This is a genomic window from Metabacillus halosaccharovorans (assembly GCF_002019635.1).
GTDB classification, from domain to species: domain Bacteria; phylum Bacillota; class Bacilli; order Bacillales; family Bacillaceae; genus Metabacillus; species Metabacillus halosaccharovorans.
Map to the genome: position 1 here is coordinate 1 of NZ_KV917371.1, position 57671 is coordinate 57671.

Annotated in this window: 52 protein-coding genes and 3 other annotated features (1 of these 55 running past the window's edge); of the genes, 9 read left to right on the forward strand and 43 right to left on the reverse strand. The window is 36.1% G+C overall.

Annotated elements, in window-relative coordinates:
- Positions 1-247: 247 nt before the first annotated feature.
- Together BK577_RS00005 and BK577_RS25825 are read left to right on the forward strand one after the other, a co-directional pair.
- Positions 248-733, forward strand: coding sequence for a DinB family protein (locus BK577_RS00005; RefSeq protein WP_078431032.1), 486 nt, complete (start codon positions 248-250; stop codon positions 731-733).
- A 294-nt stretch (positions 734-1027) separates the two neighbouring features.
- Entirely contained in the window at positions 1028-1363 is a 336-nt protein-coding gene (locus BK577_RS25825; protein WP_169908046.1) for a hypothetical protein, read from the forward strand.
- Between the two features lie 129 nt (positions 1364-1492).
- Here BK577_RS25825 and BK577_RS00015 read toward each other — a convergent pair whose 3' ends face one another.
- The 6 genes from BK577_RS00015 to BK577_RS00040 form a co-directional block, all read right to left on the reverse strand.
- Positions 1493-2140 (reverse strand): class I SAM-dependent methyltransferase, encoded by a 648-nt coding sequence (locus BK577_RS00015; RefSeq protein WP_078431034.1) that lies wholly within the window; start codon positions 2138-2140, stop codon positions 1493-1495.
- Between the two features lie 258 nt (positions 2141-2398).
- Entirely contained in the window at positions 2399-3154 is a 756-nt protein-coding gene (locus BK577_RS00020; protein ID WP_078431035.1) for an SDR family oxidoreductase, read from the reverse strand.
- A gap of 380 nt (positions 3155-3534) precedes the next feature.
- Positions 3535-4143, reverse strand: a complete 609-nt coding sequence (locus tag BK577_RS00025; protein WP_078431036.1) for a flavin reductase family protein — start codon at positions 4141-4143, stop codon at positions 3535-3537.
- 23 nt (positions 4144-4166) lie between these two features.
- A complete protein-coding gene (locus tag BK577_RS00030; RefSeq protein ID WP_078431037.1) occupies positions 4167-5105 on the reverse strand; it encodes a ring-cleaving dioxygenase in 939 nt (312 codons plus the stop codon).
- Between the two features lie 52 nt (positions 5106-5157).
- Positions 5158-5775 carry a nitroreductase family protein gene (locus BK577_RS00035; protein WP_078431038.1) on the reverse strand — a complete coding sequence of 206 codons (618 nt, stop codon included), beginning with the start codon at positions 5773-5775 and terminating at the stop codon, positions 5158-5160.
- Between the two features lie 465 nt (positions 5776-6240).
- On the reverse strand, positions 6241-7263 hold the full coding sequence (locus BK577_RS00040; RefSeq protein WP_078431039.1) for an alpha/beta fold hydrolase: 1023 nt from the start codon (positions 7261-7263) through the stop codon (positions 6241-6243).
- A gap of 143 nt (positions 7264-7406) precedes the next feature.
- Here BK577_RS00040 and BK577_RS00045 point away from each other — a divergent pair, with 143 nt between their 5' ends.
- On the forward strand, positions 7407-8312 hold the full coding sequence (locus BK577_RS00045) for a LysR family transcriptional regulator (RefSeq protein WP_078431040.1): 906 nt from the start codon (positions 7407-7409) through the stop codon (positions 8310-8312).
- A gap of 57 nt (positions 8313-8369) precedes the next feature.
- Here the strand turns inward: BK577_RS00045 and BK577_RS00050 are convergent, their stop codons facing one another.
- Both BK577_RS00050 and BK577_RS00055 read right to left on the reverse strand, forming a co-directional pair.
- Complete coding sequence (locus BK577_RS00050; protein ID WP_078433403.1) at positions 8370-8849, reverse strand: AraC family transcriptional regulator; 480 nt, start codon at positions 8847-8849, stop codon at positions 8370-8372.
- Between the two features lie 83 nt (positions 8850-8932).
- The gene (locus tag BK577_RS00055) at positions 8933-9790 is read right to left on the reverse strand and encodes an HAD-IIB family hydrolase (protein WP_078431041.1); all 858 of its coding nucleotides are present in this window, start codon (positions 9788-9790) and stop codon (positions 8933-8935) included.
- An 82-nt stretch (positions 9791-9872) separates the two neighbouring features.
- Between BK577_RS00055 and BK577_RS00060 the strand changes: the two genes are divergently transcribed.
- Positions 9873-10859 carry a LacI family DNA-binding transcriptional regulator gene (locus tag BK577_RS00060; RefSeq protein WP_169908047.1) on the forward strand — a complete coding sequence of 329 codons (987 nt, stop codon included), beginning with the start codon at positions 9873-9875 and terminating at the stop codon, positions 10857-10859.
- Between the two features lie 224 nt (positions 10860-11083).
- Here BK577_RS00060 and BK577_RS00065 read toward each other — a convergent pair whose 3' ends face one another.
- Positions 11084-11449 carry a winged helix-turn-helix transcriptional regulator gene (locus tag BK577_RS00065; RefSeq protein WP_078431043.1) on the reverse strand — a complete coding sequence of 122 codons (366 nt, stop codon included), beginning with the start codon at positions 11447-11449 and terminating at the stop codon, positions 11084-11086.
- Positions 11450-11594: 145 nt separating this feature from the next.
- On the opposite strand from BK577_RS00065, the gene hxlA reads away from it, so the two are divergent.
- Together hxlA and hxlB are read left to right on the forward strand one after the other, a co-directional pair.
- Entirely contained in the window at positions 11595-12236 is a 642-nt protein-coding gene (gene hxlA / locus BK577_RS00070) for a 3-hexulose-6-phosphate synthase (protein ID WP_078431044.1), read from the forward strand.
- Between the two features lie 13 nt (positions 12237-12249).
- The gene (gene hxlB, locus BK577_RS00075; protein WP_078431045.1) at positions 12250-12807 is read left to right on the forward strand and encodes a 6-phospho-3-hexuloisomerase; all 558 of its coding nucleotides are present in this window, start codon (positions 12250-12252) and stop codon (positions 12805-12807) included.
- A gap of 80 nt (positions 12808-12887) precedes the next feature.
- Here hxlB and BK577_RS00080 read toward each other — a convergent pair whose 3' ends face one another.
- Positions 12888-13937: an NAD-dependent epimerase/dehydratase family protein gene (locus BK577_RS00080; RefSeq protein ID WP_078431046.1), complete on the reverse strand. Its 1050-nt coding sequence runs from the start codon at positions 13935-13937 to the stop codon at positions 12888-12890.
- A gap of 239 nt (positions 13938-14176) precedes the next feature.
- Here BK577_RS00080 and BK577_RS00085 point away from each other — a divergent pair, with 239 nt between their 5' ends.
- Positions 14177-15340, forward strand: coding sequence for a serine hydrolase domain-containing protein (locus tag BK577_RS00085; RefSeq protein ID WP_078431047.1), 1164 nt, complete (start codon positions 14177-14179; stop codon positions 15338-15340).
- 100 nt (positions 15341-15440) lie between these two features.
- Here BK577_RS00085 and BK577_RS00090 read toward each other — a convergent pair whose 3' ends face one another.
- The 14 genes from BK577_RS00090 to BK577_RS00155 form a co-directional block, all read right to left on the reverse strand.
- Positions 15441-17459: a glycoside hydrolase family 43 protein gene (locus BK577_RS00090; protein WP_245823399.1), complete on the reverse strand. Its 2019-nt coding sequence runs from the start codon at positions 17457-17459 to the stop codon at positions 15441-15443.
- Between the two features lie 537 nt (positions 17460-17996).
- Positions 17997-21710: a GH92 family glycosyl hydrolase gene (locus tag BK577_RS00095; RefSeq protein ID WP_078431048.1), complete on the reverse strand. Its 3714-nt coding sequence runs from the start codon at positions 21708-21710 to the stop codon at positions 17997-17999.
- Between the two features lie 136 nt (positions 21711-21846).
- Positions 21847-23883, reverse strand: coding sequence for a glutaminase family protein (locus tag BK577_RS00100; RefSeq protein ID WP_078431049.1), 2037 nt, complete (start codon positions 23881-23883; stop codon positions 21847-21849).
- 109 nt (positions 23884-23992) lie between these two features.
- The gene (locus BK577_RS00105) at positions 23993-25654 is read right to left on the reverse strand and encodes an extracellular solute-binding protein (RefSeq protein WP_169908048.1); all 1662 of its coding nucleotides are present in this window, start codon (positions 25652-25654) and stop codon (positions 23993-23995) included.
- Positions 25655-25710: 56 nt separating this feature from the next.
- Positions 25711-26607, reverse strand: a complete 897-nt coding sequence (locus BK577_RS00110) for a carbohydrate ABC transporter permease (protein ID WP_308222864.1) — start codon at positions 26605-26607, stop codon at positions 25711-25713.
- A gap of 15 nt (positions 26608-26622) precedes the next feature.
- Positions 26623-27594, reverse strand: a complete 972-nt coding sequence (locus BK577_RS00115; RefSeq protein WP_078431051.1) for an ABC transporter permease — start codon at positions 27592-27594, stop codon at positions 26623-26625.
- Positions 27595-27627: 33 nt separating this feature from the next.
- The gene (locus BK577_RS00120; RefSeq protein ID WP_078431052.1) at positions 27628-29808 is read right to left on the reverse strand and encodes a hypothetical protein; all 2181 of its coding nucleotides are present in this window, start codon (positions 29806-29808) and stop codon (positions 27628-27630) included.
- Between the two features lie 98 nt (positions 29809-29906).
- On the reverse strand, positions 29907-31964 hold the full coding sequence (locus BK577_RS00125) for a GxGYxYP domain-containing protein (RefSeq protein WP_245823400.1): 2058 nt from the start codon (positions 31962-31964) through the stop codon (positions 29907-29909).
- Positions 31965-32653: 689 nt separating this feature from the next.
- On the reverse strand, positions 32654-33826 hold the full coding sequence (locus BK577_RS00130; RefSeq protein ID WP_078431054.1) for a GntR family transcriptional regulator: 1173 nt from the start codon (positions 33824-33826) through the stop codon (positions 32654-32656).
- A gap of 94 nt (positions 33827-33920) precedes the next feature.
- Entirely contained in the window at positions 33921-34145 is a 225-nt protein-coding gene (locus BK577_RS00135; protein ID WP_078431055.1) for a helix-turn-helix domain-containing protein, read from the reverse strand.
- 9 nt (positions 34146-34154) lie between these two features.
- Positions 34155-34637, reverse strand: coding sequence for a DUF2975 domain-containing protein (locus BK577_RS00140; RefSeq protein ID WP_078431056.1), 483 nt, complete (start codon positions 34635-34637; stop codon positions 34155-34157).
- Positions 34638-34792: 155 nt separating this feature from the next.
- Positions 34793-35170, reverse strand: coding sequence for an SET domain-containing protein (locus BK577_RS00145; RefSeq protein ID WP_078431057.1), 378 nt, complete (start codon positions 35168-35170; stop codon positions 34793-34795).
- Positions 35171-35311: 141 nt separating this feature from the next.
- Positions 35312-35683 (reverse strand): VOC family protein, encoded by a 372-nt coding sequence (locus tag BK577_RS00150; protein ID WP_078431058.1) that lies wholly within the window; start codon positions 35681-35683, stop codon positions 35312-35314.
- A gap of 557 nt (positions 35684-36240) precedes the next feature.
- A complete protein-coding gene (locus tag BK577_RS00155) occupies positions 36241-37122 on the reverse strand; it encodes a TolB family protein (RefSeq protein WP_078431059.1) in 882 nt (293 codons plus the stop codon).
- A 314-nt stretch (positions 37123-37436) separates the two neighbouring features.
- Between BK577_RS00155 and BK577_RS00160 the strand changes: the two genes are divergently transcribed.
- The gene (locus BK577_RS00160; RefSeq protein ID WP_078431060.1) at positions 37437-38444 is read left to right on the forward strand and encodes a DUF3231 family protein; all 1008 of its coding nucleotides are present in this window, start codon (positions 37437-37439) and stop codon (positions 38442-38444) included.
- A gap of 81 nt (positions 38445-38525) precedes the next feature.
- On the opposite strand, the gene BK577_RS00165 is transcribed toward BK577_RS00160, so the two are convergent.
- The 19 genes from BK577_RS00165 to BK577_RS00255 form a co-directional block, all read right to left on the reverse strand.
- Positions 38526-39026 carry an LURP-one-related/scramblase family protein gene (locus BK577_RS00165; protein ID WP_078431061.1) on the reverse strand — a complete coding sequence of 167 codons (501 nt, stop codon included), beginning with the start codon at positions 39024-39026 and terminating at the stop codon, positions 38526-38528.
- A gap of 240 nt (positions 39027-39266) precedes the next feature.
- Positions 39267-40193: an AEC family transporter gene (locus BK577_RS00170; RefSeq protein ID WP_078431062.1), complete on the reverse strand. Its 927-nt coding sequence runs from the start codon at positions 40191-40193 to the stop codon at positions 39267-39269.
- Positions 40194-40453: 260 nt separating this feature from the next.
- A complete protein-coding gene (locus BK577_RS00175) occupies positions 40454-41326 on the reverse strand; it encodes a LysR family transcriptional regulator (protein WP_078431063.1) in 873 nt (290 codons plus the stop codon).
- A gap of 283 nt (positions 41327-41609) precedes the next feature.
- Positions 41610-42092 (reverse strand): PTS sugar transporter subunit IIA, encoded by a 483-nt coding sequence (locus BK577_RS00180; protein ID WP_078431064.1) that lies wholly within the window; start codon positions 42090-42092, stop codon positions 41610-41612.
- 22 nt (positions 42093-42114) lie between these two features.
- Positions 42115-42900, reverse strand: a complete 786-nt coding sequence (locus tag BK577_RS00185) for an endonuclease/exonuclease/phosphatase family protein (protein ID WP_078431065.1) — start codon at positions 42898-42900, stop codon at positions 42115-42117.
- Between the two features lie 3 nt (positions 42901-42903).
- Positions 42904-44544 (reverse strand): PTS transporter subunit IIBC, encoded by a 1641-nt coding sequence (locus tag BK577_RS00190; protein ID WP_078431066.1) that lies wholly within the window; start codon positions 44542-44544, stop codon positions 42904-42906.
- Between the two features lie 51 nt (positions 44545-44595).
- Complete coding sequence (locus BK577_RS00195) at positions 44596-46257, reverse strand: glycoside hydrolase family 13 protein (protein ID WP_078431067.1); 1662 nt, start codon at positions 46255-46257, stop codon at positions 44596-44598.
- A gap of 544 nt (positions 46258-46801) precedes the next feature.
- Complete coding sequence (locus tag BK577_RS00200) at positions 46802-47422, reverse strand: DUF3298 and DUF4163 domain-containing protein (RefSeq protein ID WP_078431068.1); 621 nt, start codon at positions 47420-47422, stop codon at positions 46802-46804.
- An 83-nt stretch (positions 47423-47505) separates the two neighbouring features.
- Positions 47506-47820: a hypothetical protein gene (locus BK577_RS00205; RefSeq protein ID WP_078431069.1), complete on the reverse strand. Its 315-nt coding sequence runs from the start codon at positions 47818-47820 to the stop codon at positions 47506-47508.
- 2 nt (positions 47821-47822) lie between these two features.
- Complete coding sequence (locus tag BK577_RS00210; RefSeq protein WP_078431070.1) at positions 47823-48464, reverse strand: NUDIX hydrolase; 642 nt, start codon at positions 48462-48464, stop codon at positions 47823-47825.
- A 54-nt stretch (positions 48465-48518) separates the two neighbouring features.
- Positions 48519-48977: a DinB family protein gene (locus tag BK577_RS00215; RefSeq protein ID WP_078431071.1), complete on the reverse strand. Its 459-nt coding sequence runs from the start codon at positions 48975-48977 to the stop codon at positions 48519-48521.
- A gap of 28 nt (positions 48978-49005) precedes the next feature.
- The gene (locus BK577_RS00220) at positions 49006-49608 is read right to left on the reverse strand and encodes a response regulator transcription factor (protein ID WP_078431072.1); all 603 of its coding nucleotides are present in this window, start codon (positions 49606-49608) and stop codon (positions 49006-49008) included.
- Positions 49605-50741 (reverse strand): sensor histidine kinase, encoded by a 1137-nt coding sequence (locus BK577_RS00225; protein WP_078431073.1) that lies wholly within the window; start codon positions 50739-50741, stop codon positions 49605-49607. The genes BK577_RS00220 and BK577_RS00225 overlap by 4 nt, the downstream gene beginning before the upstream one ends.
- Before the next feature lie 5 nt (positions 50742-50746).
- Positions 50747-51487, reverse strand: coding sequence for an ABC transporter permease (locus BK577_RS00230; RefSeq protein WP_078431074.1), 741 nt, complete (start codon positions 51485-51487; stop codon positions 50747-50749).
- Position 51488: 1 nt separating this feature from the next.
- Positions 51489-52388, reverse strand: coding sequence for an ABC transporter ATP-binding protein (locus BK577_RS00235; RefSeq protein ID WP_139367239.1), 900 nt, complete (start codon positions 52386-52388; stop codon positions 51489-51491).
- A 289-nt stretch (positions 52389-52677) separates the two neighbouring features.
- Positions 52678-53187, reverse strand: coding sequence for a GrpB family protein (locus BK577_RS00240; RefSeq protein WP_078431076.1), 510 nt, complete (start codon positions 53185-53187; stop codon positions 52678-52680).
- 87 nt (positions 53188-53274) lie between these two features.
- Positions 53275-53484, reverse strand: a complete 210-nt coding sequence (locus BK577_RS00245) for a hypothetical protein (protein WP_078431077.1) — start codon at positions 53482-53484, stop codon at positions 53275-53277.
- A gap of 170 nt (positions 53485-53654) precedes the next feature.
- Complete coding sequence (locus BK577_RS00250) at positions 53655-54521, reverse strand: alpha/beta fold hydrolase (RefSeq protein ID WP_078431078.1); 867 nt, start codon at positions 54519-54521, stop codon at positions 53655-53657.
- Positions 54522-54694: 173 nt separating this feature from the next.
- Complete coding sequence (locus BK577_RS00255) at positions 54695-55927, reverse strand: ATP-grasp domain-containing protein (protein ID WP_078431079.1); 1233 nt, start codon at positions 55925-55927, stop codon at positions 54695-54697.
- A gap of 511 nt (positions 55928-56438) precedes the next feature.
- Positions 56439-56671, forward strand: a binding site (T-box leader).
- Between the two features lie 40 nt (positions 56672-56711).
- Positions 56712-56944 (forward strand) — a binding site (T-box leader).
- 39 nt (positions 56945-56983) lie between these two features.
- Positions 56984-57217 (forward strand) — a binding site (T-box leader).
- Positions 57218-57269: 52 nt separating this feature from the next.
- Here BK577_RS00255 and thrS point away from each other — a divergent pair.
- On the forward strand, positions 57270-57671 hold the start of the coding sequence (thrS, locus tag BK577_RS00260) for a threonine--tRNA ligase (protein WP_078431080.1). Its footprint extends 810 nt past the window's final position; only the first 402 of its 1212 coding nucleotides appear in the window; its start codon is at positions 57270-57272; its stop codon lies off the right edge, out of view.

Below are 57671 nucleotides of genomic sequence, written 5' to 3' on the forward strand. Positions count from 1 at the left end.
TTAGCTGACGGGGTCGAAGCCCCACGGGCAGATACGTTCTACCCTGGCTACTGATATAATAAAACCATTTTAAAAAAGGTCAACCAGAAATATTTAGCATTCTGGCTAACCTTATAATACGAACGGGGCAGGATAGTTGAACAAGGAATTTAAACTATGACTGAAGAAGTATTAATAGTAAGTAAGTTTTTTATATTCCTAAAGTATATTTTAAGATTAATATATTTCTTATTGCGGAGGGGCTTTAATGCAAACTCTTTTTAAATATAACTGGATGATACGAAAAGATTGGTATAACTGGTGTGAAGATTTAAGTGAGGAAGAGCTTTTGCATACTCGAACAGGTGGGATGGGCAGTATTTTACATACACTTTTCCATATTGTTGATGTCGAGTGGAGCTGGATACGTCTATTACAGGGGAAAGCGGACTTTCAGGAGAGTTTTAATTATTATAACAGCTTGGATAAGGTTCGAAAATTGGACGCAGAATTTCATTTAGAAGTAGAGAACTTTGTGAACAACTGGGATGCCAGTATGGAAAATCAATTATTTTACGACACCCTGCCTGATGGAAGAATTGTAACAGATACTTGGGGTGAAGTTATGCGCCATGCCATTGCTCATGAAATTCACCATATAGGACAATTATCAATTTGGGCAAGAGAATTGGGTAGAAAACCTGTTTCTGCAAACCTTATCGGGAGGGGACTTTCCTCTCATTCGACAAAATAATTCATTAAAGGGTTTGCAGAAGCAGCAGCTTTTTTCTTATTGTACTAAAGGGGCAGTTTAGTTCAACAAGAATACCTAGCCGATGTTTTGCTCTGTTTAAGAATAATGGTGATTTTTGATAACTCTTCGAAATCTTACTTTCAGTTACCTGTCAGATGGTAAGAGATATAGGATTAGTATATTACTGGATTAATAAAATTGAAACAGGAAGAAAAATGAGGTGATTTTATTTTAGAAAAACTCAGGAAAATTAATATAAAAACTGCTGTATTTATGGGCATTATTTTTTACTCTTTGACTATCTTAATCCACTTTCTTATTATAAGCAAAAGTATTCCATTCAAATGGGTTAATGGTGGAAGGTCTGAATCATTCGATGAACAGCTACCAATATCTGTTATAAATATCGTTATTTCTATTATTGGAGTAGTTTTTACGTTGATTGTTGGTAGAATTAAACTATATAAATACATAAGAGGAATAACCGTTATATGTTGGTTTTTTGTTGTACTTTGGTCTTTTGGATTTATACAACAATTGTTTGGAACACCTTTTGAAAAAATGGTTTGTTCGTTAGTATTGCTTATTGGAGTTATCTCGAACTTGCGTATGGCGATTGAAAAAAAATAGATGTAACTATTTAATTAATAAGTTTGTGAACAAGTACACTTAAACTAAAGGGGTGCTTTAGTTGAATAAGCAAATCCTTAAATAACAAAAACTCGCAGTTTTCTAATGCGAGTTTTCTTTGTTATAGCCTTATGGTATAGCACAATTTTTACGAAAACAGCCTTTACAAATGACCATATTAAAATTAATTGAGGGCTTTCCTTTCATTATCTTATTTGGCTCATCAATTTCTAAAAACTCTACTAGTCCATATTTTCCAAAGTCTAATTTTATAGAGTCAGAATCATAAAAATACATTTTTACTCCATCCATTATCTCGAAATAATCCTCATCCAATTGTTTACCCTTTCCAAACATTGGGGCTTTTTTTGAAACAGTTGTAAAAATCATATATCCATTTGGTTTTAACTGATTATAGCAATCTTGAATAAATTTTTCTCTTTCATCTTTATTCAATAAATGAATAAGTGCATGGCTAAATATACCGTCATATTGTTTGTTGTCAAAAGGCATGTCAGATACAGAGCCATGATAAATATTGCAATCAAGGCCGTTTTGCGCTGCCAAATCAATCGCTGTTTTTGAAATTTCAATACCTGTTACATTTATTCCATTGTCAATAAACACCTTTGCATTTCTGCCATATCCAATACCAGGTATCAGAATTTCTTTCACATTCTTTTCAAGAAAAAAATCCTTAGTTAGGATGGCAGAGTCAGTAGGCTCAAATCCCCACATTGTTTGTTTTTCTATAAAACTTGATTCCCAGAATTCCATTGTATATTTATCTCCCTTAATTAAAGACATAACGACTCTTTAATAACTATAATAAGTATTCACCTTTTTGTAAATAGGAATTCCTTACACGTATTTTTCTTTTATCTTTTTGTAAGTGGAAGGAATACAGTATAAACTTCTGTTCTTTTTCATCACAGCAATTAGGTTAAATATAAAATAGTGCGTAATCACTCATGATTAACGCACCATTTACAAGGTTTCTATATTAAGTGTTAATAGTTGAGTATGAGGATCTTTCTACCCCCGATAAAACCCACCTTCTGAATGGATAACCTGACCTGTTATCCAACCTGCATCCTCACTAGCAAGAAATGAGATGATACGGGCTGCATCATCTGTTTGACCAATACGACCCATTGGGAATTTAGGTCGGAGATATTCTCTTATCTCATCTGTCATCCAAGTCGAGTCTGTTGGACCAGGATTCACAGCATTTACTGTAATGCCCAAATGCGCCAATTCAGCAGATAAAGAGAGTGTAAAGGATGAGATTGCACCTTTTGTTGCAACATAGGCTAAATTTCCGGGCATAGGTCCTAATTGTTGACCAGAAGTTAAATTAATAATACGTCCAAACTTACTATTCGTTTTCTGTATTAATCTAGCAAACTCTACACAGAGAAGGCTTGTCGCTCTCACATTCACATAATAATGGTCATCCAAAATCTTTGCATCTAAATCCATAAAATTTGAATCAATTGAATGTGCAGCATTATTTACTAATATCGAAGGAATGCCTAACATATTTGTGACTTCTCTCATCAAAAGCTGGGGTGAATCTCTCTTTGACAAATCTAGTTCGATCCCAACACAGCGGACTCCAGATTTAATCATTTCACTTTGAAAAACCTTTTCCCAGTTAGAATCCGCATTCCAATGTGTAAAGAAAATATCTATTCCCTCAGTTGCCAGTCTGCGACATATCGCAGCACCGATTCCTTTTTCGTTACTAACCCCGGTAATAACCGCAATTTTTTCATTATTACTATTCATTAAAATCCCTCCCATATTAGGGACGGTCTGATTGTGTCAATAAAGATGTATTTTTACCCAATAATAAAAGCAGATATACAAAGGTATCTGCTCAAGAATACGGGGGTTTAATTGTCCACACCATGTGTCCCTTGAATGAATTCAGATAGACAGTTCCGCATACTTAATAAGCACTTTTTAATATTCCTGTCTCTATCCAATTAATGAATCATTACAAGGCTTTCCACATATGTAGTCTAGATTCCCCTCTCATTACATCTCTTACTAAATTTTAGCAAAGAAATAACTGTAAAATCAAGGTAATTTCGAGCTTGTTACAGAAAAGAGCTTATATTAAATTGCGGTTTTGCATTCTAAACCCCTCCTTTCTTAAATTTGGTTTAATTTGGTCGTTCTATCGAAAATATCTCACCTATTTTTGCATAGTTTACACCTGCTAATCGACTAACGGCTCCTAAGGCCTTTGGATCAATTCTTCCTTTTTCATAAATACTATCTTCAATATGAAATTGAACAACTTTTCCTATGATAAAATCACATCCTGGTGTATTCACACCGCCCAGTTCTAAAGAATGCTCCAGCACACATTCCATTCGAATTTTAGATTCTTTTACTCCAGGAACTGACACTTTTTCACTTTCAACTGGAGTTAATTTAGCTACCATTACTTCACTCTGATTAGATGGAAGGGTAGCAGCTGTTTCATTCACCTTTTCAACGTTGTCTTCATCAACGATATGGACAACAAACTCTTTTGATTCAATGATGTTTCTTGCTGTATCCTTTTGTCTCTCCTTTGATCGTTGAATGGATAATGAAATCATTGGCGGATTTGAAGATACGATATTAAAGTAACTAAATGGGGCGCCGTTTAGAACGCCCTCCTTTGAGCTTGTCGTGACAAATGCAATAGGTCTCGGTATAATGCTACCTATTAAAAATTTGTAATTCTCTCTTTCGCTATTGTCTGCCGGGTCAATTGATAGCAAAGAAATCATTCCCTTTCAAAAAATTAGTTTAGCTCTCTTACATTAATTGGTATTAACCCCTGTTCGATTCGTTCTCTATATTGTTCATACTGATGAGGTAACATCAATTTTTCTCCCATTTTCTCCAATAATTCATCATGTGCAAATCCTGGAGGATCTGTTGCAATTTCAAAAAGAATCTCTCCATGTTCTCTAAAGTAAATAGCATTAAAGTAGTTCCTGTCTTGTACAGGTGTAACCTGATAGCCATTCTCTGATACATATTTTTGCCAAACTAATTGATCTTGGTCATCAATTGCTCGCCATGCGATGTGATGTACTGTTCCGACGCCCATTTGTCCTCGCCCAATAGGAGTCTGTTTTAAATCAATGATATTACCAATCTCTGCTGAAGAACGGAAACGACTAAAATCGCCTTCTTTTGCAACAAGTTCAAGTCCCATTACCTTTTCTAATAATTCCGCAGTTTTATCTGGCTGGGTTGATAATAAGGTCGCTCCACCAAACCCTTTAATCGCAACTTCAGGGGTTAATCCTCCAAAGTTCCATGTATTAGCCTCACCCTCTTGTCTCTCAACTATTTCCAAGTGAAGCCCATGTGGATCATCAAATTCCAAGTACTTCTCACCAAATCTATCCATTTCAGTAAATGTTATTTTGAATGATTCTAATCTTATTTTCCAAAAACCCAAAGCATTTTTTGGAACAACGAAAGATGTAACTCCTACTTGACCGTCTCCTATCACACCTTGGCGTGCTCCTGCCCATGGAAAGAATGTCATAATTGTGCCTGGTTTACCACCTTCATCACCAAAATAAAGATGGTAAGTCCCTGGATCGTCGAAATTGACCGTTTGTTTTACTAGACGCAGACCTAACACACCTGCATAAAAATCAACATTCTCTTGAGGATGACCCACGATTGCCGTTATATGGTGTATACCCATTGTTTTTCTATTCATTTTATTCACACTCCCACTTATTAAGAATTTAACTAAGTTTCTAGCTCATTTGTTATAGATAGGTAACAAATTCATTTATTGGTTTACGATAACCTCGTGCTCTTCTACTCTCTACTTTTTCTTTCCCTATTGTCATCATTAAAACCACTTCATGATGATCATCAATATTTAATATATTCTTGACTGCTTCAGAGTCAAAGCCAATCATAGGACAGGTATCCCATCCTTTTTCCTTTGCGGCCATCATAAATAGCATCGATGATAAGGAAGCATTTCTAATCGCTTCATCTCTCTGAAAATCTTGACCTCTAGATTCATAAAATGTCACTGTATCATCGACCATTTGGTCATATTCTTGTTTATTTATAATTCCTAGCATTTTTAACCCAGCATAAATATCAGATGCTTGTTGAAATGCTTTTTTATCACCGAGAACAATAATAACCGCAGAAGAACTTGATACTTTATATTGTCCATTAGCAGCCGCCTTTAATTTCTCTTTCACAACTGGATCTATTACAGTTACATATTTTGTATGTTGAAGATTAAAAGCTGATGGAGCAAGTTTAACTAATTCAAATATTTCATTTAGTTCTTCTTTTTTTATCGAATGACCAGGAAGAAAGTTATTTGCTGATCGTCTCTCTTTTACTAATTGTATAAAATCCATATTTTCTAATCTCCTTAATTAAAGAATCTCCATATCGAGGTATATTAGAGTGAAAAATAATCATATTATTGCGGACAGTACTGATTAAAGCTGTACCACTATCTATCAATGTTACTTTCTCCACACGGATGATTCGAGCAGTTTCTTTCCATATGACCCCTCCTATTAAAGGTAAAAAAACTTATAACATCATTTATCTCGAATTAAATAATCTTGAATATGAGATAATTTTATTTAATTTATTTCATTTTGTCAATATATATAGTCAGTTTTTATATTTCTTCTAAAAAGACGATTACTTCTGAGGTAATCGTCAATTATACTACACTAAAATTTTCAACCATTCGAGAAAAATTACAAGACATTTAAGATAAAATTAATGGATTTAAATCATCAGAATAGATAAATAGAGTAAAGTAGATATTAGTATCTTACTAGTGTTACTCACTTGGACATGGAAATAATTTACCTATTAGTACGAAGAGCCAATAGGCGCTTTAGTTTGTCATCAATAAATGTATTATCGGTACTGTTAATTCCACGACCGGCAAAATGACCCCATACTGATTTGATAGAATGATATTCAGCATTAGGTACAAGCTTAGCCTCATATTCGTTATTGTCTGCAGTACAGAAGAGATCTGTACTTCCAGGCAAGATATAAGTAATCGCTTCAATGCTTTTGAGTGCCTCATCAAACTCTCCATTAAACGTGGGGTTTGCACTAATATCTGCATGTTGTCCTGTCCATAACATGGCTAGTACATTGTGCGGATCCATACTCATAAAACTTTTTTCCCAAACCCCAACCGCAAAATCTTCCAATGAGTCAAATCCCAGTTCACGAAAAAGTTCTTCTTTATAGAAGGTCTGCGATAATCCCCACCCTGCATAGACACGACCAACAGCACGCATGTCATCAGAAGTCAACTGGTTTAGCTTAGTAGAATCCGAGCCAACTGAGGCTAGGAGAGCTGCCTTGAGTCCATCGAGGACGACATACGTTTGCGGCCACGTTTTTGCATTTCCGCAGAAAGAGGCAATTCGCTCCACCATGTCAGGATAACTTGCCCCCCATTGGAATGATTGGAGACCTCCCAATGACCATCCAACTACAAGAGCAATCTTCTGAATACCGAATTTTTCCGTCACCAGTCGATATTGTAATTGAATGTTGTCATAGATGGTTACCTGTGGAAAATTAGCCTTGTCGAATGGTGCAGGCGTATTACTTGGGGAAGAAGATAATCCGTTCCCTAGCAAATTTGGAACGATAATGAAATATTTCTGTGGATCCAGTGCCATGCCGTTTCCAATTAACCATTCATTATTAACATGCCGGTCGCCAAAAGCCGTCGGATAAACGATAACATTATCTTTCCTTTCATTCAATTTTCCATAAGTCTTATATGCAAGAAAAGCACTTGGTAACGTCACTCCGGATTGCAAGGTTACATCACCTAAATTAAAAATCTCAAACTCCTCCATTGAGTTGTCACTCCTTTCTAAATGAAACACATACATTTAGAATGTATTTCTTGTTATTTAGTATAAAGCCGTGTTACTTTCAATAAAAGTGAACAAAATTAAATGTAGTATTCAATAATATTGAAAGTAAAGGAGGAACCCTGATGGAATTGCGCCAACTGTATACGTTTCAAACAGTTGCAACAACTTTAAATTTCAGTAGAGCTGCTGAAGCACTAAACTACGTCCCATCCAACGTCACAATGCAAATAAAAGCATTGGAGGAAGAACTTGATGTTCGTCTCTTTGATCGCTTAGGAAAGCAGCTCGTTCTCACCACTGAGGGTAAACGTTTTTTAACTCACGTCCAGGAAATTCTAAACAAATTGGAGGAAGCTCGCAGCGTCCTTCATGATAATGAAATTCTAAGCGGTACCCTAACAATCAGTGCCAATGAGGTTGTTTGCGCCTATCGACTTCCAGATGTCTTTAAACTTTTTCGTTCGAGGCATCCGGGAGTTCGTATTATCTTCCGCTCCGTTCCAAATCAACTACTCAAACAAACGCTCTTTGAGGGAACCTCGGATGTTGCCTTTATACTGGACGAACCGATTCGATCAACGGGACTTGCAACGGAACCATTGACGGAAGAAACGTTTCGCTTTTTCGCCGCACCAGATCACCCACTTGCGAAACAACATGTATTACAGCTTGAAGATTTCCACGAAGAAGTGTTTCTTATTAATGAAAAGGGCTGTCCCTATCGAACGATGTTTGATCGAACATTTAAGAAAGGAGACATTGATCGTATTTCCTCTTTAGAGTTTCAAAGTGCCGAAGCCATTAAACAATGTGCAATTTCGGGAATCGGTATTGCCTTTCTTCCTGAAATAGTAACTAAAGTCGAAGTTGAACGAGGTGAACTTATTGCTCTTCCTTGGCGAATTTCAGACTTGGATGTATATACACAGATGTCATGGCATAAAGACAAGTGGCTTTCACCGATCATATTATCTTTCATAGAAGCAGCAAGGGAGGTTTTGAAGATAGAGGAGAACAATAAGATCTAAATAGTGTAAACTATTTAGATCTATTGTTCTAGATTTTTTTGAGTCGGTCGAAATCGATCATATGCCTTTTTTAATTGGCACAAATAAATCGACCTTGCATTTCCCTTCCGGGTCATCCTCGGGATTGTTCATATTAAATTCAAGATTATATCTATCATAGTCTGCATCATAATCACTATTTAGCAGCCATTGTTCGAACATGAATTGATATGCAATATTTAATTTTTCAGGTGTATCATAAAATTGATATAAAGCATACAGCCCACCATCTATCATTTTATATTGCATATCATTATGTTTCTTTTTATCAAAATCCTCCGGAATTGTAACACAAGCATCGTGACGACAATTGTAACCTTCCACTAATTCTGGATTGTCTAAAGATATTCCTATAAAACGTTTATACGGCGAAAAAAGTCCATTATTTACGGCCCAATATATCAATTTCTCCCAATGTTCTTGTGGTTCAAAGTAACTTCCAACACGTCTAATAAATGCTACTTCGCATTCAGGTAACTCTCTTATTGAAATATTTATTTTCCCAACTCCTCGAATAGAATAGAAATAAACAATCATCATTTGCTATTCATGTTAATTCTCTCTATATATTAAAATCCCTTCTAATCTTCCTTTTTCATATTACTAAAAATATTTTTAAGCACTTCTAAGATTCCTTTAGAATAATCTGATTGTGTCACCTTATGATGTAAACTCCTAGCTTCTGCAGTTGCATTTGCTAATAAATAGCCATGTTGAACCGTTTTTAGCATTTCTATATCATTACCACTATCGCCAAAAGCAATTGTGTTAGTAAGAGGAACTTTGTAAAGGTTCATCACAAACTTTACTACCTCTTTTTTACCTGTATACTTAGGAATAAAGTCAACATCAAATGCACTTTCTGGGTCTCCTGCATTTGGATTACAACGGTTTATATTTAATCCAATACCATTTATTTTTGCTAAATGCCTAATTATATTTAAATCATGTTGAGTTTGTGTCTGGGAGCTCATATAGTAGTAATAGTTGAATTTGTAACGCTTTTGACCTAATTGTGTTTGCTCTACAAGTTTTATTCTAAATTGATTATTAAGTTCTCTCACTAACTCCGTTATCTTGTTGCTTGTGAAATTAGAATTCTGTAATCTGCTTTCCCATTCCTTATTAGCAATTAATTGACCATTTTCTCTTACATCATAAACTTCAGTTCCTAGGTTACTTGCTATAAAATGAGGACTATAAACCATTTTTGTTCGTTCCACTTTATGAACAATCTGATAAAGATCACTACCAGTTATCCATCCAATTTTGACGGCCTGTTCATTGGAAAGTTCGTTTAGGTACTCCTCTAGCTCATATAAACTGTTCAGTTGCTCTTCAGTACAAGCATGAGGATAATACGTTTCATCAAAATCAAAAAAGATTAAATACTTGACCTCATTAGAAACAGAAAAAGATTTATTAAGTTTAAAATTCATCGTTTACACCCCAATCATTTACATATTAAAAAGATAAATGATGGGAGCGGTCCCAGGTCAATACTTTTTTTCGAGGTGCATAATGGTTACTATATATGATATTGCGCGATTAAGCGGTGTTTCAAAATCTACAGTTTCAAGAGTGCTTAATAACCATCCTTACATTTCAACTGAAAATAGAATGAAGGTCGAAAAAGTTATTGAAGAGCTAAATTATGTTCCAAATTCTATAGCTAAGCAATTTCGTCAAAAGCAAACAAAGTGTATAGGTATCCTCGTCCCTGATTTAAATCACCCCTATTTCAGCCAACTCGTTAGTTCCATTTCTTCGGAATGCAACAGAAAAGGATTTAAAACTGTAGTACATCAAACCTTTTCAAGCAAAAAATTAGAAAGAGAAGTCTATACCCAACTTCGGAACAAGGAGTTGGATGGGATTATTTTGACATCTTCGCTTTTATCAGAAGAAGAGATTGCTGAATGCACACAGAAGAATTTACTTGTTGCTTGTAATGAAGATTTTTCAGGAAACTATTTTGACGTCTTTTGCTTGAACGAGGAAAACGTAACCTTTGAAGCAACTACATATCTTCTAAATAAAGGCTTAACAAAGATAGGATTCTGCTCAGATAATATCGATACTCCTTCTCAACAAGCAAGATTAAGGGGTTTTATTCTTGCTCATGATAAAAAAGGATTAAATCATACTAAGGATTATATATTTAATCAAATTTCAACTGTAGAAAATGGAATCACATTAGGTCTACGACTTTTCAAAAATCGTTTAGAAATTGAGGGGATTATCGCTGGAAGTGATTTTGTAGCTGCTGGTTTAATAAAATCTGCAGAAATACATGACATAAAAATACCACAGGATTTTTCAGTTATCGGTTTTGACAATCATCCCATATCATTGGCTACTACTCCACAAGTTTCTACTATCTGTAATCGTATAAAGGATATGTCTAATGACTTAGTAGATCATATGGCAAATAAGATTAATGGTAAAAAACAAATTCCTGTCAAAAAAATCTATAACGGAAAAATTATTATTAGGGAATCTAATTAACAAATTGATTAGATTTGCAAGTCATATATTTACAAATAAATTGGCAGCTACTATTGGAGCATTTCATGTTTAATACACTCATAGTATTACATAAACATATTTTCAACTTCATTTCCTACAAGTTTTTTTGATATTTTACAGTCTACCCATGAAAAAGAGCGCTATTGGCTGCGCTCTTTTTGGAGCTTGCCTTATATTACACCTAGCACTCTTTTTAACCATCATTATTTGGCAGCATCCTCTGTGAATGTTGTGTGTTCTAAATATTTTTTTCGATAATTCTTTCCCCACTCGTACATTGACTCTAAGATCGGCATTAATGTCTTCCCTTGTTCGGTTAAAGAGTATTCCACTTTTGGAGGTACAACAGCGTATACTTCACGATGGACGATTAAGTCTTCTTCGAGTTCTCTTAACTGATTGACTAACATACGTTGAGTGATTCCTGGAATCAATGATTTTAATTGGTTGAAGCGCAGTGTTCCATCCTTTCCTAAATGCCACATGATCAGCATTTTCCACTTTCCGCCAATCACTTGTAAGGTTAGTTCTTTTTCACAATTAAATATCTTCTCATCAAAACGGCTCATGGGTTCCTCCTTCGTATACTCAATAGCAGTTAGTATACTTTTATACACTATATGATTTAAAAGTGCGTACTTTTAGTTTTGAACAATTCTAATATAATTGATACTGTAAGAAAACACAAACAGTCGAGGTTAAGGAGGAAATAAGATGAAACTACAACTAGCATTAGATTTAGTTAATATTGAAGAAGCAAAACAAGTGGTGAGTGAAGTTCAGGAATTTATAGATATTGTTGAAATTGGTACACCAGTCGTTATTAACGAAGGATTAAGAGCGGTGAAAGAAGTAAAAGAAGCATTTCCAGACCTTACAGTATTAGCAGATTTAAAGGTTATGGATGCCGGGAGTTATGAAGTGTTGAAAGCGTCTGAAGCAGGTGCCGGAATTGTCACAATTCTTGGTGCAACAGATGATGCGACAATTAAAGGTGCGGTTGAGGAAGCGAAAAAGCACGGAACTAAAATTCTCGTTGATATGATTAATGTAAAAGATATTGAACAACGTGCAAAAGAAATTGATGGTCTGGGTGTTGATTACATTTGCGTACATACCGGATATGATCTGCAGGCTGAAGGTGAGAATTCGTTTGAACAACTACGCACAATTAAACGTATTGTATCAAATGCAAAGACTGCTGTAGCTGGCGGTATTAAATTAGAAACACTACCAGAAGTTATTGCAGCCGGGCCTGATTTAGTGATTGTTGGCGGCGGGATCACAGGGAAAGATGATAAGAAAGCTGTCGCATCTGAAATGCAAAAATTAGTAAAAGAAGCTACTTTAGTCTAATCGGGTCAGTTATATGGAGACGTCTTATTATCTCTCAAAAGTATTGGAAGAGTTAAACCATTCTGTTCAATATATCACGGATGCTAATGCCGAGAGTTTAGTTCAAGCCATTAGATCCGCAAATAAAGTGTTTGTTGCCGGTGCTGGCCGTTCAGGTTTTATGGGGAAATCATTTGCCATGAGAATGATGCATATGGGGATCGATTCATATGTTGTCGGCGAAACAGTTACCGCTAATATTGCAGAAAATGATTTACTTATTATTGCATCTGGATCAGGAGAAACAAAAAGCTTAGTATCGATGACTGAGAAAGCAATAGGTTATAGAGCTAAAGTTGCTGTTGTTACTATCAATCCTGAATCCACTATTGGAAAACTAGCGGATATTGTTGTCAAAATGCCCGGTTCACCTAAAAACCAGGAAACGAGCGAGTATCAAACCATTCAACCAATGGCATCCCTTTTTGAACAAACTTTGTTACTGTTTTTCGATAGTTTAATATTAAGATATATGGAACTGGAAGGATTAACTTCTTCGTCTATGTTTAGTAAACATGCTAATCTCGAATAACAGAATGTTTTTATAAGCAGAAAGGTAAAGATATCCTACCTTTCTGCTTATATATTTTGTTCTCACAAAAACATCCTCAATCAAAATGTCTCGCTTTTCTCCTTTTGGAACCAGGCATCTAGCAACTGTCGCTCTTTTTCACGCGATATCCCTGTTTTTCGTTTTGAATCTTGTCTCTCTTTCTCCCATTGATACACATCACGTATGGTTTCTTTAAGGGGACGGAAGGAAAGCCCGACGTCTAAAGCTTTTTTTATACTAATCCCCATATTCCACGGTTCAGTTTCTCCTTCTAACGGGAAATGTTCTGGGATCCATAACGGCATTTCCGACCACGGTTGTACTTTGTGATCAAGTACAAATTGTTCATCTACCCAGACAAATTCAGCATCTCTGTTTGCCACCGCTTTACACGTGTTTAAAAGCTCTTCCATCGACAATTCATAATCAGGGCCTGTCACATTAAACGTTCCAGCTTTCTTTTTTTGCACCATATCGAACACCCATGTGGCAATATCTCTTACGTCGAGCAGTTGAATTGGACGTTCCGGTCTTCCCGGTACCACGATCTTTCCACCTTCTGCCACTCGCTGAACCCAGTACGGAAGCCTATCCGTATAGTCAAACGGTCCGACAAGCTGCCCTGCTCTGATATGCAACACACGCCCCGGCCAGTATTTCTCTGCCTCTGCTTCACACAGTACTTTTAACGCTCCATATTGCTCATAAGGAGAAATTCTCCCTTCCTCAACGTCTTTCAATATATCTTTCAATCGATCATGTGGGATGGACTGTAAATGATAGTCCTCCGATATATTAGACGGAACCCAATCTTTATAAACAGAGATGCTAGAAATATATGTATAATGGTCAATTGTTTTCCCTAGCACCGCTGCAATCTTTTTCATTTGGTGGGGAGCGAATCCACATGTATCCATAACGACATCCCATTTCCTGTTTTCGAGCTGTGATACATCTCCGTCTCTATCACCGATGAGCTGCTCCACTTCGGAAAACACCTCTTTATTGTTCCCGCGATTAAATAGAGTGATTTCATGCCCTCTTTTTAATCCTTCTTCTACCAATGCTTTTCCTAAAAAACGAGTTCCTCCTAATATAAGAACCTTCATAATTTCCCTCCATTCCTTTCATTGCCTAAAAAATATATTCGTTTTATCTAACGTTTATCCTTCTTATAAGGTTTTTTAAATAACGTTTTTTAGATTAAGGACTGAAATCTAAAGCACTCGCTTGCTGGGCATGCATAAAACATAGAATAATTAGAATCTTGTGACAAATAGCAATTAATGGTTAAATGGAAGTATCATCTATTTTTTGCAATCCGATGCTTCATAAGGAGGGAATCTGTTTGAAATCTTTTGAAAAGCTACACCCATTATTAAAAAGCTTTGTCGAGAAAGGTCCTGCTGGATGTGCCTGTTCCGTAACCTATCAAGGGCAAACAGTATTTGAAGATTATATTGGCTATGCTGACCTTGAAATGAGAAAACCAATTTCAACAGATACGATTTATAGAATTTATTCAAACACCAAAGTGGTCACATGTGTGGCTGCCCTTATTTTATATGAACGGGGGATGTTTTTGCTGAACGATCCTCTTGAAGAGTATCTTCCTGAATTCAAAGAACTAAAAGTTTACCATAGAAATCAGAACGGAGAGTTGGCTATCATTCCCTCTTCAAAATCAATCAGGGTTAAAGATCTCTTCATGATGACCTCTGGTTTAACCTATGGAGGGGAAGGAAATGAAACCGAACGTCAGGTTACATTAGCACTCAATAACTATAACAACGACAAGGGGTCTGAGAATTTAGATGTAAGAACCCTCTCCAAAATACTAAGCGATATTCCACTTGCCTTTGAACCGGGGACAAAATGGCACTATGGTTATAGTCATGACGTATTGGGAGCACTAATTGAAGTATTATCCGGTAAATCATTTGGAACGTTTTTAAAAGATGAAATTTTTGATCCCCTGGAAATGAAGGATACATTTTTCAAGGTTCCCGAGGAGAAAAAAGAACGTCTTTGCAGCCTTTATAATCGTAATGAAAATGGGGAGCTAACAATAAATTCTTTAATGGATGGGAATTATCAGCCAGAAGCCAGGTTTGAAAGCGGTGGCGGTGGTTTGCTGTCTACGTTAGGCGACTATAGTCGATTTGCCCATATGTTGGCAAACGGAGGTGAGCTTAACAATGTCAAGATTTTAAGCAGGAAGACGATTGAACTAATGTCCACCAATCATCTACAGCCAGAAGTGTTGCCATCCTATAATTGGGACTATCTGAAGGGCTATGGTTATGGATTGGGTGTTAGAGTCATGATCGATCCCGCGTTAGCTGGCAGTAACAGTTCAATCGGAGAATTCGGATGGTGTGGTTTAGCTGGCACGTGGGTCATGATCGATCCAAAAGAAAAGCTTTCTGCTGTGTATATGCAGCAAATGCTCCCTAACTTTGAGGCTTACCATCACCCACGGCTTCGCTCGGTTATTTATAGTTCGATTTGAAAAAAAACGACTTCCCACACCTTTATTGATGAAAATTAACTCCCATATGAAGGTGAAGAACGGGCCTCCAACTAATGTCGGAAGCCCGTGTTTTTTAGGATTATTCTTTCTCCGTGAATTTCCAATAATCCATATTAAATAAGCTGTTCTCTCCTTCTCCCTTAAAGATGAAGAAGATATTGCGTGTGCCGCTAACATTCTTGACATTGGTCTTCATCAATTGCCATTCCTGGTCTCCTCCAGTCGGGTTAACGTCGAGCGTTCCGATCACTTCACCAACTGGGCTGTCTACGCGAATTTCAATCTCACCGCCGACAGTTGAGGCAATATTTGCTACAAAGGATGCAGCACCATTTTTACCTAAATCCGCTTGAGAGACTGCCACCCAATCTCCATTATTAATATCGGTTACATTAAGGTTAATGCTTTCAACCATACTGCCAGGTGCTTCGGATTTCTCAGTTTTAATACCTGCATTCCAGCCGATTGTTTCAGCCTCGTTCCGTTTATACGGGTCAAGGTTTGCTACCTGGGATACACCTTTCATATCAGCTTTGACATCTTTCATCTTGCCATTCTCATCATATTCGACTTTATTAATATGAGGAGAACGATAACCTTTAGCTTTGTTCATGGCTTTAGCTACTGTTTGGGCATGGTATGTGATATACGTTTGACCCTTGAACTCAAAGAAATCTTGATGGTTATTTCCTCCGACACCGAAGAATACCCATGGGTTCCTAAGTGCTGTCCCCTCATACGTCCACGGTCCCATTGGAGAATCACTGGTCATATACGCAATTTCACCTGTCCCCGGATCATCTTCCTGTCGCACACCTGAGAAGTTCGTACTATAAGAGTAATAGTATTTACCGTTTTTCTTGTGCATACCTGATGCTTCGAACAAGAATGGGGCATCAATGACTTGTGGTTCCCCTACGGTATGAATCATGTCATCACTTAGTTTAATGACTCTTGCAGTTGCCGGGTGTTCGGCTTGCTCCTGTGTAGGCGGATTGCCTGGTACTCCTCCACCATAGTACAAATAAGCTTGACCATCGTCATCGACAAAGCCAGCCGGATCAAATAGCCAGGCAACACCTTGAGCTGCAGGATCATTCCGGCCGATTAACGGCTTACCGAGCGGATCTGTCCATGGCCCAATCGGACTATCGGATGTAAGAACACCAATGCCTGACGCATTATTAGAAAAATAGAGGAAGAATTTATCTTTTCCATCAATCTCCTTATGTTCAACGGATACGGCCCATGATTGAGTTGCCCACTTTGCCGCACCGTTAGGACCCGCTACAGGAATTGCACCGTGATCCGTCCAGTTGATCATATCATCAGATGAGATGACATTAACTGTATTGATTTTGCTATAGGTATTATCTATAAGATTTCCGTTTGCATCATATTCGAATTCGTCGTTTGTCATATAAATATAAACTCTACCATCATAGACCATCGCATGTGGATCAGCACCAAATTTATGGCTCATCAGCGAATTGGCATAACCAGGAATTTTTGCAATCGCACCTGTATCCAATTGCTTCAACCCAATGTTGGCTACTGCTTCATCTACGGAATAGACAATATCCTTGCCATTTCTACGTTCGGCTGTAATAGAATTGGTCCGGATAACATCGGTCCGGTCGGAGGTCACAAAATCTTTTACTTTTAGTTTGATTGTTGCGAATATATCTGACCCTTTATGCGCAAAACTTACATTCCCACCCTTAACTTGAAGATTTAAATTGTCCTTTGAATACGTATAAGAACTGGCTCCACCCATAATGTTTTTCGAATTGAACTCTACCCCAGTCACTGTTAGGCTATCAGGAATATTAAAAGATGCATGTAAAGATGTGTATTTTCCTTTTGCCAGTTCATCTAATTTCACTTGAACTTCAAGTTCTATATTTGGTGCCCCAATGACTTCAGGAACATCATCCAACACAGCTTTCATGATTTGTTCCGCTGAATTTGTACTTACCAGCTTATTTTCAATATTACTTTCATTTTGCTGCGCCGAAGCAATCGACCCATTACTTGGCACAAAGTTTAATAGCATGGAAGAAGCCGCAGTAAGGGCTAACAATTTTTTATACACCATTATACATCTCCTTCGTCAGTATTTAAAAACCTTATCCATTTAGCTGCGGTTGTATTTCAATCCGCTGCCAACTCCTGAGTCCCTTATCTACTAATTTAACAATCTATCTTTAATTTTTTTGGCAACACCTCCTGAAAGTCAGCATATAGAAAAAGCAATTAAATGCTGACTTGCCTTGCTTCGTAGAACAATTATTCGCTGCAGCTGACTGTTTACTTTCTATTGAAAAGACTTGAACACTTTAGAATTATAAAGCGTTTACATTTGAATAAAAATGGATAATATTTAGAATAAACTATAAATTCCTTTGAACGAAATAAAGAATCTATTAAGATAAGTAGAAAATATTTAGAAAAAATTGTGTTTTTTTATGGTTTATAAAATTCATCCTAACGGACAAGTTTAGTGATAAAAATAATTTATCTGGCAAAGCCACTGTTAAAGACTACAATTATTTAAATATAAAACATAAATAAAGTCTGGATCATTTTATGAACCAGACTCTTTTTCTTGTATGAACTTAAGTACCTTTTACATTTATCTCCTGCATGTATTTTTAATATGAATAACTTTTTTCAAAACAAAAATCAGCGCATGTATATTGGCGATCAATTGTTCTTTCTCTCCAGAATCTTTTTCACCATTTAATTGATTGATTACCATAATACAGGCTTCTAATTCTATAACAGATAGATTTACTTTGTTTTGATGTAAGTAATCGTATGAACGTGATAAATGATGTTTAACTTGGTTTTGAATCTCGCTATTTTCTATTTTTTCTGCTAACGATTTCACATACTTACTATTTTCTAATAGATGATCAAATCCGAGCAATTCAATTTGAGAAAGAGTGGTTACATTTGACCCGCCATTATCAAGGAGTTCAAATCGATAGTGTGAAAAAGCACCTGGATTTTCGATTGTAAAAGCTTTTGTGTATCTCCTCCATTTAAAATGAACATGTTCTTTTCGATCAAGTACTTCCCAATCCTCTCCGTCATTTGATCCAAGTAACACCCAGCTTTTAGGGTCTTGATTTTCTTCCAGCCCAGATGTCAGGGTATACAGTAGAGCTTCCTTCTTTCCATCTTCAAATTCGTATTGAACCCAGGGTTTATTATGATTCATTTTCAGTTGCGTAAGCGAGTTATTATCAAATGCGTTTAGTGCAGGACCATGATCAGAATGATAGGTTCTCCCTTTCATACTATCTGTTAGATCATTTAAACGAGTTGATGAGATAGAGGTTCCATTTGTTGAAATGGGTGTTAGTGAAACAGGTAAAGCATTATTACCCGTTCCCCAGTCAGATGGACAATTTCCCATTTCAAACTCTAATGTTGCTCCATTCGTAAGTGTTTCATGATCAATTGTTACCTTATGATATGGAATTCCATTTACTTTAAGACTTTGAATATATTTGTTTTTATTACTCACATCAGGTGCAAGAATCGTTATTTCATGACCATTTTCAAGATGGATGATCATTTTTTTAAAATACGGTGCTCCGATTGCATATGATGGTAGGCCCATTTGTAATGGATAAAAACCGGCTGCACTAAATAAGTACCAGGCAGACATCTCACCATTATCTTCATCACCAGGATAACCCTGACCAATTTCGCTTCCTATATACAATCTTGATAATACTTCCCGAATCTTTTCCTGTGCTTTTGCTGGCTGACCGACATAATTATACATATACAAAATATGATGAGAAGGCTGATTACTATGTGCATACATCCCCATCCTCACATCACGCGCCTCACGCATCTCATGGATAATTTGTGAATAATGCCCCTTATATAAACCGGTTTCAGGAATGGAGAATAAAGTATCAAGCTTTTGTGCTAATTCTTTTCGGCCACCATAAAGATTTGCTAAACCTTGACCATCATGTGGAACATGAAATGCCATATTCCATGCATTTGTTTCCGTATAATCTCCACCCCACTCTTCAGAATGGAAGGAATCAGCAGACGTTCGCCATTCTCCGGAAGGTTTTTTCCCCATAAAAAACTTTACATCAGGGTGAAACATTTCCACATAATTTTGAGCTCGTTCTTTATAATAAATAGCATCTGTACAGTATTGTGAGTGCATTGGATCCTTTGGATCGGTTTGTAATGCCAACTCTTTTGCGAGATTTGCAATAGCAAAGTCATTGATATAACCATCCATAGCCCATGACAAGCCTTCTTCAACGGAATTGTTAGTAAATCGGTCGAAAATGGATGTTGTTAACCCTTTTCTTCCGACACTTTCATCTTCACTTGCGACAGCTGCGTTTTTAATGGCAGATTCATAAAAAGCGTTCACATCAAAGTTGGTTACTCCTTTTAAATAGGCATCTGCAAAGGCAACATCTGAACTTGTTCCGACCATTAAATTAGCATAGCCGGGTGATGACCATCTTGATATCCACCCTCCGTCTTTATATTGCTGAATAAATCCATCGATCATTTCTCCGGCATGTGTTGGACTAAATAAAACGTATGCAGGCCAAGCTGTTCGATATGTGTCCCAAAACCCGTTATTGATATAAGGCTTTCCTTTTAATAGATTTGCTCCTGTTTTTATAGGAGTATCTTTGCCTAATGGTTTTGAAAAAGAACTTGCATACATAAATGTCGGATCATCATCTGTTCCTGTATTTTCATAGCCGACATTAGGATACAAAAACAAACGATATAGATTTGAATAAAGTGTTGTTAATTCTTCTTCACTAGCGCCTTCCACTTTGATTATGTTCAGTTTTTCTTCCCATGCATGTTTGGCTTTGTTTTTTACACTCTCAAATGTATCTTCCTGCTTTATATCCTGATGTAAATTTCTTTTTGCTTGTTCAACACTAATTAAGGATGTAGCTATATTCATCGTAACGGTTTTATCTGATTCCCCGGTATTAAAGGAAATAAAACCTGCTACATGATCCCTGTTTTCACCGGTGAGCTTGCCGCTTTTAATCATCTTTTTATTAAAAGTTGCATAAATAAACATTCTTGTTGCACCAACTGATAAATTGCTTTTTACATCAGAATAGCCTGTAATGATGTTCTCTTCAGGTAGTATGGTTAACCCTCCAAGATCATTCACATTGTCGAAAATAAGGCTTGAAACATTATCAACAAACGTAAACCTAAACATTGCTGAACGGTTTGTAGGAGTAAATTCCGTCTTGATTCCATTTTCAAATGTCACTTTATAATAATGAGGTTTTGCCACTTCATTTTTATGCTGAAACGGGAGTGCTCTTTGTTTTCGATTCACACTAGGATTAACGGATCCAGAAGGCATCACCTGGAAAGTCTGTCGATCGCCCATCCATGGACTTGTTTGATGACTTATTGAAAAAGCTTGTAATTCAGGTAAATTATCTGGGTTATTATGTTGTTGATATGAGTATAGCCAGCTTGTAGAACCGGCGTCTGTAACAGGAGTCCAAAAGTTAAATCCATGTGGTATGGCTACAGCAGGAAAATTATTTCCTCTTGAGAAAGTAGAATTTGAATTTGTTCCTCTTAAAATGCTCACATAATCGATAGGGCTTTTAAAAACCTTTTCACCAGTCATCTCAGCAATACGAATATCATCAATTCTTCCTTTAAAAATACCTGGCCCTTTTGGTTGGTCATATGCAACTAATATGCGGAGAATTTTTTTACCACTTGCTACAAGACCGATTTTAGATGTTTTATAATTCCATTGATTCGGATATAGCGTATTAGAATCACCTTGGGCTATGGGACTCAAACGAACTCCGTGTTGGTCTACTGCTTCATGATCACTTAAATATGTTCCATCACTAAAAGCAAGATCAAGGCTTACATACGTACTTGAGTAATCTCTTTCTTCTTCGTCGACAAACTCCGGATGGATCAAATAAGAGAGAGAAGTTGCTGGAGTAACATCTATATCCACTTCAAAAAGTTTAATATAGGAATAAGCTCTGTTGCTTGATACGTGATGACCCGAGTAACTAAGTGCTTTTTGGCCTGACCATCCCACATTTGTTTTACCTGTATAACTATTGAGAGGTCCTGAATCTACTTCCGTTTTCATCATACCGATTTCTAAGTTTTGATTAGAAAATACTCCTGATGATAATCTCGTACCATTACCCTTTAACTCTACTGAATTTTCCCAATGCGGCTGTTCTTCTATCGTTTCAAATGAGGAAAAAAAATGAATCTTATCTTTTTCATCTGAAACTTGAAGCACCTTTTTAATGTCAGCTGTTTTATCATTCATGTATGCTTATAACTCCCTAATTAATATTTATTTAATACAGTGTGGTTGAATGCAGATATTGTTAACCGCGTTCAACCACACTGAAGATGAATCTAAGTAGACTCTCTCTAGCATTTACTGTATATTAATGAAAACTCTAAAGCTCTGATATAAAATTACGTTCATTTGCCTTTCTATCTTGACTCCCTCTTGATTCAACATCTGCCAGCATTTTGATGAATAGCCCCCCAACAACCGAACGATTTTGAAAGTTCATTTGCTTTCCGGAAACTGTATCATACCAATCTGTGAAAGGAACACGGCTTTCTGTTTCATGTAAAAATCTCCAAAGAGGAGCGATCATTTTTTCAAAATCACCTTCTTTAGTTGCCATTGCAGCAGACCAGACAAGCCAATCGGCCTTTGTATATGTGTTTCTGTTATCAAGAGGTGTTCCGTATTTATTTTGTTTTGAAAGATAATGAGGTATTTCCTTTTGAATGATTTCTTTTGAGAACAAATTTAACCCGAAGAGGTGATCCCAAATTAAATTGTATTTTAAGCTCCATGTCTCATCTAAACTATCAAATGTTAGTTTGTAATGAGTATTGGCCGAAGCCATCTCTTCCCATTGCTGGGCCATTTTTTTAGCCATTTGATAGTAGGTTTCGCCATTCTTTTCGTTTAGCATGTTACACATAATTGAATAGGCTCCAATTCCAAGGATGGCTTTAACAGATAAATTAGCATTATGTGCGAGATGTCCGGCAAAGTCATCTGTACATAGCTGGTTTTCCGGATCAAGTCCGTTTTCTATTAAATATGTGGCCCATTTTGATAAGTGTTTCCAGTGATCACGTGCAAAATTTGAATCGTTTTCATATAAACATATGGATGCTGCCATAATAAGCATGTTTCCACATTCTTCAATTGGCATCTGGTATTCTAGTTTATTTTCTCCATATACCTGACCATTTGCTTTCGGATAACAACCAACATCATGTGGAGCGAAGTCAAACTGCCATTCCTCACTTTCAGCATAACGAAAGATCGGGCGCATCATTCCTTTCACCATCTCAGGATTGTAAAGCAGGAAAAGTGGAATGGATGGATAACTAACGTCAACCGTCGCTATACAACCGTTGCTAAAGTTTTCTTTTGATAAAAATAATAGATGACCATCCTCATCAACTACTGTTTTATGTGCAGCAATTGCCTGCCTATATGCTAATGAAAGCAAATCTTTATATGTTTCTCCGCCTATTTCGGTACTTTTGTTTATTAATAATTGATTAAATTGATCACAGCGTTTTTGAATTTGATCATATTGATCAAAGGCTGTTGCCAGCATCTCTTCAAAGGACTGACCATCTTTACGCCAATAGGCTTTTAACTGGTCTCCAAAGTATTCAATAGAACGAATATCATCATAAGCAACAGCTAAAAAACAAGAAGATTGTTCCTCACTTATTTCACCTATATCTATGACAGCTGCCATAACTGGCACATCTAAGCCATCACCTTCTCCACTCGATAAACTTCCAGTCTCTAAGAATCGTTTTCGTACTTGATAGGATTGGATGCTCGTTGATAGGTTTTCAGATTGAGGAGCAGCTAAATAGCAATATCCCCAGTCTATTCTTGTATCATCACCAACACGTTTTAATATTGGTTGTTCTTTCGTTCCCATATGCATGGCTACTATTTTATTTAGTATTTGTGTCGTAGACCCTTCAACATCTTGATCAAGTGAATGTACACATAATTCTTTTGATACATCAACGTATAATTTAACACTATGGCTCGTTCCATCAATCGAACGTACTCCAAACGTTACATAAGAAACCGGTTTTGATAATAACTCGACATCATCAAGCAGTAAAGGTGTTGTAAATTTAACTTCTAATTCAATTCCTTCTCCTTCAAATAGATATGTAGTCGTTAAAGGCTCGACTTTCACATTTTTTTGCTCTAGAAAATCAGGCTCATGGTATGTGGACGTTTCATCCAATTCGACCTTCCCCATAAATCTTCGCGGTTTGCCATCGATTAAAAGTAAGCCGACCATACTATTTCGTTTGTTCGTCCAATGGACTGTATGTTCATCATATAAATGATCTGAAGGTGACCATACGCTGAAATATGGGTCTACTGTAATAAGTGGTACTGATGGCGGTCTTAATGATTGAGTCATTATTTTCCATCTCCTTTGGTTTTTGTTTACTAATTTGATCCTCTAAGAAAAGGGAGAGACTATGACTCTCCCTTTTTATTTTTAAAGAGGTTTACTAATATATGTTCGTTTAGTTTGAAGTACGATATCTCATAAATTCTGTACCGTCTTTTGCTTGGTTCGCTATTTCATTATCAATCTCTTCAATCCCTGCACTTTTTAAGGCATCTTGAGATTCTTTAATTAATTTCTTTGCTTCTTCTTCTGATTTAGAGTGAATAGCCTGAAGCACAACATCACCTAACGTATCGAATATAGGTTGGATTTGTTCATAATTTGCGTGTTTTTGAAAAACAGTATAAGGGTCTTTCCCTTCAATTGGTGTAATACCATTTGGAGACATAATTTGCTTAAACTCTTCTTCTATTTTATATCTAGGATCATATTGGTAACCAAACGAACCGCCAGCCAATGAAATGGCACGATGCATTCCGGCTAAAGTTCCGTAAGAAGAGTCAATCCCTTCATTGATTAATGCTTTTGGGTCATCCTTTAATTTGTCTACCCATTCTTTTTTGGCCTGCACTTTGCCATCAACCATGTCATAATGAACACCTTCAACACCATATTTTGTTAATAAGAAGCCTTCATCAGACGCTAAATAATTCAACATTTCCATAATGGTATCTAATTTCTCTTTAGGAACTGATGTAGGTACAGCTATAAGCTGAGATCCTGTTACATTTACCTCTGTTCTATGTGGATCTCCATTCGCATCATTTAATGGTCCCAAAGGAACATATTTGTCTTGTAAACCAGCTTTTGTTAATCCCGTCCATAATCCCGGAAATTGGTTAGGTACAACAGCATATCGACCCTGCATCAATTTCTCCTCTGCAATGGCACCTGTTTGTGTATACGCTTCCGGATCTAGCAATCCATCATTCAGCAGTTTTTGCATGTATAAAATATAGTCTTCATATTCACTCGTTAAGAAGTTTAATTTTGTTTCCCCATTATCATCAATCATCCAGCTTGCAGAGCCTGCAACTGGAACGAACATTTCAGATAAAATATCTAATGGCCATCCATTACCATTTGCACCTAATGGAAAAACAGGGTTTCCATTTGATTCAAGGTTCGCATCTTTCACTGCTTTTAGAAAATTGTAAAGGTCTTCAGGTGTATGAACAGATTGCGGATCAATACCTACTTGATCGGCAATATCCTTATTCACATATAATCCATATAACCAGTTAATGACATCATCTTCAGTTGCAGGATACCCGGCATGCAGCATGAATTGACCACCCTGCTGTTGACTAATGATATTGTCATATAATGATGGAGAGATATTTTCTTCTTTCACTAGATTGGCAAGATTCGGATATTTATCGATATATTCAGTCAAGTCATGTAGTTGACCTTCATTTGCTGCTTTTAGTAATGTTTCACTTTCTTTTCCCCATGCTGGTCCTGTATATAAATCAGGAAATTCACCTGTTGAAAATACTTGTGTAATTTTTTCTACTTCACTTAAACCTGTTGGATAATCAAATTCCAGTTTTACCCCTGTTTCTTCTACTATTTTTTTTGCGACAGGATTATTTTCAAAGTCTTTAGGTGCATTTCCTTCTGATCCTGCCCAGTTATGAAGTACTTTAACGGTTATTTCACCGTTTTCCCCTTCTTGTGATTCACTGCCGGCTTCTTCATTATTCGTACAGGCTGCTAATAATGTAAGTGTAAGAACCAGCATCATTGTCAGGTATAGCTTAAGCTTCTTTTGCATGTTAATCCCCCTTGTACATTTGTATTTATTTGATAAACTTCTTAAAGTAAGAAGACTCATCCCTTTACAGAACCAATCATGACACCTTTTACAAAGTATTTTTGTAAAAATGGATAAACAAAAAGAATAGGTAATGTCGCTACCATTAATGTTGCCATACGCAACGATTCAGGTGTTGTTTGTGCAATGGTTTGTAAGCCCACTGATGTACCTGATTGTGAAGCATTTTTCGCAGCATCTGCTTGTGCAATTGATTGATTTAACAGATCATTTAATAATGTCTGAACTGGTAGTAAATCTTTGCTTGTTACGAAATACGTACCTGTGAACCAGTCATTCCAATGAAATACTCCATTAAATAAGCCAATAGTGGCAAGTACTGGCATTGATAAAGGTAAAATAATTTTTATAAAGATTTTAAAGTCACCACAGCCATCCATTTTAGCTGATTCTTCAAGTGAACTCGGGATTTGCATGAAGAAAGTTCTCAGCACAATGATGTTGAAAAAATTATATAAAAACGGGATCACATAGACCCAAAACGAATCAATCAACCCCAGATCCCGATATAAGACAAATGTTGGAATCATTCCTCCGCTAAATAGTGTTGGAATAAAGATGAAGAAGGTAAAAAAGCTTCTTCCCGGCAGGGTTTTTTTCGTTAACGCATAAGCAAATAACGCACACAAAAATACATGTAAGGCGGTACCAATTACTGTTCGAAAAATTGTAATTTTATAAGCATCTAAAAATTTCGTATCTTGGAATATTTGAATATAATTTTCAAATGTAAACCCTCTCGGTAAAAAATAGATTGGGTTTTTCATTGCCTCTACACCATCACTAAGTGAATACGCTAAAATGTAAATAAACGGGTAGAGAGTAGTGAAAGCGAATATAGCTAACACGGTATAATTCACGATAGAAAACATCGACCATTTTTTTCTTTTCACTTGTGACTTCCCTCCTTACCATAAAGATGTATCATTCACTTTTTTACTCACCTGATTAGCCGTAATGATGAGGATTAACCCAATGATTCCTTGGAACAATCCGACTGCTGTTGCATAACTAAATCGCCCTTGCTCTAATCCGGCTTGAATAACATAAACATCTAAAACCGTCCCGATCTTCGCTGTTGCTGGCGTATTTAATAGTAATAACTGCTCATACCCTGCAGACATGATGCCACCACAAGCAAGAATAAATAACAGGACCATGACTCCTCTAATGGATGGTAGAGTCACATGCCAAATTTGCCTAAAGCGATTGGCTCCATCAATCTTTGCCGCTTCATATAGTTGCGGATCAACTCCTGAAATAGCCGCTAAGTAAATGATGGCTCCCCAACCGATACCCTTCCAAATATCTGAAGCAATGATGACTTGGTAAAAATAATTGATATTTCCTAAGAACTGAATCTTGTCAAATCCGAATGTTGACAGGAGCTCATTGACCGGGCCACCATACGGAGTTAACATCCTTTGCAAGAGCGTAACAACAACTACCCAAGAAATAAAATGTGGCAGATAGGAAATGGTTTGTACTGTTCTTTTGAATTTCGTTACCCTCACTTCATTCAACATTAATGCTAAAATTATCGGCATCGGAAACCCAATTAACAATTTCATCAAACTAATGATCAACGTGTTCCTTATAATTTCTCCTGCTTGATAATAATTGAAAAACTGTTCAAAGTATTTCAAGCCTGCCCATGGACTCCCAAGAATTCCTTTCACAAAGTTAAAATCTTTAAAGGCAATCGTGATGCCATACATCGGAATATACGCAAAGATAAAAAACCAAATAATTCCCGGAAGTAAGAATAAATAAAACACCCTGTGCTGCCATATTCTAAACCAAATACTTTTCTTATTTGTCTTTATGATCAATTCTTGGTGGGAAGCTATCTTCACTTCAGAGTCACCTTTCATTGCCATCCACTCCCCTTACATCGCGACACTTAAAAAGTTTCACGACCATTTCACTGAAATTTTCGTTGAATCTGTTGAACTATGAAAATATTGGACAAAAATAGTTTTCGATTCTTCATGCCAATCCCATTCAATAGATTTGCTTTTATGACCAATGATAAGATTTGCTTGAACCGGCTTTTTAGGACAAAATATACGGGCTACTGCCTTTATTTTTTCCGGACCTTTTACAACCATTTCAAATCCAGAATCATGATTTATGACATCTTCTATCCTTGATGAGGCTGCAATGACCTTCATCTCTGTTTCAGGCATGTCATCGTCTAAATCGTATAATAGAGTCATATCTTCAGGACCTAGTTGTAGTTGAGTGATGACTGGTAAAGCTGGATCAAATAAATTAACGAAATGTCCATTCAATTTCAACGGTGCAGCAGAAATTGATTCATCCATGACTGCCGCGATTCGATAAGGCCCTCTTTTAACCATAAAATAATTCTTCTCTTCCAACTCAACTTGGTGATTGTTCGTGTTCAAGCATTTCGTAATTAAGTCTCTATACATGTCTGCGCTTTTTCTGTCATTAGCACAATCCTCTGGGGAAATGTTCAAAAATCCCAATACCCCTTTACCAATTTCATATATGCTTTGTTCCTTTTCATTTGATAATCCTAAGATTTCAAACAAATGTTCTCTAGGAACATCATATTTTATCTTTCCGGTATTCCACCATTCTCTTACATAGTGATATGGATCTTGATCATTCCCTACATAAATTAAAACTCCACCTTCTCTTACCCATTTAGCAAGTGCCATATGTAAATCAGGGTACTCCGGTTTTTGAAATTCATAGCTTAAGATTAAGAGGCGATAATCATTCAGGTAATTTGAAAACCGTCGAACATTATCAAATTGAACAGGTCTAACCATAATTCCTCTCTTTATTAGCGGTAGCGCTAATCCATAAAAATGAGAGAAATTTAAAAGGTCAATGTCATCCTCATTTGTCACAGTATTTGTGTCTGTACCATCATAGCGTTCGGATGAATCCTTATCATCGGTATGGAAATTTTTACGTTGATACATCATAGAATCTGAAACAAGAACCCCGATTTTTTCTGCCATTCCGTATTCTTTAACATCATCTTGATTCATATCCCCGAGGGTGTGCATAATCGTTAACAGTGTTGTCGCATAATCTTCAGAAATTGCCTCCTTACCTGTTCCCTCTTCATTTGGATACTTTCCATCAAAAATCCGTTTTGGCCATGGAGATATTTCGTATTGAAAAATTTCAGGATGTAATAATGAAGCAACAACGGTTTTAAGGTAATTTCTTTTATAATCAGACCAAGTGTATCTAGGATTATCTTCAATAGGATCATGCAAAAACCACATGTTCCGATCTGTTCCGCTTACTAACTCCTGCATCATCCCATACTCTAATAAAGCGGTTTCAAAAGTTCGTTCCTTCCTTACACCTTCATAAACATTTTTGGTACGTGAGGTACCAGTCCAAATTTGCGCAATGTACCCATCAATTGCCGGCAGGTCAAGAAGCATCGATTCCGGACTTACAATTCGCCATTGTGTATAATTTATTAAGCTATGAGTGGGAACGTAAAATCGTAAAAAACGATTGTATTTTACAAGGGCGTATTCTTTTAACTCACTGCAAAGTCGATCTAAACTGCGTTTGTATAAATAAGCTTTTAGATGTGAAGCACGGTATTGGGCGTCAACCGAATCATGTGGCGGCTGCCATGGTTCTTTGTAATAAACTTGCCATTCTCTTTTAAAGCTTTCTGAATATCCTCCATCAACCCAAAACTCCGGTTCCTCTAAATGAATGGCTTCAACTCCAGCATCTACCGCAAGTTTAATGCGACTTGTCAAATACTGTGTAAAAGCAACCGTAGGGACCATATAAGGAATATCTTTACCATGAAGGATATGTGATCCTTGTTTATTTTTTTGAGCTTCATCCCAATGTTCGCGACCATCGAATTTTCCATACAAATAATCTTGATATTCTCCCCATGCAATCCCTGTCATTAAATGAACAACATATCCCTTGTTTTTCCATTCTTGAATTCGCCTTGGCATTGATTCATCTATGCCGTAAACCATGACAAAATCGGATTGTAAATCATATGTAGCCTTGTAAGGAGCTGACTCTTGGAAACCTGTCCTTTCTTCTCTGCGATCCCTAATGTTCATTCTTTTTGAAGCCTCCCCTTTTTTCCTATGATTTAATTTGGATAGAGCCTCTAAAATTTATAGAGGTTCTATCCTTTCATTTCATGCAGAAATCTCGATTATTTTTTCGGTAATCCATTTGCTTCACGTATTAAATCAAAGTATTGATCTCCTCGTACCACTTCATATTCAGGTCCTAAAGAATTCACAATTTCCTGAATATGGGATGGTGTGACAGACCAGGATAACATCCCCATTGATAAAAATAGTGGTGATTCTCCATCCCAATTTGCTGCTGCCTCTGCAATCGCTTCTTTCGTTTCAGAAACACTTCCAACACCTCGTAAAATAGATATAGGAAGTTTACCATTCAAAATGGATGTTCCAGTATAATTTTCCCAACTATAGAGAATACCTCTAGGTTTGATATATTTGACATAATCATTCACTTCAGATTCTGTTAATGGAACATTTTGTTCATTTACACGATTAAGTGCATAAATAATATCCATTCCTGTTAATTTCATATATTTGTTTGTTTGCTTTGCAAAAAGAGGAAACGTATCATCCGGCCATGGTGTTGGATAAATATAACCAGCTCCAGACGGACCGACAACTAATAAATCATTCTCTGTTGCAGATTGTTGATAGAAACTAAGCATCGCCGGTGCTGCATCATAGAGTAATGGAGTCGTAGACCAGTTAATTGGAACAGACCCTCTCGCTTCATCATCCCAAAGCTGTCGTAGTTTATGCTGATTATATTGGAGATTGTCTCCTTCACCTAATGTAAACGTGACATAGATTTTATTTTCCAGTTTTGGTGCAGGAAGTGCAGCCTGCTTTTTCATTTTTCCTTTCGTCCCGGAAAAGACGGTCATGTTATTGAACCAGTCAGCCGCAAGAACATAGACGCTATGCTCTGAAGCCAATTCAGTTGAACTAAATTCACCTGCAACATCATTGCTGAACCAACCTAAATATGGGGTGTTTGGTTCAACATCAGATAATATTTGTTCAAATAATTCTTTTTCTTCAGGTACATTTGTTTCTAACCAAAAGACCATTGCTTTATTTGCGACTGCATAATCTCGTAAAAATCCATATGGTTCTTTCACTTCTGAAGATAAAGGTTTCACATTTGATACAGAAACTTTAAATTGATTCCACATATCAATCGAAACTTGTAAATCCTCTGTCCCGGCAGGTGGTGTAAACTTATAGACGAAGTAATTACCGTTATCTGCCCAACGGTGACCACCAAAACGATCATCAGAATTTGAATTGTTACGATCATATAAATAAGGTTCTTCCTCACTTGTTCCAGGTACAAATTGGGCAATGATTTCACCATCAGCTCTAACGGTTACTTCATGAACAGCTGGACCCCATCCGTCATTCGTGAAGGCATCTTGAAAACGTAAGTAAACATCTTCTTCACCGAGATAGTTCGATAAATCGAGATCATAAACATCTTGATTTGAGCTGTCTCTAATTTGTTCCTTCTCTTCTAGAATCGTATCAAAATCATCCCAGTTATCTTTTGGTAACTCTACACTTTTGCTGGGGTTTAACCCAACCAGCATCCGGTGCGTTGTTTTTGGCCAAAGATGTTCAAGTTGCCATTTATAAGCCTCAAGTCCGTTTTCAAATTTGCCTCGTAAATCTTCAATCACCTTAAAATCGTATGGTGCCTGTTTAAGCTTCTCAGCAAGCTCCGGACTTACTACTACTGCATTTTCCAATCCTGCCATTGTAGTGGCTACGTTTATGGTATCCTCTACTTCCGGGTCATAAATAATCATGCCAGATACGTATTTTTTGTACTTTTTCACTAAGTCCCATGGATCGTCAATCATAGAATAAGGAACATTAATATCGTTTAACCACGTATAATTTCCTTCTTCATAATTAGATTCAATCAAATAGATCGAGTTTTTTTCTCGATTAACATTTCCTTGGAGTGTTGTAAGAAGAAGTTTTTCATCACCTGAACGCTCTCTTAAATCAACTACATCAAGATGCTTTGCTTTCGGAAATGTTGGAAGTGCCTGATTTTTTGGCCATGTAACATTTCCGTTTTTCACCTTATTTGAATCAAGATTTTTCGCACTAACAGATGTTACTGATAAAATAAGGGCCAATGCTAAACAGATTTGAATTAGTTTTCGAACCACCATTATTCCTCCCTATAGTAGCTAATCGTTTTTCTTTGATTCAGACTTCTAAAAGGCCATGAATTGTAAACTATTTAACTATGTATCTACTCAACTATCACCTCCTAAAATGTCGTAGATCAGTTAATGTTAGCGCTTACTTTTTATTTTTTAATGCAGTTAAATGTGAAAATTAGTTCGTTTCATTGCGCTCCACTAAGGATTTAAAATATTATTCAAAGCAACAATCTTTGCGAAAGCAGAATTAAAAAAGGAATAATTTGACGCTTTGTAAAAGTGATAAGATTGGTGAATAGAGTACTTGATTCTCGCTATCTGTTGATTGAGCGATGAACCTGTCTGTGCATAGCCACTATATGGAACACCGATTATTTAAATATAGTTATTATGGCAATTATGTAATTCTTTTAGAAAAATTGATGAGTTAGGAAGTTATTATTTTATTTAAGTAGAAAGTAGTGTCACTCTTAGAAGGATTAGATATGGGTAAATATGTAGAAAGCAACATTTGATATATTTAATTATATTATATAATTCATTTATGTCAATAATGCTTTTTAAGTTTTTTATACTTTTTAAGAGCGAACAATCTGAATGTGTTTTATAGATCATTAACCTAAATAAAGCCTGGATCATTAAATGATCCAAGCTCTTTTTCTTGTATTAACTTAAAAACCTTTATCTCTTCCTTAAGGTTTTGTTAAAACCCCAGTCGTTTCTTTTATGATTAGTTTAGGAGTAAGATTTACTTTTTGATACCCCGCGTTAATCATATGATTTTGTTGATTCGTAAGCAATTGAAGTAATATTTTTGCTGCTTCTTGACCCATCATGTATTCAGATTGCGAAATATGAGTGTATACTCCAAAGTCATCGTACCCAGATGAAGGATCGTCATAGGTAAGAATTGAAATATCCTCAGGAACTTTAAGTCCCAGTCTTTTTGATAAGCTTGAAATATACAATCCCAATTTTGCATTAAGTGTAATAAACGCAGTAGCAGATCTCTTTTCCATGAGTTGATATAAAGGATGGTCCGGCTCAAATTTATCGTAATCCACTCTAAAATCCGAGAGAATGAGGGATGGATCAATCATCGCCCCCTTCTCCTTCAACGCATCCATATAGCCTTTTATTCTCAGCTCAACAGAAACTGTCGGTAATGCCGAATCGGAGCATATCGCAATATTCCGATGTCCTAAATCCCAAAGATGAGAAACAGCAAGCTTTGCTCCGAGAACATTATCAGAATTTACATAATTGGTTTCAACGCCGGGTAAATACCGATCAATTAGAACAAAAGGGAAATGACGAACCTTTAATTCCAAAATATCATCATTATATATTTCAGCATCAACCGGGAAGATAAGTAAGCCTTCAGCATGCATGCTCATTAGCTCTCTAATGGCTTCACGCTCTTTTTCCTTTGAATTTTGACTAAGTAAGATGACCAAATAATACTCTGATTCTAATAAAACTTTATTAATTCCATTAATCAATCGGATAGCAAAAAAATCATTTATACCAGGCATAATCAGTCCGATCATTTTACGTTTCTTTTGCCCTTCCATCACCAATTCAGTTGAAGTATGGGTCAGATCCTGATTTTGTACAGTAACATTTGTTAATTGGTGCACATCCTCACTAACAAAGCTCCCCTTGCCAGGTACACGGTATATCCATCCCTCTTTTGCTAATTCTGTTAAGGCATTTGCAACCGTAATCCTACTCACATTAAAGATTTCCATTATTTCTCGTTCTGTAGGAATTTTTTCATTTGGCGATAATCGTTTCGTTACTATTTCATTTTTAAAATAATCTTGAATTTGCAAATAAAGTGGAGACCTTGATTGATTCTGCATTCGAAAAACCCCTTCTTTAACCTATATACATTTATTATATCAAATATATCATTTAGTGCAATAAAAGGGTTTTTAAAACCATTAAATTTGCAGGCTACTCATTATGAGTGTCATCATCACTTCTATATTCTAAAATATCGCCAGGCTGACAATCTAAAGCCTTGCAGATTGCCTCTAAGGTTGAAAATCTGACTGCTTTTGCCTTGCCATTTTTCAAGATCGAAAGGTTGGCCATCGTAATTCCAACTCTCTCCGAAAGTTCTGTTACGCTCATTTTCCGTTTTGCCAGCATCACATCAATATTGATAATAATTGCCATGTTTTCACCTCAGACCGTAAAGTCATTTTCTGATTTTATGTCAATCGCCACTTGTAAAAGCCTTTGGAGAACAGCCGCAAACACGGCAATGACCATTGAAGCAAAGATAATAACCAGTCCGATGACAATGATTCCCGGGGCATCGTCTACTTCTGCCATTAAATAAAAGAGTGGCATCCCTGCCGCATAGAAGATACTGATTGTAAATGCACATAACTTTATCTTCTTTAAAGCATTTACAGAAATTTGTGAGAACGCATTGTTTCTGTCGATATAGTTCAAAAGTTTATAAGCCTGATACAGCGCAAAATAAAATGGTATCGCTGATGCATACAAATCGATTAAAACGAGATATTTGATATAAGCAAAATCCGGAAACAATTCGGCTGCAAAATTTGCAATCTCAGGGACCAAAAATATACAAATTGCGAGAACCGGGATACCAATTAGAATAACAGCTATTTTTAAAAATAATGTTGTTCCACGATTCATACATAGCACCTCTCTTCATTATTGTCAGTATGATTTTAACCTATCATTTATTGTTTTTCAATAAATAATTATTAAAAAAGGACATTTTTATGTTTTTTTCAATAAAAAAAGCATTTTTCCAATGAAAAAATGCTTTTTTTGGTACTTGCTATGACTTAATCTTTATCAAACCAAAGCTTTTCTTGATCATCAACATCGCCGTTATAATTTATGAGAATTTCATCTCCAGCTTTTATATCCGTGTAAGCATAGAAATCAAATGTGTGATTGTCAAAATTAATCTCGTATGTAGCATTTGGTTCATAAGAATGATTGAATAACATTCCATACCCAAGAAGAATAGCTGTATGATTTATCCCATACTCAAATGCGTAATCAGCAAGCAGGGTTTTCTCTATGTATTTATGTTCATCATTTGGATATGCAATAACAGGTGCCTCATGTAAAAGTTGTCCTTTTTTAATATCAGTTGTAGCAAATACACCTCTATTAAATTCTCCATCACTTAGTTGCGAATTTTTTACCTCAATCATATTAGTCGCCTTCTTACCTTTAAAGTTATTGTATTCACTATAACATTAATGTAAGCAATTAGCTCTACTTTCAAACGTTTTTCGCAAACTTTGGTGTTTTTTGTTTTTATTCGGTAAAGAAAACTACTATATATCTTATAATTATCTGTGTTGATCTATAAGGATGAGATTACCATCGGGATCTTTCATTGTAAGACTAGCAGGGCCTTCGGTTGTTTCATCAGCTTCTGATAATAAATTGAATCCTTTTGATTTAAGTTGTTTTTGGAGATCCCGAATATCTGTATACGAATCGAGATTTTCAGCATTTTGATTCCATCCCGGATTAAAGGTGAGGATATTATCTTCAAACATTCCTTGGAATAGACCAATTACACTACTTCCGTTCTTCATAATGAGCCAGTTTTGCGTAATATCCCCTCCCAAAACTTCAAATCCCAGATTTTCGTAAAATGATTTTGATTTGTTAATATCTTTTACACTTAAACTTACAGAGAATGCTCCAAGTTTCATCTTTTTCCTCCTAAAAATTTTTTTCCTATTTGTACTTCTTTGGCTTGAATGTTTATCCACTTTACACCATATAAATTTATTGAAAGGTGGTGATTACGTGTATAAGACAATCACAAAAAAGACAAAAGCTGTTGTAAAATATTGTCCACAATGTAATAAAGATAACCCTTATTCAATCAATTATGTATCCGGTACTATTTTCTGTGAAAAATGTGGATATTGCCATTCATCCCAACATTGATACTTACATAATAGAATCCACTAAGTTAAGCTTCTTTCATTTTATCTATCAATCATTTTAGGAAAATAGGATTAAAATAGAACATTAGGACTATTTTCGTATAATTATTGTTTATAAGTAGATTTATTTTTAATATAAGGTTCGTACCATTGCGCTACATATACTTGCTTTCCGCGGGGTCTCAGCCTTTCTCACTTCCCCGCAGGAGTCAAGTATATTCCGCTCCATTTCACAAACGCTTTAAAATACGAGTATATATAAACAATTTTTACTAAAACAGCTTTAGCAAAGAGAATTTGTAATTCCTTATAAAATGTTAATCATTTAGTTCATACCTCACATAAGCAATTTGCTTGCTATCTGGTGACCAGGAATTCACATTGATTGTACCTTGTCCTCCAAACAGTTTTAGAAGTAAGCGGGATTCACCACCGGAATTTGACATGATGCGTAATTCAACATCCTTATTAGGTGGATGATCTCCTGGTTCGACGTCTCCTTTACGATAAGATAGATAGACTACTTTTTCACCATTTGGTGACACATGCGGAAACCAGTTATTACTTTCTTCGAATGTCATTTGCGTTTGATCACTGCCCATAGCATTCATGCGCCAAATCTGCATAAGTCCTGAACGTGTTGAATTAAACCAGATGTGCCTGCCGTCAGGAGAATATTCCGGACCATCATCAAGTCCAGGCAGATCTGTTAACTGTTTTTCAATCCCACCGCTTGTTGGGATTGTATAGATGTCATACTGTCCGTTCCGCTCAGCACAGTAAGACAATGTTTTGCCATCTGGTGACCAGCCATGCAAATAAGAAGGTGCCATCGGTGTAATGAGAGTCGGATGACCACCCTTTAGTGGCAAAATATAGATGCGAGATTGTCGATCTTCCAACGTATGGTGACTAACTGCAATTTGAGATTCGTCCGGAGACAACACATGGTCATTATTACAAAAGCAAGCAAACCCCGAATCAATGACATTTCTTTCATTCGTATTGATGTCAAAGGAGTAAATATGTCCCCCGCTGTTATAAATAATCCTGTCATCACGTGTCCAATTAGGTGCTTCAATAACTTGATCAAAGGTTGCCAATGTTTCTCTTTCACCAGTTTCTACATGTATGATTTCAAGGAAGCTCTTTGTATTTTCCCGTACCGGAAAATCAAATGGTTCTTTAAGTGTATCCATCTTTATCCTCCCCCATTATTTAATTCTCCAAAAAATTCCCCACCAGAATTAGGGATGACTGTTTGATTCATCTATCTATTTACATAGTATTCGGCTATTAACACCTTAATCCTCCATATGTATCCTACTTAAAGATAAAAAAATACTGTTCATCATAACCATTAGCAATATCTTTCTTCATGAAGCACTTATACATTGAATTGATCAGTTTGGATATAATATTTTATAAATCTATATAATCAAACTGAATTTATCTTCAAATTATCAAAAAGCACTTGATATTTTTTTGTTTTTAATAAGTTGTTGAGGTGAATATGTTGGCTAAAGATCAATTAAAACTTACATCTTCTGAAATAGGCTCACTATGGGGAGAATATGTAAATGGTACAATGACTGATGTAGTAAATAAATATATGTTTTCTATCCTTGAGGATGTGCAAATTAAAGCAATTTTCGCAGAGGCTATAGAAATATTTAAAAGGCAAAAGGAACAAATTAGTTCAATGTTGAAGAATGAGGGCTTTCCAATTCCAATTGGATTTTCTGAATCTGACCTCTTTAAAGGAAAACAACGATTATTCACGGATATATTTTGTCTGAATTACTTACATATTATGACGCTGCATGGTTTGCTGGGTCACAGTACTTCCTTAGGTGTATCCGTAAGAAAAGATTTAAGATTTCTTTATGATTCATTTAATAATGATGCAAAAAATATGTATCATCAAACAGTTGAACTTTTACTTGAAAAAGGTAATTTCCAAAGAGACCCTTTATTCTATCCAGCTGAAAACCCTGAATATATTTCAAATAAAGACTTCACCGATGGATTTTTTGGCAAAGGTAGAAAGTTAGCTGCTACAGAAATCATTAGCATTTCCTTTAATCTTAAAAAAAGCATAATGGCTAAAACACTTTCTATTGCATTCAGTCAAGTTGCTCAAGAAAAAGAGGTAAGAAAATTCTTATCCGATTCAGAGAAAACAGCAGATGGGCAAATAAAAACATTGGCAAAAATCATGCAAGCAGATAACCTACCTGTTCCAAAATCTTGGGAAACAGAAGTAACAACCTCGACTGAGTCCCCTTTATCAGATAAATTGATGCTATATCATATTGGATTCTTATTCCAGGCAGCACAGAATTATCACGGGGCAGGTCTTGCATCGGCAATGCGAACTGATCTTGTTACTGCTTATGAAGGAACGATATTAAAAAATCTTATGGTTACAAAGAAATGGTTTAATTTGATGGTGAAAAATAAATGGCTAGAACAACCACCACTTGCTCCTAATAGAAATAAGATTGCAAGTCAAAAGTAGTAATCAGAGGCTTTATTTTAAAACCAACCTCACAATTCTAGAGGTTGGTTTTAGTAGGCAGAAACGGCTCATTTCCCTACGTTAAATCGTCGATGCTGAGGAAGCGGCGGCGGCTTGATCAGCCTTCACACAATCAATGGCTACAACTAATGCGATGATAATGTCGTCCATCTCTTCTTGCAAAATTTGGACCCGATAGCTATCACCCCAACTGAACCACTCCTTGCTCACATTACTTATCACTTCACCATTCTGTAAAACACAAAAATCCATATCCCACCAATTTCCCTGTACCTCAATTCCTGCCGCATCAATCGTATAACGCGCTTTAAAGAAAGAAAACTCTTTCTTAATCGTTAGCACCTTACGACTATTTACCTCAACAAAAAACGTCGGTAAAAAGCTAAACACTTTTTTTGATATAACCGCAACTTCTTCTCTTGCTGGATTCATAATGGAGAAAGTCTTTGGGATTTGCATAAAGCTTCCCTCCACATAATAAACATCATTCTCCTGCTGATCCTTCACCGTAAACTTGCCGCTTAAACTGAATACCTTCTGTTTTATATAGAGCTGTTTCATCCTACACCTCCTTCTATCAATTTATAATTGTCTTTTATGGAAGTACACCTTATTCTTCAATCATTGCTTTTTTTCTCAAAAAATATAACACTTCAATCGATAACAAGATGATAGATACCCCTATTGAAATAGTCATATTCAGAACTTCATTTAAAATTATGATGAGCCTATTTTGAATGCTATGAAATTTCATTTTCTAAAGGAAATACGTTTCGGCAACGAGAAAGTTTCATATTTTATCTAAGGAAATAAAATCTTTGAAAGATACACGACCACCGTCACTGTGATCATACTACCTATCGTTGACAGCAAGACTGTTTGCGCAGCATAATCAGGGTGATTGTCATATTCCAAAGCAAGTAAAGAACTATTTCTGGAAGTCGGAAATGAACTAGCGATAAACAAAGCCTGTGCTGTAATTCCTTCCAAGTGAAAAATAGAAATAAAGACGAAGGCAAGACAAGGTGATATGACCAGTCTGCCTATTAAGCTTAGAATTAACGGAAGTGATAAGTGGTTAATTTTCAAAAAAGCACTCTGAGCACCAAGTGTAATAAGGGCGATGGCCAAAAACGCATTTGAGACTGTTTCAATCGGAGTCCAAATGTATTCAGGGACTTTAATAGCTGTCACATGGAGTAACATTCCTAAGAAAAAGGTATAAATGACGGGATTCTTGAAGAATGCCTTCATCGCTTGTAATTTACTACTGCCAACAGAAACGGAATTAAACAATCCATACGTATATGTTAGGAGATTTTGAAAAACCATCACAACAATTTGGATAGATGCACCTAATGGGTTATGCTGAAACACAAGCTGACTTACAGGTAATCCGAAATTACCTGAGTTAATTAATACCACACTGTTTTTAAAAGTGGATGATAACCTGTTCTCGAATTTAAACACCTTTGAAATGACTGATGTAATAATAATTAGACAAAGACTTTGTACCGCAAGAAAGCAAAGGATCTCCAGGAGTATGTCCCCTCCCATCTTACTTTCATAAACATTAGCAAAACCAACTGCCGGCAAAAGAAGATACGTGTTTAATTTCGATAATGTTCCCATATCAAAAGTAAATTTCCGATGTAGAAATGCACCAATACCTATTAACGTAAAAACTGGCAAAATAACATGTAATAAAATAAGAAAAAAAACGTCCATATCGCTCAAACCTCCATTACCATTTACACAAAAGCCATTAACTCCTTTTGATTCTCTGTATCTAAATTATAAGTTCAAAAAATAGTTTATTGAAATACAAATATTTTATCGAAAGGTATTCAAAAAACGAATAGTTCTAAGAACAAAAGTGCACTTGCACGTCCTGTGCTTTGGAGCTGGATGTCGCGCGCTTATCCACAGTTTAAAGATTTTTATAGTTTCCTAGCCGATTAAAAAAGTCATGGCAGGATAGCCATGACTTAAATATCAACCTTTAAATCAAGTTCTTTTACATAATCAACAAATTCCTTTACAACTTTCATCTCAAGAGATTCCTTATGATATAGCATCCATGTTTTTCTTATTAGAGGAAGGCCTTTTTCGTTTTCAAGATGTATACAATGAAGATTCGGATGATTTTCAACAAGAACACTAGGGAGAATTCCATAACCCAATCCATTTAGTACCATTTCCTTACATGTGTCTGCTTTGTCCACTTCCATTCCAATGAATGGAGGTGAGGAAAAGGTTCCTGTCCACCAATTATCGATTAGCGTTTTCAATGTCATATCTGTTTCATATTGGATTCTCGGTAATGAAGGCAAATCTTCAAGTTCAATTTTCTCTTTTGAGGCAATACAAATCGTTTCTTCAAAAAGCAGTTGCTTGGCATCTGCCCAGTGATAGTCTCCTCGTACAATGCCAATATGGACATCTTGGTTATAAACAAGATGGTATACCTCATGACTCCACCCTGTTGTCACTTTGTAATTTACATTAGGAAATTGTTCACGAAATAGCTTTAAAAGTCCAGGTAATTTGTGCCTTGTCATATAATTCGAAACCGCTAATCGCAACGTCCCGCCTACCTCCTGAGACATATTTTGGACTGTTTCTTTCATTTCACATAGACGACTAAGCATTTCATCAGCACATTTTACTAGATACTCACCCTGTGGAGTAAAATGAACCCCTTTTGCTCCCCGTGTAATGATCGCCACTTCAAACTGTTTTTCTATTTGTTGAATTTTTTTTGTTAATGTTGGCTGTGAGATATATAAACTATGAGCCGCTTTCGTTATATTCTGTTTTTCATAAAGCACCTTTAAAATCAGCCAATCACGTTCGTCCATTTGTTTCCTCCAACGTTCAACTAGTTATCTAGTTTGTTTCTGTCTTTTTGTTTGATTGATTCTATTATTATACCTGTGTTTCTCTTTTTGTTGCACGTTGATTAAATGGTTTAATAATTTGCTTTTGCATACTTTGTTTTATTACGCAACGTAAAATGTGAAAATTGGTTCATTTCATTGCGCTCCACTATATGTTAAATTACAACAATCTTACAAAAACAGCCCTAACCAATTAAAAGAGGTCTTAGTAGAATACAACACTAAGACCTCCAAAACACAACCATTAAATTTTCGTGATTTCCATAATCACATCTTGACCGCCAGAAACGGACTGATTGTTTTGTTTATTTTCGATTTTAAACTGTTCTCTATTTAAAAGAATGATCGGTGTGATGATTTTTGTTCCAGTGTTTGATACCTGTTGTATATCAAATTCCGCTATAGGATTTCCTTTTTTAATTTTGTCACCTTCCGCAACATGTACTTGAAATCCTTCTCCATTTAATTTCACTGTTTCTAGTCCCATGTGAATAAGGATCTCTGCGCCGGATTTTGAACGAATAGTTATCGCGTGTTTTGTTGGAAACACGCTGACAACCTCACCGTCAACTGGTGAATATACTTGATTTTCCGTTGGTTCGATGGCCATTCCATCTCCCATCATTTTTTCAGAAAAAACAGGATCCGGAACTTGTTCCAGCGCAACTGCTTTTCCTGTTAAAGGAGCATGAATTGGTTCCTTTTTTTGTGTAAACAATTTGAACATATCGCTCTCTCCTTCGATTTGATTAGATAGTAATCTCTACCCCATAATGATCTGATATAACCGGTTTATTTTCCCCGTTAAAAATAACAGAAGACTTTTGCACATTAACTGGAACGTTAGAAAAAATATAATCAATACGCAAATCACGCTTGTTCTTGTCCCAACCGGCAATCTTGCCAGCAACCGTTACCCCGGAATCTTTCTCTTTAGATAACGAGTAAGAATCATAAAGACCCTTGCTCAGCAAATAATCGTATCCTTCCCCTTTAATATGTGCATCATTATTGAAGTCACCCATAAGAAAATACTTTTCATTACCGTTCGCCCTATCACATAAAGCATCGATTTGTTGTTTAAACGGTTCTTCTTCATCGCCCCACCAGCCAAGGTGACACGAATAAAAGCTAAAAGTATCATCTTCTATCCGAATGTCAGCTCCAACAATTTTTCTTGTTTTCCAATACTCCGTATTTTCTGACTGACTAATAAAAAAGGATGTTGTTTTCTCGATCGGGTGTTTTGTTAATAGTGCAATACCTTCTTCATATATGTCATATCCAATATGTGAGAAATCCCAAACAAATTGATAATCTGTATTTCCTAATTTTTTTAATTCTTCAAGTAATACTATAGCAAAATTATCTTTTTTCACTTGTCCATCGATGATTTCGGACTTGATGGATTGACTTACTTCCTGAAGGGCAATCACATCATATGACTTTTTCTGAATGGTTTCAGCTAAAATCGATATTTTTGAAAATTGATCCTCTTCCTGCCAGGAATGGCAATTAAGTGTTAATAATTTCATCGTTTAAACCCCTAAACGGTCTTGTATATCTGATTTTAATACGTCAGCTTTTGGTCCATAAATGGCTTGAACACCTTTATCTTTTAGGATTAAGCCTAGCGCTCCATTTTTCTTCCATTCCTGCTCAGTAGCAACCGCATTCATATCTTTTATTGTAACACGGAGTCGCGTCATACACGCATCAACGTCTTCGATATTCTCACTTCCACCTAATAACCCGATCACTGTTGTCGCAAGTGATTCGTCCTGTACATTTGCACCGCCTTGTGACGTTGATGGAGCTTCCTCTTCAATATAGTTTCCTAATCTTCCTGGAGTCGCATATTTAAATTTTTTGATCATGAAATTCGCCACAAAATAGTTTAATGCGAAGAATAGTAAACAAGCGACGACAAAATACACTAAATCCAACCATAAGCCCGCTTTCATAATCATCGGTGTTCTTGTTAATAATTCGATAATTCCAAAGGAATGAATTCGGATATGAACAAGATCAACAATCGCAAAAGCTAGTCCTGTCATAACCGCATATGCTACATAAAGGACCGGTGCAACAAACATAAACATAAATTCAATTGGTTCAGTAACACCTGTTAAAAATACCGCTAAACCTGCAGAAAAGAACATAGACTTATATTTTGTGCGTTTATCTTTATCAACATTTTTGTACATTGCCAATGCAAGACCAATTAAGGATGCACATGATAAAATCATTTGACCCACTTTAAAACGAGCTGGTGTTACTTCATTTAGTAATGCTTCATATCCAGCTGTATCACCTGCAGCTAGTAAATTATTTAAGTCAGCAATCCATGCAAGCCATAAAGGGTCTTGACCTGAAACCGTTGTACCTGCGCTTGAACCTGTTAAAATCGTATAGGTTCCACCCAATTCAGTATAGTTCATAGGAACCGTTAACATATGGTGTAAACCGAACGGTAATAAAAGCCTTTCTAATGTTCCGAAAATAAACGGAGCAATAACCGGAGCTGTTTCACGTGATGAAGCAATCCAGCGGCCGAAATCATTTAGCAGACCTTGAATGAACGGCCATACTACTGAAAGAATAATAGCTGTAACAATAGAACCAACGATCACAACGAACGGTACAAAACGCTTTCCATTGAAAAAAGCAAGTGATTGTGGCAGCTTATTAAAGTTATAATATTTATTAAAAATGTTTGCTCCTAAGAAACCGGAAATGATCCCTACAAACACACCCATATTTAAGGCTGGCGCACCAAGAATCGATACGAAATAATCCTTAACAATTAATTCACTTCCAAAAAGGGATGTAACCGTCGCTTCCGAATCATTTAACATCTCACTGTTAACACCAAAAATAGCACCCGTGATTCGGTTAATTAGAACGAATGCAATCAGCGCAGCAAATGCCCCACCGGCACGTTCTTTCGCCCATGATCCTCCAATTGCCACCGCAAATAGAATGTGGAGATTTCCAATAATTCCCCAACCAATTTCCTCCATCACTAAAGAAATCGTTTGCACCAATGCTATATCTCCACTAGCCATTCCAATCAGTTTACCAAGTGAAATCATGATTCCGGCAGCAGGCATAACAGCTACAACAACAAGTAAAGCTTTTCCGAATTTTTGCCAAAACTCAAACGATATAAATTTCATCTTTTTTCTCTCCCTATAAAGGCAACCGTTTCCACAAACGGTTGCAAAATATTATGTTAATCGATATACTCTTGCTTCAAAAGGTTTTAATACACCATTCATAACTGGCGTTTCAGAAACGTTTTCATTTCCAATCAACAATTCGGCATTTTGATGTTGCCATTCAGCAGGCAGTTGATAGGAAGCTTCTTCATCAAAAAGATTTGTCATAATTAGAAATGTTTCATCTTTCCATGTTCTTAAGTAAGCAAAAATTTGGTGATGATTTTCCAAAATAAGCTTAAAACTACCATACACAAGGGTCAAATGCTCTTTCCGTAATTGAATCAATTTCTTATAGTAATAATAAATGGAATCCGGGTTATTCATCGCATGTTCTACATTTATTTCGGTGAAATTCGGATTTATTTTTAACCAAGGCTGCCCTGTCGTAAAACCGGCATTCTCACTATTATTCCATTGCATCGGTGTTCTTGAATTATCGCGGCCGTTTTTCCAAATAATCTCCATCAACTCTTCATGACTTTGACCATCTTCCATTCCGTTTCGATACAAATTTTTAATCGCAACATCATTATAGTCGTCAATTGATGGGAACTTAACATTGGTCATTCCAATTTCTTGTCCCTGGTAAATAAACGGTGTTCCCTGCATGAGAAAATACATCGTCGCAAGACATTTAGCTGATTGTTCCCAGTAGTTCTCACTGTCCCCCCATGTCGAAACAGAACGAGGTTGATCATGATTTTCTAGAAACAATGCATTCCAGCCTTTTCCATCAAGTGCTGTTTGCCATGCGTTAAACGTTTCTTTCAATCCTTTAAGATCAATTCCTCCAGATACGCTTTTTCCCCAGAGATCTAAATGTTCAAATTGAAAAATCATATTAAAAACGCCTTTTTCTTCTCCAACCCACTCTTCAGATTGATTTGGCTTTACACCATTAGCTTCACCGACAGTCATAATGTCATATTTAGCAAACGTTTCCCGTTTCAGCTCCTGAAGAAATACATCAATTCCCTCTTGATTCATATGTCCTTCAAATGATGGAACATATTTAAGGTTCTTAGGATTTGGTAAATCAGGGAAACCTGCAACTTTCTTAATATGTGATATCGCATCAACCCGAAAACCGTCAATTCCCTTATCAAGCCACCAATTGACCATCTCATATAAGTCTTTTCGAACATTTGGGTTTTCCCAGTTTAGATCCGGCTGTTTGCGGGAGAAAACATGCATAAAATATTCTTTCGTCTCTGGATCATACTCCCAAGCAGACCCTCCAAAAATCGATTCCCAGTTATTAGGTTCCCCATTTTCACCAGGGTGCCATATATAATAATCTCGATACGGACTTTCTTTTGATGATCGAGATTCAATGAACCAAGGATGTTCATCAGATGTATGGTTAATAACCAAGTCCATGATTAATTTCATCCCGCGCTTATGAACTTCTTTTAAAAGCAGATCAAAATCGGCCATCGTTCCGAAATCTTCCATAATTCCCTTATAATCGCTTATATCATACCCATTGTCATCATTAGGTGATGTATAAATTGGACAAATCCAAATCACATCTATTCCTAAATCCTGCAAATAATCCAGCTTGGACATAATCCCTTGCAAATCACCAATACCATCACCATTAGCATCCATAAAGCTGCGAGGGTAGATCTGGTAAGCAACTGCTTCTTTCCACCATATTCTATTCACGATGCATTCCTCCTCGTAATCTAAAAACTAATATATCAGACTATGAGATTATGAGCAACCGTTTGCATTAAATTTTTATAAAATATTTGTTAAGGTTTTCAATAAATTCTGTTTACACGACCAATATTTGTATATAAGTTATTGGTTTCGCTCTATTATGCAAAGATTCTATCCTACTAGTCCTCAATTTAAGGACAATCGTTTGCATTAGAGTGGTTGAAATTAGGAGATTTTATTTATGTGCTATTGAAGCCGTAAACAGAAAAAATGCATCCAGTAAAACAGATGCACTTTTTCCTTAAAACACTTTCCTTTTATAAATCCGAATCGACAGCAGCCATGAAATCATGTAAATGAAGCCTACTGATATCATCATGTATAAATAAATCTGTATATTATTAAAAGATAAGAATGTTCTAGTCAATTCCCTTATTCTATCATTAAGATCTACAATAAAATGATTCACAATAACCATATAGACGACAAATGCAAAAATTGATGCGATCATTAAGTACTGACTTTAATTTTTTGACTTCGCTTTAAACTAATTGTTAACAGCCATTCGGCCAAGAGGTCCATTTTCATCTATGATATCTTGAATTTCATAAACGGATATTGGAAACATGGGAAAACCAAATGCATATGGAGTAATGTCGTAAAGTTGAAAATAGATGACCAACGCTTTATCAGCCATGTAAAACTCCTGATCTGGCGAAATTGAAGTAAAGCCATTGAGAATTGGAATATCGCGCTCTTTTATTTGCTCCTGGATGATGCTTGAGAGAGTTTTTATATAATCACTTCCAGGTTTAAATAAATCTTTAAGGTTACAAAGCTTTCCCTTATTGAGATCAAATGTTAAAGACTTAATAATTGTCAACCCATGTGCCGCTTTTTCATGATACGTATAATTTGAAAGTGATAAGCTCAATACTTGACGTTGGTTGTTTTTGATCTCATATTCTCCGAGCATTTCTTCAACCGTGCTTGGCATATTTCCAACTTGTTGATCGATGAGCTGCTGTGTTGTATATACAATCACCTGATTGATATATGTTTGCAATTGTTGATTTCGCATGCGAACAACTCTCGGATAAACGACTGCCTTTTTTGGCGCACTGCTAATCTTTATTGTTTTTATGGCCACAGGTAATGAAACGGACATTCTTGTATCACCTTCTTATTTTTTACTCATTGTATTCTCAGCTTGAGTAATAATGAGTAAAAATTAAAGGCTTTACAAAAAGTCTATTTTGCTGGTCTCCGGCGATAAATAAACAAAGTAACTCCATTTAATAGTAAGGTCACAATGAGCAGATAAGCACCAACGTATGCAACTGCACCAGCTGTGTCCATTAGTGCTGACCAATCCTCAATTTGTACGAGATGATAACTATAGAAAATTTGGAAACATAGTGAAATAGCGCATGCACTTATACTCAAAACGGAGAGCGTCATCGACTTCCTATTGTTCTGATTTTTAACCTGCACAATATTCACAATTGGAAGGATCCATGCAACAAGTCCAAGCACAAGGCTGCCAAGATTAAGTAAACCAACCATTTTCAAACCCCTATTCTGTCAACACAAAGTTCTTGCAACTTGCCAATCACTTCTTTATAGAAAGAAACTTCATGTGGCACAAATTTATCTCTGCTTACATGTTTACGAATGCTACATTTTTCACCTTCATCCGTTAATTCAAATCCACTGATTTCAATTTCATCTTTTTCACCAAACCATAGTTGAGCAAAATCAGTAAATTCAGCTCTTACAATACCTGCAACTTCTTCTGATTGAAGTGTGAAATCATCAAAGGTATATTCACTTTTATATAAAAAAACGTTTGCTAATTCTTTATCAATAAAACCTTCCTTCGATACACAATACCGGATTTCTCCCAAGTTTATTAATTCATCAAAATCGACACTTACACCTATTTCTTCTTCTATTTCTCTTACTCCATCCAAAACGGTTTCGTCAGCTAATAAATGCCCGGCAGCCGTGATATCTAATAGATTGGGATAGTCTTTTTTACTTTTACTACGAAGCTGTAAATAGATATAATCTACTCCCTCTTCATTTCTAATAAACCAACAGTGAAATACTTCATGCCAAAGCCCAAGTCTATGTACATCACTCCGGGAAGCGATTCCTATATGGTTTCGATCATCATCAAAAATTTTTAATTTTTCTTGTTCACTCATGATTTTTCTCCCTTAAACGTATTTTTTAGGATTATCGATATGATATTACTTTTATCAAATTCCTCTTACAAATGTAATGAAGTCAATACCAACAGGTTCCATTCCTTCTGCTCGAAGTTGTAAGTTAACCTGCCCGCGATGATAATGACCATGTAGAGCAACATGAGTTAAAATATCGATAAGTGTTGTTTGAAATTCCTCACCTTTACTATTTCTGTACTGGACAAGGCCGATATGGTTCTCTTCTGATAAATTTGTTAGGATTTCAGAAAAGCCCTTTTCATTTAGTTTTAAAAGTTTCTCACAGTCCTCTAATCCAACATCTGCCCAAATGGGTAATTTTGAGCTATCCTTTCCTTGAATTCTCGTTAACCATACTTGTTCTGCACAAAGAATATGTGCAAAGAACTGTCTAGCTTTGTGGCTGCCTCTAGGTTCGTTGGCTTTTAGAGTTTTGAAAATCTGCTGATTAGCCCAATGTAAATGGTCAAACATGCTTTTGATGGTTTTCATTTGGACATCCCCCTCAACTTATTCTCTACTAAATCCACCCTTTTTCCTTCGCTACCGTCACAGCTTCCGTTCGGTTTTTCACTTCTAGTTTGTTGAGTATTTCTGACATATAATTTCGGACAGTACCTGCTGATAAAAATAATTCTGAAGAGATGTCTTTTGAGGTTTTTCCTTCTGATGCCAATCGTAATACATCCTTTTCACGATCAGTCAACGGGTTATCTTGCTTCATACTTCCAAAAATCAGTTCCGGAGCAAATTCACGTTTTCCTTTCATAACACTTCGAATCGACTCAGCAAGCTCGTCAATGGAACCGTCTTTTAACATATAGCCATTTACGCCAATTTTTACTGCCTGCTCAAAATATCCGGGGCGCGCAAACGTTGTTAATATAATGATTTTACAGGTGGAGAATTGTTTTTTTGCCTCTTCCGCTACATCAAGACCACTCATTAGAGGCATTTCTATATCCATTAAACAAACATCAGGTTTAAGGGAGAGAATCATGTTTAATGCTTCCTTGCCATTTGATGCCTCCCCTACAATTTTAATATCATCCTCAAAATCTAGTAAAGAGCCTAATGCTCCCCTTAACATCCCTTGATCTTCTGCAATCATCACTCTAATCACGATCCAACACCAGCTTTCTTTTCCTTTACAATGATGGGAATAGTAATGAACAGTTTTGTTCCTTTGTGTGAAATAATTTTCATAAATCCATCTATTAATCTTAAACGTTCGTTAATTCCCTTCAATCCATTGCCGTCCACATTTGTTTCATCAAGCCCTTTCCCGTCGTCTAAAACAGATAATTCAATTTCTCCATCTCTTTTCACGAGCTGAACGACACAGTTTTTTGCCTGACTATGTTTGACCACATTTGTTACTCCTTCTTTAAGACACATGCTGAGGATATTCTGCGTGAGTAATGGAACATCTTCCAACTTTGAATCTCCTGTAAATTGATAGGAAACTCCTGCTGCTTGTAAAAGAATTTCCGACTCAATCAGTTCTTCCGCTACCGTAATGGCTCTCATATCTGATACCAATTCTCTTACTTGCTTTAGTGCCGAACGGGAAGTTCGTTCAATCTCTTTCGTCTCCAATTTGGCTTTTTCAGTATCCTTATTTATTAATTTATGCACGAGCTGACTTTTTAACGTAATGAGTGATAGTGTATGACCTAAATGATCATGAAGATCTCTCGCAATACGCATTCTTTCATCTCGTTTGACCAATTCTTTAATTTGTTCATTTGCTTCATCCAGCTTTTTCTCCAATTCCATTCTGGTACTCATAGACCTGATGCCGAATGGGGAGATGAACATAATGAGGATAAAAATTCCATAATAGTATAGGTCTTGTAACTCCAAGGTCTCTCTTTGAACAATCAACGGTGATATAATGACGATCGCAAACATACCCAAAGCGCTGAAAAACGTTCTCTTACTCTTATACCACCCAATAAAATGTGCTGTAAAAAACCCTAAAAAGATGTTATAGAGATTAAATAAGATTGCTAGAATTAAAATGACAAAAACTTGTATAACGAGCCAATACGTATATGATTTCTTATCAAAGGAGTTATAGAGCTGCCGATATGTGATAAGAAATAACAGCAGCAACCCGATTCCAATTATTCGTTTCCACCCTTGTGCAATTGCTACATAAAAGGCAGGCATCGCAAGATATATTAAAAACACATATGGAAAGAAACCATATCTATCTGGAAAAACCCTAAACCCCTTTAATTTCTGGACCATTTAGCTTACACCGCCGCTTCTTGTTTTCTCCTAATACAACCTGATATTACCACAAATAGGAAGAGATACCCAATTAAAAGGATGAAATTAGTCCATTCCGGCTGTTCACTTCGAACGATTTGCCATGCACCATTGCCAAAATGATAAGATGGAAGCCATTTCCCAATCGTTTGGACAAAATCCGGCATAATCTCAAGCGGCATCCACATACCACCTGCAATAGCAAGAATCATATACACCATATTTGAAATCCCTGCGGCTGTATCTACCCTTTTCATTGTTCCTACCAAAGTCCCCAAAGCAAGGAATGGCAAGGAACCAAACAATAGCCACAACCCACACAGTAGCCATTCCACCACTGACAGTGAAACCCCATTAATCATTGCTCCAGCTGTAAAAATAACCGCAATCGACAATATATGAATCATTGTTTGCCCGACCATTTTTGCAAAGAAATAGGCATGATCAGATAAAGGAGTTATCCTCATAAAGGTAGACCACCCTTGAGCTTTTTCTTCAACCAGGCGGATACCAAGAGTCATGATCGCAGAGCCCATCAAACTAAAGGCTGTCATTGACATTAGATAATGCGCCTGCCATAGTTGTTGATCATCCATTGCAGAGTTAAAAATTCTAGTAAACAGGATATAAAAGGCAATAGGCATAAACAATGACCAAAACACGTAATAGGGATTCCGTAAAATCCTCAATACCTCCATCTTACATTGCATCAAAAGTCCGTTCATATTAAACAACCTCCCTTTTTTCCATTACTTGTTCAAACGCATCTTCAAGACGTCCCCGTTCAACTCCAATGTTACGTACTGGAATACCTTTCGCAAATATAGCCTTGAGACAATCATCGGGTTGCTCTGTTAAAACATAAAACCGTCCATCTTTTTCGTATACATCAGTTACAAAAGGAAGAACGGTTAATTCCTCATAACGAATGGTTGAATCTGCTGAAAATGTTACGGCTTGTTTTGTGAGCTTACTCTTAATATCCAAAGGAGTCCCATCTCCGACAATCTTTCCTTCATGAAAGAGTATCACTCGCTCAGCAATATCATCTGCTTCCTGTAAATAGTGTGTTGTAAAAATAATTGTTTTTCCCCGTTGTTTTAATTCCTTCACCGTATTCCAAAACACTTTTCTTGATGTCACATCCAAGCCAACTGTTGGTTCATCAAAAAATAACACATCAGGATTACCTGCCATCGCAATGGCGAAGCCAAGTCTTCTTTTTTGTCCTCCAGAAAGCTTATTTGCCCGTTTTTGACATTCATTCTGACTAAAACCGGTTAAATCCACTAGCTCTTCAAAAGACAAGGGATTAGGATAATAGCTTCTAAAAAGGTGAATCACTTCTTTTACCTTTAAAGCATTAATTACACTTACCTCCTGCAGCATCGCACCAATTTTCTCCCTTACAAATTTATCTTTGGGCTGTTTTTTAAATAGTTGGATATTTCCCTCACTAGGCTCTAACAGCCCAAGCATCATATTCATTGTTGTTGTTTTTCCCGCTCCATTAGGTCCCAGGATCGCAACAATTTCTCCTTTATGAATAGAAAACGAAATCTCATGAACAGCGGTTTTATTTTTAAAAACTTTCGTTACTTTATTTAGCTCAATTATCGGTTCCATTTGTGACACCTCCATCGTTTATATGGTAATTTTACAATGGAGGAAGGATTTGGATTAGTAGATTTTGTCATGATGTGAGGTGACAATTGTCATAAATGATTTGTTGGATATTAACAGTTAAAATAGAAAACTAGTTCGTTTCATTACGCTCCACTATAGATTTTGAAAAACAAAAAAACACACCCACAAACAATATTAATTTAATGTTTGTGGGTGTGTTTTTTTTGATAGTTTGGAACTTAACATTCACCAAATACAAATGAAAAAGTTTTCTAAAATAATTAAGAACTCATTTATCCTCAAACCAACTAAGTGCTCTCTGCTCCATTTCCTTCACAAATGTTTTTTTTGCTGGACTATATTCACTTGTGAAATCGAAACGTTGAGCCAACCTTTCTTTTAACTTGCTGTACTTTTCGACCTCTTTTGGATGAGAGCGCAGGTAATCTCGAAAGATAAGGTGACGGTCAATTTGAGGATTGTTCTTTTGGTAAAAGTGAATATGATGGGTTCTGTTTTCCCCACCTTTACGGAATAACCTTCTGCCTGCAATGCCCCATTCCCCTGCAACATCATAATCGAGGGAATTCATTTTGGTGTTAAATAAATCAATCTTCTCTATGTCTTTAACGATGCACATCATATCAATTACAGGTTTTGCCTTCATGCCGGGAACTGACGTACTTCCAAAATGTTCAAACTTGATGATTTCATCTCCAAAAATTGTTTTCAGAAATTGTGCCTCCGTTTGAAACATTCGTGACCAATCTTCACTAAAGTTTGTAAGCCTCACTTTCATAAATAAATCCCCCTCTATTTCCTTAATCACAATTATATAAAAAAGTGCCAACTTCTATTTAAAAGAAACCGGCACTCTTTGGTAGGCTTAACGAGACGCTTTTGGTGGTTGACACACGTCACATTTACGTTGATTATTATTTTTAAATTTCGTGAAGGTTTTCTCAAAATCGTTACCACATGCACACTTAAATTGTAACTTTTGAGAAAAGCCATGATATTCTGTCGTTAGTAACTTACTTTCAGAATTATTCTCAACAAAATCTTTAATTTTTCCGATTGTCCATCGTTTATTCATTCTTTACAACTCCTATTTTTTTCACTGAGCGGAGGCTTTTGTAGGCATCCTGTTATGTTGAACAAAACTTACATTTTCTAAGCTTCTAATTATAGCATGTGTTAACAAATATAGAAATTAGGGACTTAAATTTCGTGTATGTACTAATAATAAGTTAAATATTTACTAACCTAATTCATTTTATGAGATAGAAGGAAAGCAATAAGGCTTTTATCAGTTTCTTCAGAAGATTTCCCTAACCAAATTAAATGCCCCCACGTGTCTAGTAAATGTAATTTGGAAAAAGGAATGTTCTCGTGAGCAAGATTTGGATGTTCCAATGGTACTGAAGCATCATTTTTACTATGCATAATAAATGTTGGACATTGTACAGCTTGTAAAGTGTCGATCGTAACTTCATTTATCTGAACTAGATCAAGTAGAAAACCCTTACCAGATCGCTGACGATTGTTCATTTTTCTTATAGCCTCTATATCGTTTACATCTAATTTATCTTTTGCTTGTTTAAATGTGAGTGTACTAAATGATGGAAGCATTTGTTTGAATATAAACTGCGGGAAAACATTATTCATGATAGAGATGAGCTTCCATGTGAACTTTTCAGTTTTTGGACGGAATATTACATTCGCAACCTTGTATTCTATGTCTTTTGGGGTAAGCCATTCTTTTGTAACAGCAGATTGTAATATAAGGGTATGTACGTTTTCCGGATAGGTTGCAGCGAATAAAATACCACTTGGTCCACCTGCAGATATTGCAAGTATATGAACTTTTTGGGTGTTTAAGTGATCTAGTAACTTTTTATAAAAATGACATGCTGATAAGAGGCTTGTTCCGATTTCTTTAGAGGTTTCTCCATAACCCGGTCTTGAAGGAGTAATTAGTGAGAAACCACGTTCAATTAATGCTTTATAACCAAATTCTTCATAACAGTTTGAGTGTCCACCATGGAATACAAGTAAGGGCTCTCCTTCACCAATAATAGAATATTCCATCGTTACCCCTTCTATCATCAATTTTTCAATTGTTCTTATCATTTACCCATCACCCATTCATATGACTTTATAAATAATTAGATACAGATCTATAGATTGCTATTTTATCTTATAAATTTAACACATTATCCCAATTTAGTCTTTAAACATTTATCCGTACAAAAAACAGGGCTGTCACAACGACTAACCCTGTTGTAACAACCCATTCTAGTATATTATTCTTTTAAATTAAATCCAGCTCTGTTCATCTCTTCCAACACTTCCTCAACTTCTTCTGCAGAATGCCCTATTACTAGACCGATTATTTTTGTCACTTGATTGTTATCCGGAAAATATCGTGGATCTAACACACTTAATGGAATAAAGTGTTCCTTATCTAAGAATTTTTCGGCTATCGGAATGGCACTTTCAAAGTTCTCATTCCAATCGAAATTACATAAACGCATACACTTTTTGCCAAATCGTTCTTGAATTTCGTTATATAGCAGAAGTCCACATGTTGATGCATTAAAACGGACATTTAAATCAATAAAATAATATTGACCATTATATAAGAGAACATCGAAGCCGGCTACACCGACATATCCTTTATCAGAAATATTTTTCATCACTTCAAAACCGGTTTTCACGATATCTGCTATACTGTCATCATAATCAGTGGAAATCCAACTCCCGCAGAAATTACCATCTTCAGTTACAAGTTGCTCTGACTTTCCTAGAAATTGAATAACACCGTTTTTGTCTGCCATATAATGAACAGAAATGTTTTGTTCGTATGGAATTTGCTCCTCAACAATGATGGATGTTAAATCTCCAAAGCTTTCATTAATATCCTCAAGTTGTTTTTCATCATTAATAAGTAAAACTCCATATCCACCTGAAGTTGGACGACCATCACCTGTTTTTAAGACGAATGGCAGTTGCGGTTTTTCTTCCAAAATTTGTTCCAAGCTCATCATTCTTCGCTTTGGTATATGTTCGGATGGAACAAGTTCAGGTATATTCCGCTTATCACAAAGATAGGCTAACACTTCCGGTCCAACCCTGTACAGTTCGGTTGACACCTTATCTTCAGGATGCGGATATTGAAAAATCACCTTTTTCTGTTGTTTTGATAGAAGCTTAAGAGTTTCAATATATTCTTCTTCATTTCGATACGTGTAAAGCTTTGACGGTAATTGAAGCCCTGCCTTTTTTAACAATTGTAATGCAGGTTTTGTTGCACATGCCTCATGACATACAACCGGTGTGTTTCCAACAACACTAAGTTCTCTTCCTGTTAACGCATTTAAGCTTAATAGATCTCCTGCAAAATGCTGATAGTCTTCAGCATATAATTTCGGATTAAAAATGATTTCTTCACCGTAAATATCTTGAAGTGAATAAACTGGACGGAAATTCAATTGCTGATTTTGTGTAAATGTTAGTTTTTTTGCTGCTTCTCCCATTTTAAATCCTCCTAAAATCTTTTTTTAGTAAAATAATATTTCTTTTATTTATAAGATTTAAAAACATTCTAGTATTCTATTTTGATTTCTATTACCTTTTTAATTCACGAAAAAGACAATCCTTAAACCTAATTTTTTCTTTTTTCTACATTATTTTCATTTATTGCTAGAAAAACAAATAGATAAAATATTATTTTAAAAAAGAAAAAAAGAACCGATAACAGAGGGTTCATCACCCCATGTAACAGTTCTGGTTTATATAAATGAATATCTCTTAATAAACTATTACCCCGATTAGCTTATAACTTCAACAAATCGTGCATAAAACTCTGGATCAACGAACTAGATAGTTAAAGGTTTTTACAACTTCCTAATAAAGTGTAGAAAGTCCAAAACTTATAACATAAATTACTATTTTAACCTATTTATTTGGATTCAAATTCAGAAATTTCAGTACTTGACCTTTTCCAATATGTGTATTAAAATTGTGAACAACATAAATTACAAATTTAGTAAAGCATTGAAAAGGACATGAATTATTCTTCGTTTTCTTACCAGAGAACAGGGTCATTGGCTGAAAACCCTGAAGAAAAGGGAATGATTTACCACCTTCGAGCTATTATAGGGAAATGAATTCATCAGAGTATCTATAATCGGGAAATCCGTTATCGTTTTGAGCATAAAGCATTCTTCTAACATGTTTTATGGAATCTGGGTGGAACCACGACCGCACTCGTCCCTACTTTTGGGAGGAGTGCGGTCTTTTTTTTATATAAAATTAAATAAGTAGGCGTTGAAAAGGACATGAATCATTTATCCATTTCTTTACAGAGAGTAGGGTCATTGGCTGAGAGCCCTAGAGAAAAGTAAATGATTTACCACCTTCGAGCTATTATAGGGAAATGAGCTTATCAGAGTATCTATAATCGGGAAATCCGTTATCGTTTTGAGCATAAAGCATTCTTCTAACGTGTTTTATGGAATCAGGGTGGAACCACGACCGCACTCGTCCCTACTTTTGGGAGGAGTGCGGTCTTTTTTTATATAAATTTAAATAAGTAGGCGTTGAAAAGGACATGAATCATTTATCCATTTTCTTTACAGAGAGCAGGGTCATTGGCTGAGAGCCCTGAAGAAAAGTAAATGATTTACCACCTTCGAGCTATTATAGGGAAATGAATTTATCAGAGTATCTATAATCGGAATATCCGTTATCGTTTTGAGCATAAAACACTCTTATAGTGTGTCTTATGGAATCAGGGTGGAACCACGACCGCACTCGTCCCTACTTTTGGGAGGAGTGCGGTCTTTTTTATGCAAATTAAATTTAGGAGGAATTCAAATGTCAAATCAGTTGGAAGCAGAAAAAAGAAATCACAGAAAGCTAGGTCAAGAATTAGAACTATTTACTTCAATGGAAGAAGCTCCAGGAATGCCATTTTTCTTACCAAATGGAATGGTATTTCGAAATGAACTTGAAAATTTATGGAGAAAAAAACACCTAAAGGCAAACTATCAGGAAATTAAAACACCTATTATGATGAAACAAGAACTTTGGGAACAATCAGGTCATTGGGACCACTATCACGAAAACATGTACTTCACTAATTTAGATGAACAAAATTATGCAATTAAGCCCATGAACTGCCCTGGCGCAATATTAATTTATAATAGCAAACGAAGAAGTTATCGAGAATTACCTATTCGGTTTGCAGAACTTGGATTAGTTCACAGACACGAACTT

Coding starts and splice junctions, on each gene's coding strand:
- BK577_RS00005 (WP_078431032.1), top strand. CDS start 248: ATGCAAACTCTTTTTAAATATAACTGGATGATACGAAAAGATTGGTAT.
- BK577_RS00015 (WP_078431034.1), bottom strand. CDS start 2,140: ATGGAATTCTGGGAATCAAGTTTTATAGAAAAACAAACAATGTGGGGA.
- BK577_RS00020 (WP_078431035.1), bottom strand. CDS start 3,154: ATGAATAGTAATAATGAAAAAATTGCGGTTATTACCGGGGTTAGTAAC.
- BK577_RS00030 (WP_078431037.1), bottom strand. CDS start 5,105: ATGAATAGAAAAACAATGGGTATACACCATATAACGGCAATCGTGGGT.
- BK577_RS00035 (WP_078431038.1), bottom strand. CDS start 5,775: ATGGATTTTATACAATTAGTAAAAGAGAGACGATCAGCAAATAACTTT.
- BK577_RS00040 (WP_078431039.1), bottom strand. CDS start 7,263: ATGGAGGAGTTTGAGATTTTTAATTTAGGTGATGTAACCTTGCAATCC.
- BK577_RS00045 (WP_078431040.1), top strand. CDS start 7,407: ATGGAATTGCGCCAACTGTATACGTTTCAAACAGTTGCAACAACTTTA.
- BK577_RS00055 (WP_078431041.1), bottom strand. CDS start 9,790: ATGAATTTTAAACTTAATAAATCTTTTTCTGTTTCTAATGAGGTCAAG.
- BK577_RS00060 (WP_169908047.1), top strand. CDS start 9,873: ATGGTTACTATATATGATATTGCGCGATTAAGCGGTGTTTCAAAATCT.
- BK577_RS00065 (WP_078431043.1), bottom strand. CDS start 11,449: ATGAGCCGTTTTGATGAGAAGATATTTAATTGTGAAAAAGAACTAACC.
- hxlA (WP_078431044.1), top strand. CDS start 11,595: ATGAAACTACAACTAGCATTAGATTTAGTTAATATTGAAGAAGCAAAA.
- hxlB (WP_078431045.1), top strand. CDS start 12,250: ATGGAGACGTCTTATTATCTCTCAAAAGTATTGGAAGAGTTAAACCAT.
- BK577_RS00080 (WP_078431046.1), bottom strand. CDS start 13,937: ATGAAGGTTCTTATATTAGGAGGAACTCGTTTTTTAGGAAAAGCATTG.
- BK577_RS00090 (WP_245823399.1), bottom strand. CDS start 17,459: ATGGTGTATAAAAAATTGTTAGCCCTTACTGCGGCTTCTTCCATGCTA.
- BK577_RS00095 (WP_078431048.1), bottom strand. CDS start 21,710: ATGAATGATAAAACAGCTGACATTAAAAAGGTGCTTCAAGTTTCAGAT.
- BK577_RS00100 (WP_078431049.1), bottom strand. CDS start 23,883: ATGACTCAATCATTAAGACCGCCATCAGTACCACTTATTACAGTAGAC.
- BK577_RS00105 (WP_169908048.1), bottom strand. CDS start 25,654: ATGCAAAAGAAGCTTAAGCTATACCTGACAATGATGCTGGTTCTTACA.
- BK577_RS00115 (WP_078431051.1), bottom strand. CDS start 27,594: ATGGCAATGAAAGGTGACTCTGAAGTGAAGATAGCTTCCCACCAAGAA.
- BK577_RS00120 (WP_078431052.1), bottom strand. CDS start 29,808: ATGAACATTAGGGATCGCAGAGAAGAAAGGACAGGTTTCCAAGAGTCA.
- BK577_RS00130 (WP_078431054.1), bottom strand. CDS start 33,826: ATGCAGAATCAATCAAGGTCTCCACTTTATTTGCAAATTCAAGATTAT.
- BK577_RS00135 (WP_078431055.1), bottom strand. CDS start 34,145: ATGGCAATTATTATCAATATTGATGTGATGCTGGCAAAACGGAAAATG.
- BK577_RS00140 (WP_078431056.1), bottom strand. CDS start 34,637: ATGAATCGTGGAACAACATTATTTTTAAAAATAGCTGTTATTCTAATT.
- BK577_RS00145 (WP_078431057.1), bottom strand. CDS start 35,170: ATGATTGAGGTAAAAAATTCGCAACTAAGTGATGGAGAATTTAATAGA.
- BK577_RS00150 (WP_078431058.1), bottom strand. CDS start 35,683: ATGAAACTTGGAGCATTCTCTGTAAGTTTAAGTGTAAAAGATATTAAC.
- BK577_RS00155 (WP_078431059.1), bottom strand. CDS start 37,122: ATGGATACACTTAAAGAACCATTTGATTTTCCGGTACGGGAAAATACA.
- BK577_RS00160 (WP_078431060.1), top strand. CDS start 37,437: ATGTTGGCTAAAGATCAATTAAAACTTACATCTTCTGAAATAGGCTCA.
- BK577_RS00165 (WP_078431061.1), bottom strand. CDS start 39,026: ATGAAACAGCTCTATATAAAACAGAAGGTATTCAGTTTAAGCGGCAAG.
- BK577_RS00170 (WP_078431062.1), bottom strand. CDS start 40,193: ATGGACGTTTTTTTTCTTATTTTATTACATGTTATTTTGCCAGTTTTT.
- BK577_RS00175 (WP_078431063.1), bottom strand. CDS start 41,326: ATGGACGAACGTGATTGGCTGATTTTAAAGGTGCTTTATGAAAAACAG.
- BK577_RS00180 (WP_078431064.1), bottom strand. CDS start 42,092: ATGTTCAAATTGTTTACACAAAAAAAGGAACCAATTCATGCTCCTTTA.
- BK577_RS00185 (WP_078431065.1), bottom strand. CDS start 42,900: ATGAAATTATTAACACTTAATTGCCATTCCTGGCAGGAAGAGGATCAA.
- BK577_RS00190 (WP_078431066.1), bottom strand. CDS start 44,544: ATGAAATTTATATCGTTTGAGTTTTGGCAAAAATTCGGAAAAGCTTTA.
- BK577_RS00200 (WP_078431068.1), bottom strand. CDS start 47,422: ATGTCCGTTTCATTACCTGTGGCCATAAAAACAATAAAGATTAGCAGT.
- BK577_RS00205 (WP_078431069.1), bottom strand. CDS start 47,820: ATGGTTGGTTTACTTAATCTTGGCAGCCTTGTGCTTGGACTTGTTGCA.
- BK577_RS00210 (WP_078431070.1), bottom strand. CDS start 48,464: ATGAGTGAACAAGAAAAATTAAAAATTTTTGATGATGATCGAAACCAT.
- BK577_RS00215 (WP_078431071.1), bottom strand. CDS start 48,977: ATGAAAACCATCAAAAGCATGTTTGACCATTTACATTGGGCTAATCAG.
- BK577_RS00225 (WP_078431073.1), bottom strand. CDS start 50,741: ATGGTCCAGAAATTAAAGGGGTTTAGGGTTTTTCCAGATAGATATGGT.
- BK577_RS00230 (WP_078431074.1), bottom strand. CDS start 51,487: ATGAACGGACTTTTGATGCAATGTAAGATGGAGGTATTGAGGATTTTA.
- BK577_RS00235 (WP_139367239.1), bottom strand. CDS start 52,388: ATGGAACCGATAATTGAGCTAAATAAAGTAACGAAAGTTTTTAAAAAT.
- BK577_RS00240 (WP_078431076.1), bottom strand. CDS start 53,187: ATGAAAGTGAGGCTTACAAACTTTAGTGAAGATTGGTCACGAATGTTT.
- BK577_RS00245 (WP_078431077.1), bottom strand. CDS start 53,484: ATGAATAAACGATGGACAATCGGAAAAATTAAAGATTTTGTTGAGAAT.
- BK577_RS00250 (WP_078431078.1), bottom strand. CDS start 54,521: ATGATAAGAACAATTGAAAAATTGATGATAGAAGGGGTAACGATGGAA.
- BK577_RS00255 (WP_078431079.1), bottom strand. CDS start 55,927: ATGGGAGAAGCAGCAAAAAAACTAACATTTACACAAAATCAGCAATTG.